The following is a 43,974-nucleotide window of genomic DNA, read 5'->3' as shown; positions in this document are numbered from 1 at the left end:
CGGATTTCCCTCTTTACAAATAGTTTTAAAAACTATATAATGAGGAGCAGAGGTGATAACATATGACAATAGACACAAAAGACATTTTAAACAGTATTCTCGCCAGTATCTCCCGCATTGATTACATCAAGCTGGAAGAGATTCCCGGCATTCATTTATATATGGATCAGGTGACTACTTTCATGGAAGAACATCTCTCTTCCTCCAAACGTCATCCCGAGGACAAGGTTCTGACCAAGACCATGATTAACAATTATGCCAAGAACCATCTCCTGCCGCCGCCTGTGAAGAAAAAATATTCCAAAGAACACATTCTGATGCTGACATTTATTTATTATTTTAAAAATATTATGTCCATCAGTGATATTCAGGTGCTTCTTGGTCCTGTGGCAGAACAGTTTTTCCCCGGCGAGGGAAGTCTGAAGCTTACAGAAGTCTATGAAGAAATCATGAATCTGGAGCTGGAACAGATTGAACCTCTGGTAAAAGATATTACCAGAAAATTCCGGAAGGCCGGAACTTCCTTTCCGGATGCAGATACCACAGAACAGGAATTTTTACAGAAATTTGCATTTATCTGCATGTTAAGTTTTGATGTTTATGTAAAAAAGCAGGTCATCGAAAATCTCATTGACCAGATGACGCCTGCTTCTGATGAAAAGTCAAAAAAACGGTAACAGAAATTTCTGCTACCGTTTTTTGTACTGTACCACGAATATTTTATTTTCCGTCTTCAATTCGCTCAAATACCATATCATATCCGTCATTTCCATAGTTCAGGCTTCTGTTGACACGGCTGATGGTAGCTGTGGATGCACCTGTTTTCTCAGAAATTTCCAGATAAGTTCTCTTTTCCTTCAACATTTTTGCCACTTCGAAACGCTGGGATAAAGATAAAATTTCATTTACTGTACACACATCTTCAAAAAATAAATAACATTCTTCTTTGTTCTTTAAACTCAGAACAGCGTCAAACAAAGAATCAACTGCCTCTGTATGAATTTTCTTACTCATAATCCATGTTCTCCTTACATTTGTAGTATGCACCCCTGAAAGGCCTCTGCCAAGGGCTGTGCCATGCTTCCTTTTGTGCATTAGCACTTTACCAGTTATACCTTTCATCACTCACATATATATTAGCACAGTAAATTTTTAAAGTAAAGAATCCAAAGGCATATTTTTAGGAATTTTTCTAAAAATTTTATAAATTCCTGTATTTGTTAACATACTTCTTTAATTCTGCCCCGCTTCTGTTTACAATCAGTTCTTCCGGAAACTTCATATCCCGGAAAATTTCAAATGCATATTTATGAAAACCTACCAGAGTATCTGTATGGGCGTCACTGTTTGCTACCACGGGCACTTCATATTCCCGGCAGTATTTCAGCATAGTTCTGATGTTTTCCTCACCGCCCTGCCGGGTACATCTGGGGTCCAGAGAATTGTTATTGACTTCTAAAAGGACGCCATACTCCTTCGCTGCCTGCACCAGGGCCAGATAATCTATGGGATATCTGCCGTCATCGGGATGTCCTATGATATTGACATAGGGATTTTTCATGACTTCCAGGCAGGTCTGTGTGTTTTCTTCTCTGGTTCCCGGTTTGATACAGGGAATGTGAAGGCTGGCTATCACCATGTCCATTTTCTTCATGGTGCTGTCTTCCATGTCCACGCGGCCCTCATAATCCATAATGTTTACCTCTGCCCCCAACAGCAGTTCCACACCGTACATACTTCTCTCCACCATTTTCAGATTTTCAAAATAAAAGGCACCGCAGGTTCCCGGCATGGACACTGCGTGTTCGGTAATCCCCAGAATTTCCAGTCCCTTCTCAGAAGCTGCCTTTGCCATTTCCCGCATGGTGTTGTACGCATGTCCGCTGGCAAGTGTATGGGTGTGTACATCTAAAATATCTCGCACTTTGTATCATTCCTTTCTGTTTTTTAGTTCAGTATAACACAAAAGAACCGCAGAAGCAGTACTTCCGCAGTCCTTTCCCTTGTGTCTCAGGTATATTAAATAATTTCTCCAAATAATTCTTTTACAGTCGGATAAATTTTTGCAAATTTCCGATATTTTTCTTCATATTTAGCAGCCAGTTCCGGCTCCGGTTCCACGGTGTCAATGACTTTTACAATCTTCTCTGCCGCTTCCTCCACGGAGGTATACTCTCCGTTTGCCACAGCCGCCAGCATAGCGCCCCCAAGAGCCGGGCCTTCCTCGGACTCAATGACATCCACTTTTACATTCAGAATGTTTGCAATCATCTTTTTCCACAACGGACTCTTTGCCCCGCCGCCGCAGATTTTAGTTCTCTCAATCTGAATTCCCAGCGATTTTGCCACTTCAAAGGAATCCCGGATAGCAAAAGCCACGCCCTCTAAAACGGCCTGTGTCATATCGGCTCTGGTACTGTCCATAGTAAGTCCGATAAAGGTTCCCCTGGCATTGGGATTGTTGTGAGGAGAACGCTCGCCCATAAGATACGGCAGGAAAAATACCTTGTTCTCTCCCAACTTTGTAATCTTTGCCTGTTCTCCTGCATAGTCCGCAGTACCGATAATTTCATCCATCCACCATTTATTGCAGGAAGCCGCGCTTAACATACAGCCCATGAGATGATAGTTCCCATCTGCGTGTGCAAAAGCATGAAGGGCATTGTATGGGTCTACGCCAAACTCCTTGCTGGAAATAAAGATCGTTCCGCTGGTTCCCAGAGAAATATTGCATCTTCCGTCTCCTACGGTTCCTGTTCCCACAGCAGCAGCGGCATTGTCTCCGGCCCCTGCCACGATTTTACAGGAAGCGGGAATTCCCAGTTCCTCTGCCAGTTCCGGTTTCAGAGTGCCTACGGTTTCATAGCTTTCAAAAAGCTCTGGCATCTGTTCTTCTGAAATACCGCAGATATCCAGCATTTCCTTAGACCAGCAACGGTTCTTCACATCCAGAAGCAGCATGCCGGAGGCATCGGACATATCGCTGCAGTGTACCCCAGACAGTTTATACGCCAGATAATCCTTTGGCAGCATGATTTTTTTGATTTTCTGAAAGTTTTCAGGTTCATGCTCTTTTACCCAGAGAATTTTCGGTGCGGTAAAGCCTGCAAAGGCAATGTTTGCCGTATACTCGGACAGTTTTTCTTTCCCAATCACCTGATTCAAATAGTCGGTTTCTTTTCCGGTTCTTCCATCATTCCAGAGGATGGCAGGACGAATGACTTCGTCCTTTTCATCCAGAATCACCAGACCATGCATCTGGCCGCCAAAACTGATACCTGCCACCTGGCTCTTGTCGCACTCTGCTGTCAGTTCTTTGATTCCCTCAAGACTCTGCTTCCACCAGTCCTCCGGATTCTGTTCGGACCAGCCGGGGTGCGGGAAAGACAGCGGATATTCTCTGGAAACAATTTTCTGAATCTTGCCCTCTGCGTCCATCAAAAGCAGTTTGACTGCAGAGGTTCCTAAATCAACACCAATATATAACATGCTTTTCTCCTTTTATGCAAATGGGTTTTCTGTCGGATACAGTGTTCCCTTCGGCTGATTGTAATTGATTTCTTCCACCTCTACACCCAGGTATTTGAATACTTCATACAGGGCTTTTCCAAAGTGTCCGAAAGCAACGGCTCCGTGGTGCGGATAATTTTTCTCTACCAGTACATGACGGTAGAAACGTCCCATTTCCGGAATTGCAAAGATACCGATACCGCCAAAGCTCTGTGTTGCTACAGGCAGAACCTCACCCTGTGCAATGTAAGCGCGAAGTTTGCAGTCTGCAGTGCTCTGGAGACGATAGAAGGTAATGTCGCCCGGAATGATATCTCCTTCCAGAGTTCCCTGTGTTACTTCTTCCGGCAGAGTTCTGGCCATAATCATCTGATATTTCATAGAACATGCTGTCAGCTTGCTTGCTGCTGTATTTCCGCAGTGGAAGCCCATAAACGTATCTTTCTGTGTATAGTTGTATTTTCCTTTGATTTCATCATCGTAAATATATGCCGGAACGGTATTGTTAATATCCAGCAGAGTAACGGTATCCTGGCTGATAACTGTACCGATATATTCGCTTAAAGTTCCCCAGATATCTACTTCGCAGGAAACCGGAATGCCTCTGTCTGTCAGACGGCTATTTACATAACATGGAACAAAGCCAAACTGTGTCTGGAAAGCAGGCCAGCATTTGGTTGTCAGTGTCACATATTTTCTGCAGCCTTTGTGTGCTTCCACCCAGTCTAAAAGAGTGATTTCGTACTGTGCCAGTTTTGGCAGAATTTCCGGTTTCATGTTGCCTTCACCAAGCTCTGCTTCCATTTCTTTTACTACGTCAGGAATACGCGGGTCATCTGCATGTTTGTTGAATGCTTCAAATAAGTCTAACTCTGAGTTTTCTTCGATTTCCACACCTAAATCATATAATCTCTTAATAGGCGCATTGCAGGCCAGAAAGTTGGTCGGACGAGGACCAAAGCTGATGATTTTTAAGTTTCTTACCGCAACTAATGCTCTTGCAACCGGTGCAAATTCATGAATCATTTCTGCTACTTCTTCAGCAGTTCCAACCGGATATTCCGGAATGTATGCTTTTAAGTTACGCAGTTTTAAGTTGTAGCTTGCATTTAACATACCGCAGTAAGCGTCGCCTCTGCCCTGCACCAGGTTGCCTTCTTCTGCTGCTGCAACTACCATGGACGGACCGTGGAATGCTTTTACCAGCATGGTTTCTTCTGTTTCCGGTCCGAAGTTTCCAAGGTAAACTACCTGTGCGTTGCAGCCTGCCTCTCTTAAATCCTTAGAAGCCTTCATCATATCGGTTTCGCTTTCCACAACAACAGGACATTCGTAGATTTCTCCGCCAAAGTTTTTCTTATATGCTTCCACAACTGCTTTTCTTCTGTTTTCAGATAAAGACATTGGGAAACAGTCACGGCTTACTGCCACGATTCCTAATTTTAATTCTGGCATATTTGATAAATTCATAGTATTTTCCTCCTGATTCTTGTCATATTCTCTCTTATTTTATAGATAAATTTTCGCCCTTTAAGCCTTCAAAAGCACCCTCAATGTTTGCCTCTTTATGGGCAATGAGCCATTTGTTTCTTGCAAAAAGCAACTTATCCTCAGGTGTATTTCCCGTGGTTTTCGGTGCTTCTGTATTGGTTCCTTTTGGCAGCACAACGGCAGTGCAGAACTTGTTTTCATGGGCATTGCACGGCGCATAGTGCAGTGTTGTGGCATAGACTTCCACCACGGTTCCCGCAGGTATGAAAAAGGCCTCCATCTTAGAAGTGTCGTATGTAAAATCCTCTTCAATGTCCTGTTCTTTTCCCAGAATCAGAATCAAATCGGTAAGAGCCACATTCACTTCAGAGTCTCTGTGATACTCCACTGCATTCAGCAGATAATTGCTGCCGCTGCAGTATCCAATCTGTATGGGCATTCCTCCAAACAGACTATTGCCAATCTCTTCACAGCAGCCGCATGCTTCCAGCTTGCTGTCCGATGCCACATAAATCACATCATCCGGCTGTGGAACTTCCTTTAAAGCTGTGAGAAGTTCAGATACATCCATGCCCTCCACTACTTTGCCATACGCTTGAAAGGCCGGGTCTGTAACCTTCAAAATATTCATCACGCACTGAAACCTCCTTACTTAGTTTAGTCATTAAACTATATCTTCATGCTACCATTCCTCCTGCAAAAAATCAAGTTGTTTTTTGAAAAAATCCGTCGTAATTTTATACAAAAAAACAGGAGAATCATAGGGCATATTTCCATGATTCTCCTCTTGAAAAGATAAAATTTTCTCTATTCTTTTGTCTGTGCTGCCACAGTAATATCTTTCTCAAAATATTTCTGGGAAAGTTCTTTTAAGGTTCCGTCTTTCTTTAATTCCTGAAGATTTTCTTCCAGCTTCTTTGTCATAGGATTTCCTTTTTTTGTAAACACCGCAAGTTCTGTATATTCGGTATCCTGTCCTGTTTTTTCCTTCACGGAAGAAATGTCCGCATAGGGAGAGGTGTGGGAGTAATGGGCTTCATTCCAGTCTGAAAGTCCCACAGAGGAAATCACACAATCATACAAATCTGCGTCCAGTGATTTCAGCAGATTTTCCTCTGAGGTGTCTACAATTTCCAATTCCAATCCCATTTTTTCCGCCAGCTTGCCTGCCAGTTCCACATCAAATCCCTCCGGCTTATTCGTATCTTCCGACAGATAACACATAGAGGGAATTTCCAGATGCATGCCCACTTTGAGCATCCCCTTTTCCACCGGCTCTGCCTCACTTCCCGGAAGCTGACAGCCTGCCAGCATCTGTACAAAAAGCACGCAAAGCAGTCCGATGACAGTCCCTTTTTTCCATATATTTTTCTCTTTTGTTCTATTGTTCTGGTTTTTCATATCGTTCATTCCCGCTTTGTCCGTTTTCACATATTTGTTCCAGACCACCATACCACGGAAAGAAAGGATTTGTCAATCCGCACGGTAAATATCCATATATTCCAGCAGACATCCCCCGTCCTCAAAGGCCGGGAACAAAAATCCTCCTACCGGTTTCCCCGGCTCGTAATCGCCGGACACAGGGCAGACGGCGCAGATAAAATATTCAAAGATCTGCTCAGATTCTCCCAATCTTTCATGGTCCGCGGCCTTAGCCGGAATGTCATAGCAGTCATGAAAGAGGTAAATGGCATAGTCGTAAGGTAATTGGCACAGCTCTATGACACGCTCATAGAAAAGGTCCAGCAGAGCGTCGTTTTTCAGTCCGCAGTCCCGAATAGCCCAAAGAAGCTGCCATAATCCCTCTTTTCCCATTTCTTTCTCGGAAAATTTTTCTCTCTTTAGTTCTTCGTTGGTCTTTGCAAAAGGAATTGCCTTTGCAAGCGCCAGATTTTTCTCCTTGTCGCTTGGAGAAAGTTTCAAAAAATCTGTATTAAAAGTTCCGTCTATAAAGCCTTCGCTGTCAACATAACACCCGGCGATTCTGGTAATGGACGTGCGCTTTGGAGTCATGCGCCTGGTAAGCAAAAGCATGTCTTCTCGATTGATTTGCATAGTGTTTCTCCTGTTCTGTGTTTTATACATTTTAATATATCCCCTCAGTAAAAACAATCCTGAATTTTCTCACACTTGTAAAAGATTTTCCACAATGGTATGATAGATATAGAAAACGTAAGAAGAAAGGCTGGCAAATGAAAAACTGGAACGGAAAACCATACCACTCTTTTGATTCTATGCTAAAAGAACGCTTTCACGGCAAGGTATATAAGGCAGCCCTAAACGGCGGCATGACCTGCCCCAACCGGGACGGCACTCTGGGCAGCCGCGGCTGTATTTTCTGCAGTGCTGGCGGTTCCGGGGACTTTGCAGGGGACCGGAGAGATACCATTACCCAGCAGATAGAAAAGCAGACGAAAAGTATTCGGGCAAAGAGAAACGCAGACAGCTTTATCGCCTATTTTCAGGCATACACCAATACTTATGCCCCGGTGGAATACCTTCGGAGCGTCTATACAGAAGCCATTTCCCATCCAGACGTAGTGGCGCTCTCTATCGGAACGCGCCCGGATTGTCTGGGAGAAGATGTCCTGAACCTCTTAGAAGAACTGAACCGCATAAAACCTGTGTGGGTAGAGCTTGGACTGCAGACCATTCACGAGAAAACAGCCCGCTACATCCGGAGAGGCTACCCTTTATCCTGCTTTGATACAGCTGTAAAAAACTTAAGAGAACGAAACCTGGAAGTCATCGTACACACTATTTTAGGACTTCCCCATGAAACACAGAGCGATATCCTGGCTACCATGAACTATTTAAACCGCATGGACATCCAGGGAATTAAGCTGCAGCTTCTGCATGTGCTTAGGGGCACAGATTTGGCTGACGATTATCTGGCAGGGAAATTTCAGGTGTATTCCATGGAAGAGTATCTGGATTTGCTCATAGACTGTCTGGAACACCTCTCACCGGAAATTGTCATTCACCGGCTCACCGGAGACGGTCCCAAAGACCTGCTGCTGGCGCCTTTATGGAGCAGCGCAAAAAGGACTGTGCTGAACACCCTGCACCGGGAATGTAAAATCAGAAATTCCTATCAGGGAAAACAATATAAGGAGGATTAAAAAATGTCGGAACCTCTTACACTCTATAAACTGATTATTCTGTATATGCTGGAAAAGGTGGACTTTCCCCTGACCAATGCCCAGATTTCCGGCTTTGTGCTGGACAAAGGATACACCAATTATTTCCACTTACAGCAGGCTATTTCGGAACTCATTGACTCCAATCTCATAGAGGCGAAAACCATACGAAATTCCTCTTACTTCCAGATTACCGAGCAGGGAGAACAGACCCTCTCCTACTTCGGAGACCAGATTTCCGATGGTATCAAGGCCGATATTTCTGCTTTCTTTCAGGAAAACATTATACAGATGCGGGAAGAACTGTCTGCCATTGCCGATTATTACAAGGGCGAAGAAGAGGGCTGGCAGGTACGCTGCCGTTTGAAAAAAAGAGACTTCCCAATGGTAGACTTAACCATTGCCGTCCCCACGGAAGAAGCCGCTTCTGCCGTATGTCTCAACTGGAAAGAGAAAAGCCAGGATATCTACGAAAATCTCATAGAGCTTCTGCTGTAACCGTAAAAACAGAGACTGCCCCATGAAGTGCATACCAAGAATCTTTATCCATTCCTGCTTGCAATTTCATGGGGCAGCCTCGTTTTACTGGGGCAGTCCCTCCAACAACAGCTTCGTGTAGGAAGATTTCGGATGAGCAAATAAGTCTTCCGTATCCTGCTGTTCTTCTATTTTTCCGTCCTTCATGACCATCACCCGGTCACACATCTGATAAATCACGTTCAAATCATGGGATATAAACAGAATGGACAGTCCCATTTCCTCCTGCAGATGCACCATAAGTTCCATAATCTGCTTCTGTATAGTCACATCAAGAGCAGATACCGGCTCATCTGCAATAATAAATTTTGCTCCCTGTATCAGCGCGGCAGCAATACTCACCCGCTGCCTCTGTCCTCCGCTTAACTCCCGTGGATAACGCCTAAGCTGCTCGGTTGTAAGCCCTACCTTTTCTCCCATGGCAAGCACCTTCTGCTTCCGCCGTTCCTTTGGTATTTTCTGCATACGAAGAGGCTCTTCTAAAATCCATTCCACCCTTTTACTGGGATTCAGAGAAGAAAAAGGGTCCTGAAAAATCATCTGGGGACGTTCTGTATGATGTACAATCTCTCCCTCGTCTGTCTTTACAAATCCCAAAATTGCCTTAGACAGTGTGGATTTCCCACATCCGCTCTCTCCTACCAGTCCCAGAATTTCGTTTTCCCGTACTTCAAAGCTGATGTCCTTTAACACTTCTTTCCGGCTTTTGCCTTCCTTATAAGAAACAGACACCTGTTTGACTTCCAGTACCTTTTTCATTGTGTTTCACCGCCTTTTCTTCTTCGCAGAGATTCTCCCCGTGTGGGAACAGCGGCCAGCAGCTTTTTCGTATATTCCTGCTGAGGTTTTTGAAAAATCTCTTCCACAGTTCCCATTTCTACAATTTTTCCCTGATTCATGACAATCACCCGGTCACAGAGCCGCCGTATCACACCCAAATCATGGGATATAAACAAAATTCCTGTGTGATGTTTTTCATTGATTTTCTTTAGCAGTTTCAAAATCTGGCTCTGTATGGTCACATCCAATGCCGTAGTGGGTTCGTCTGCAATGAGAAGTTTGGGTTCTGTCACCAGGGCTGCTGCAATCATAATTCTCTGTCTCATTCCTCCGGAAAGCTGATGGGGATAACGGTTGTAAATATTCTCCACTTCGGCTAATTCTACCTCTCGCAGCATGTCCAGGGCTCGTTTTTTACATTCCTCTTTTGTATAGGAAGTATGCAGCCTGAGGCCCTCTTCCACCTGCTGCCCCACAGGCAGTACAGGATTTAAAGACGTCATGGGCTCCTGGAAAATCATGCTGATATCTTTTCCCCGGACAGCTTCCAGTTCCTTTTGAGAAAACTCTGCCAGATTTTTCCCCTCAAAGAGAATTTCGCCCGCAGAAATTTCCTCATGCTTTTTCAGTAGTCCCAGAACCGACAGGGCGGTCTGGGTTTTCCCGGAACCGGATTCTCCTACAATGCCCAGTATTTCTCCCTCCTTCATGGCAAAAGAAACATCTTTTACCACCTCCAGAGGGGGCTGTGTATCGTAAAATTTCAGCTGCAGATGTCTGATTTCCAACAAGCTCATATTATTTCCCGCCTTTCTTTAAAAGTCCATCACTTAAAAGAGAAAATCCAAGAGCCAGCAGCAAAATACAAAGCCCCGGAAAAATGGCGCACCATGGAGCGCTCATAAGATACGTCTGGGATTCTGACAACATTCTTCCAAGAGAGGCATCCGGAGGCTGTACACCGATTCCCAGATAACTCATACCCGCTTCTGCCAGCACCGCATTGTTAAAACCAATGGCAGCCATGGAAAGCACGGAAGGCAGTGTATTTGGAAAAATGTGCACAAACATAATCCGCAGATGAGAAACCCCCATAAGACGGGCGCTTTTCACATAATCCATTTCCTTCTGAGCCAGAAATTCACCTCTGGTAATTCTGGCAAAGCTGGGAATAAAGACAACAGAAAGTGCCAGTATCACATTGTATTTACCCGGTCCCAAAACTCCGATGAACACCAGAGCCAGCAGAATATGGGGAAAGGAAAAAACCACGTCGTTAAACCGCATGAGCACTTCATCTACCCAGCCGCCGAAATACCCGGTAAAAGCTCCCACCAGAATTCCGATTCCGCCGCCCAACACGACTGTGGACACTGCCACAAAAAAAGTTGTTCCTGTTCCTTTCATCACCCGGCTTAATATATCCCTTCCGAAGTGGTCGCACCCAAACAGGTGCTCTGCACCGGGAGCTGCAAACTTGGCCGCCCCATTCATGGCGTCCGGGTCGTAAGGCGTATAAAAAAGTCCCGCCAAAAGAAACAGCAGCATAAAAAGGGCAATGAAAATCCCCAGAATCAAATTGTAATTTTTCTGTTTTTTCTTCATCTTTCCACCCCTTACTCCCGGATTCTGATACGCGGGTCAATCCTGCTGTACAGCAAATCCACAATAAAGTTAATCACAACCACCAAAGCCGCAATCAGTACAATAATGCCCAGTACTACCGGATAGTCCCGGTTGGAAATGGAGGAAATCAGCAAACTTCCCATTCCCGGAATCGTGAAAACCTGCTCGATAATCATACTGTTTGCAATGATATCCGCAATGGTCATGCCCCAGAAGGTCAGCACCGGAATCAGGGCATTTTTTAAAACATGATGATACATCACTCTGTTTTTCGTATTTCCTCTGGCCAGAGCTGTCCGCACATAGTCCGCTTCCATCTGAGAAATGACAGAACTTCGCAGCATTTTCACACCCATGGCACACCTGGGCAGGGCTATGGCCACGCAGGGGGCTATGAGATACCCCAGAAACCCTGCAAAATCTTCCGAAGCCGCCACATAAGCCCCGGGTGTAAACCACTTCAACACCAGTCCGAAGACATAGGTGATAACAATTCCCAGCAAAAATCCCGGCACCGACATGGCCACCTGATTCAAAACCATCAGTATCCTGTCCAGCCAGCCGCCCTCGTGCTGTGCCGTAAAAATTCCCAAAGGCACAGACAGCGCCAGAATCATGAGAAACGCCATCAGAGTAATGGCTATGGTCACCGGAATTTTTTCCTTCAGCATCTGGGCCACGGGCATGGAATAGCTGTAGGACTCTCCCATGTCTCCTGTCACAAAATTTTTCAGCCAGATACCATACTGCACCACTATGGGTTTATCCAGCCCCATTTCCTTTTGCAGGGCCTCTACCTGTTCCTCTGTGGCTTCTGTCCCCAGCTTTGACCTTGCCGCGTCTCCCGGAATTACAGAGAAAGCAAAAAAAGACAAGAATGAGACAATCAACAACGTTATAATGAGAGTTCCTGTTTTTTTAATCACATATTTCATATTCTGTCTTTCTCCTTTTCTCCTGTTCTTTCTAATTCTTATTTGATTTTATAAATTTTTGCCATATCCAGCACATACAGCGGATAGAATACATAGCCGCCGTAGTCCTTTCGCAGTACCACTTCTGACGCCATGTCCTGAATATAGACATTGGCTGCATCATCGCTTAACAGTGTCTCCATTTTCTTATACAGCTCTATTTGTTCCTGCTCATTGGTACTCTTCTTCACCTGCTCATACAGCTTGTCGTACTCCGGATTACTGTAATTGATAAAATTGGTTCCTGCCTGTGAGGTAAAACGCTCTAAAAGAGCTCTGCCGCTTAAATAAGCTGCGTCAATTCCCACAACCGTAGACTGGAATTTTCGGTCTGCATACACATCACTGAGCCAGCTGTCCCATTCTATCAGCTGAATCTGCGCGTCAATGCCCACCTGCTTTAACTGCTCTGCCAGCACCTGAGCCGTGTCAATATGCTGCTGATAGTTGTTTGGTACTGTAATGGTCATCTCAAATCCGTCGGGATAACCCGCCTCTTTTAAAAGCTGCTTTGCCTTCTCAATATCCTGCGGATATTTATCTGCCAATTCCGGCATATAGTACTTTTCAAAAGCAGGAAACATACTGCTGCCGATAATGGTTCCTTTGCCGTCTGCCATCATGTCCAGCACTTCCTGACGGTTGACTGCATAGCACAGAGCCTGACGCACCTTCACATCATCAAAGGGTTTTTCCTTATTGTTCAAATACAGCGCCTGAATCAGGTTCATGCCTCCCTCATAAATGGTCAAATCTTCATCCTCTGCAAGCTGAGCCGACTGAGTGGAATTGATTCTGGGATACATATCTATGGAACCGCTCTTTAATCCAGTTACAATGGCATTGCTGTCTCCGGCAATTTTAAAGGTTACCTTGTCCAGATAAGCCTGGTGCTCGCTGTCCCAGTAATCTGTAAATTTCTCTATTACAATATTTTCCTGAGGAGAGCGTGATACATACCGGAACGGACCTGTTCCCACCGGATTTTTGTCCAAATCCGCTGCATGTTGCGGAACAATCGCCACTGTCAGATAAGCCAAAAATTCTGTATCCGGCTCTTTTAATGTAATGGCAACCGTCTGTGCATCCGGTATTTCTACCTTCTCCACATTAGAAAACGCCGCTACCAGCGGAGTTGTTCCCTCACTGATACCGGCGCAGCGTTCAATCGAATATTTTACATCTTCTGCGGTCACTGTAGTTCCGTCGTGAAATTTCACATTCTGTCTCAAAGCAAAGGTATACACCTTTCCGTCTTCTGAAATTTCATGGGACTGCGCAACTGCGTCTGTGTAATTTCCCTGTTCATCAGGTTTTACCAAACCTTCATAAATGTTGAATAGGACTTCTTTCGTTCCTGCCGCTACCGATTTGTGTGGGTCAAGACTATCCTCCAAATCCTGAGGAATCCCTACTACTATAGAACCGCCCATAGTCGGTTCTCCCTGTGTTTCCTGAGAACTGCTGTCTTTTTGAGATTCTTTGTTCCCATCCTTTTCGTCCTGGCAGCCGCCAAGTACAATAGTAAGGGTCATCACCAAAAGCAACATGAGTATTCTTTTTACTTTTTTCATGACTATCTCCTTTTTACATATCAGTTCTCTCATTATGTAATTGTCAAGGTTATTTTATACATGGTAAGGGGAAAATGCAAGTATCTTTTGGGGTACACAGAGAATTTGCTTCTATTCTATTCCTATTCATTTCCTATATTTATTGCATTCTGTAAAGACTTTTCTGCCAGACAAGCTGTTTCAAATTGGGAGAACAATAAGCAAAATGTTAAAAGTCCGCAAATGCTGGGACATCCCAGTATTTACGGACTTTTGCACAAACTTCTATTTCATCATTTTTTTCAGTTCATCCATAAAGGTGTCAATATCCTTAAACTCCCTGTACACAGACGCAAAGCGAACATAAGCCACCGCATCCAATTCTTTGAGTTTGTCCATAACAATTTCCCCAATCAGTGTGCTTGGAACTTCTTTTTCCTCTTTGTTGAAAATCTCTGTCTCAATTTCGTCCATAAGATTTTCAATGGTTTTGACGGAAATGGGTCTCTTATAGCAGGCCCGCATAATGCCGTCCTGTATTTTCATACGGTCATACTGCTCTCTGCTCTGGTCTTTCTTGATAACCGTAAGCGGAATGGTTTCAATCTTTTCATAAGTAGTGAAACGCTTTCCACATTCATCACACTGACGCCGTCTGCGGATGGAATTATTATCCGGCACAGGCCTGGAATCAATGACTCTTGTATTCTCCTGATTGCAAAACGGACACTTCATAACAAAGCCCTCCTGTCTTTTGTATATCCCCGGCAGTGACTAAGCAAGAAGTGCATCTGCCAGCGTTTCCATATTCTGAACATCTGCTTCCTTCATAACAGATTTCACCGAAACAACCGGCTCACAGATTTCCATATCCTTCATCTCTTCCAAATAAGCTCTCATCAGTTTACCAGCCATAGGCGCCCAGGAACCGTTTTCCACGATTCCCACTTTTCTCTTTCTGTAAGTTTTCACCTTCAGATGGTACAGGAAATCTTCCATGGCAGGGAAAAGTGCACCGTCATAAGTCGGTGCCATAACCACCAGCTTGTCATAACGGAATGCGCAGGAAACAGCTTCTGACATATCATCTCTTGATAAATCAAACAGTCTTACTGCCTTTGCCCCCTTATCGGTCAGGATTTCAGCCATTTTTTCTGCTGCCTTTGCCGTATTTCCGTGAATAGAAGCATACGCAATGACAACACCGTCTTCTTCCGGTTCATAGCTGCTCCAAGTCAGATATTTGTCAATATAAAATCCCAGATTTTCTTTTAAAATCGGTCCGTGCAGCGGGCAGATAGTCTGAATATCCAAAGTTGCCGCTTTCTTTAATAAGTTCTGTACCTGCACACCGTATTTTCCTACAATATTGATAAAATATCTTCTGGCTTCGTCTGTCCAGTCCTCTTCTTCGTCCAATGCGCCAAACTTTCCAAAGCCGTCTGCAGAGAAAAGAATCTTTTCGGACTGCTCATATTCCACCATAACTTCCGGCCAGTGTACCATAGGCGCCATAAAGAACTGCAGGGTATGGCTTCCCAGACTTAACGTATCGCCTTCTTTTACCACTACTTTTCTCTCAGAAAAATCAAAATCAAAGAACTGCGGCAGCATAGAGAAAATTTTTGCATTTCCTACCAGCTTCATTTCCGGATACTTTTCTGCCAGACGCTGAATGTTGGAAGCGTGATCCGGCTCCAGGTGGGAAATCACAAGATAGTCCACACTGCGTCCGTCCAAAGCCTTGTCCAGATTCTCCAGCCACGGGTCTGTAGCTCTTTTATCTACGGTATCCATAACTGCTACTTTTTCATCTAAAATTACATAAGAGTTATAAGAAACTCCTTTCGGAACCTTATACTGGCTTTCAAATAAATCAATGGTCTTGTCGTTTACGCCAATAAATACAACTGAATCAGAAATTTTCATATCATACATGGGTTTGAATTCCTCCTTGGCTATAATATATCCGTATCGTATCTATTATATATGGGAAATCAAAATTTTTCTACCGCTTTTCTTGTTTTTTTTGCCATTCACCCTTTAAAATATCCATAAAAAGCATATCGTGATACATTCCATTGATATAATAAGCCTCCCGCAGTCTTCCGCAGTGGGAAAATCCTGCTTTTTCGTAACACTTTATGGCCCGGGTATTAAAGCTGTACACCCGAAGAGACAGACTGTGTAAATTCAGCACATCAAACGCATATTCCTGCAAAAGTTCCAGTACTTCACGTCCGTATCCTTTTCCGCGGCTCTCCTCTTCTCCCAGAAACAGCCCAATCTCGGCACATCTTCTCCTCCAGTTGATATTCTGAATCCCACAGTTTCCCAAAAGCCGGTTGGAACTCTGCTCTACAATAGCAAACTGATACTGGTCTCTCTCCTGGGAAATCCAGACCCGCTCCCCTTCCAGCGTCATCATAAGGTCTGTATTGCCTACATTGTCTGTCACATCACGCCGGTTCAGCCACTCGGTATACTGTTCTGCATCATCTGCATTCATGGGGGATAAATATACTTTTTCACCTGCTATTTTTCTGTAGTATCGCATAGTCCACTCCTCCTCTTTCCTTAAATTGTTACTATATTACAAAACTTCTCTTAAAATGTCAATACAATTCTTCCTCTTCTTGACGCAGTAAAAGAAACCCTCTACAATAGACTTACAACATTGCAGGAGGTTTGAACATGAATACTTATACAGATATCATTCTGAAACACTTAAAAGCTCTGCTGTCCATTGACAGCCCTACGGGATACACCAGAGAAGTCACCGATTATCTCATAAAGGAATACCAGGCTTTGGGATACCAGCCTCAGAAAACCGTTAAAGGCGGCGTTTTGGTAGACCTTGGGGGCAGGGACGCCGAAAATGCCGTTTTTCTGGAAGCCCATGTAGATACCCTTGGCGCCATGGTTCGTGAAATTAAAGCAAACGGCCGTCTGTCTCTTACCCCGCTTGGCGGTATGAATGCCAACAATGCGGAGGCGGAAAACTGCCGTATTATCACCCGTTCCGGAAAGGTTTATGAAGGCACCTGTCAGCTCTGCGATGCCTCGGTCCATGTAAACGGAAAATACGACGAGACAGGACGAACCTTTGATACCGTAGAAGTGCTGCCGGACGAAAAGGTAACTACCAAAGAAGATACCCAGGCCCTTGGAATCATGACCGGCGACATTGTAGCCTTTGACCCCCGGACAACCATTACCAACAGCGGCTACATCAAAAGCCGTTTCCTGGACGATAAACTCAGTGCAGCGATTTTGCTTGGCTATGCTGCTTATCTGAAAGAAGAGAACATTGTCACAGAACGGAAACTCTATCAGCACTTCACGGTTTACGAAGAGGTCGGCCATGGCGGCGCCGCTTCTATTCCCCAAGGTGTCACAGAAGTGCTTTCCGTGGATATGGGCTGTGTAGGTGAAGGACTGGAATGTAAAGAATATCAGGTTTCTATCTGCGCCAAGGACAGCGGCGGCCCTTATACTTATGACTTAGTCAGCAGTCTCATAGAAGCCGCCAGAAAAGAAAATCTGGATTTCGCCGTTGACGTCTATCCCCACTACGGTTCTGATGCCGAAGCTGCTCTGCGGGCCGGATATGACGTCCGCCACGGACTCATCGGCGCCGGTGTTTACGCTTCCCACGGTTATGAGAGAAGCCACATCGACGGTGTAAAAAACACCTTTTTACTGTTAAAAGCCTATTTGGGATAGATACGTTTTAAAATTTATAAATAAAGTTTCCACTTTTTTTATAAAACAGACATATTTTACTAACATTTTCTCCTTATAATAGGTTTTGGATAGTTGATAAACCACTCACTATCTCCCCCCTCAAGTTGAAAAAGCCCGGTACTTCGGTATCGGGTTTTTTCTATTGCTTTTCCGGCGGGGAATGGATATAATCTTTCTATAAGTTTTTATTTGAAAGAAAGAAGGACCAGATTATGACCAGAAAAAAAGTAGTGGTCGCTTTAGGCCACAGAGCACTGGGTACCACCCTTCCGGAACAGAAGGAAGCGGTAAAAGCATCAGCAAAGGTTCTTGCAGACCTGGTAGAAGCCGGTGCGGATATTGTAATTACTCACAGCAATGCACCCCAAATCGGTATGATACATACAGCTATGAATGAATTTGGCAAGGTACATCCGGCTTATACGGCAGTGCCTATGTCCGTATGTTCTGCTATGAGCCAGGGCTACATTGGATATGACATTCAGAATGCCCTCAGGGCTGAACTGCTCAGAAGAGGTATCTACAAACCAGTGAGCACCATTTTGACCCAGGTAACCGTAGACCCTTACGATGATGCCTTCCACGAACCGATAAAAGTCATCGGAAGAACTCTGACAAAAGAAGAAGCGGAAAACGAAGAAAAGAAAGGCAACTATGTCACCAAGACAGAAAATGGCTACCGGCGTATTGTGGCAGCACCCCTGCCGGAAAAAATCATTGAAATAGATGCCATTAAGGCTCTGTCTGACGCAGGTCAGATTGTCATTGCTGCCGGCGGCGGCGGTATTCCTGTATTAGAGCAGGACGAAGAATTGACTGGAGCCAGCGCAGTCATTGAAAAAGACCTTATCAGCGGCAAACTTGCCTGCCTTTTGGACGCGGACGAGCTTCTGATTCTCACCAGTGTGGAAAATGCCTCTGTCAACTATCATTCTGAGACAGAAAAACAGCTGGGCAGAGTTTCTGTCAGCGAACTGAAGGCTTACATGGAGGAAGGACACTTTGAAGACAACACCATGCTTCCTAAAATTCAGGCTTCCATCGAATTTGTAGAAGAAAAACCGGGACGCACAGCTGTCATTACCTCTATTGGAAAAGCAAAAGAAGGATATCTTGAAAAAACAGGTACTGTTATTACAGCATAAAAACAAGCCTGCGGCATAAAGCTTAGAAGCTGCCGCAGGCTTTTCTGTTCTTTCCAAAAACTCTGTTAATTGTCTTCTGGGGAATTTCAAACACCAGAATAATGCCCAGCACCATGGCAATGGCAATTCCCAATGTCTCTCTTCCATAGTGCAGACTCAATTCCCGATTGTCCAGCATACTGTAATAAATGGTTCTGTAAATACCGATTCCCGGCACCTCAGGAAAGATTCCTGCAATGAGAAACAGAGTTACCGGACATTTCTTTACTGTGCTTCCGATTCTGGAAGCCAGGGTAATAAAAACTGTTGCTGCAAAATTGGCCTCCACGGCTCCTGTATGAAAAATATTTATCATCCCCCAGCAGATAAACCAGCCTGCACCGCCAATGAAGCCGCACAGGGGATAATGCTCTCTCGGCACGGAAAATAAAACGGAAAACGCCATGGTTCCGAAGCCTGCGGCCAAAAACTGCAAAAGCCATTCCCATATCATAAGATAATTCCTCCCGTCAAGCGATAGTATAAAATATACATCAGACCCACGCCCAGAGAAATTCCCAGAGCCACCATAAGGGCATCCAAAAAACGCACTCCGCCGCCAATATAGTTTCCTTCCGCAAAATCCCGGACTGCATTGACCAAAGAGACGCCGGGAACCAGAGGCATGACAGAGCCTACCAGAATTTTTCCAGGCGCATTTCCGAGTCCCAGGCGGTAAAAAAGCACTGCAAAAAGAGAAACACAAAAACCGCCAATACAGTTCACCACGATTTTTGAAGTTTTTTTCTCCCTTTTGTCTATAAGGACCAGAATTGCATATAAAAGTACACCGGACAGAAAAGCGGCAAACATATCCGTAAATTTTCCTCCCAACAGGTAACAGAAGCTGCCGGAACCCAGCCCTGCCGAAAGAATCCGCACCAACGGGCGTTTTCCCGGCATATTTTTAATAATCTCCAGACGTTCTTCCGCCTCTTCTAAGGTATACTTTCCTTCCACAATTTCTCTGGAAAGCTGATTCACAGCCGCCACCCGATAGAGTTTGGCACCCTGAATGGGGATATGCTTTACGCTGGCATAAATCTCCCCCTCTTCATTCTCTGCCGTGAGAAAAATTCCCGTGCTCATAACAAAAGGGCTGCACTTCTCTATGCCAAAGGCCCTGGAAATTCTTTCAATCGTCTCTTCCACACGAAAAATCTCCGCACCTGCGTCCAGAAGAATACGACCTGCCTCCATGGACAGGTCTAATACTTTTTTATCATAACTTTTCATACAGATACCTCTGCTTCTGTACCGGATTTCCCGTATTACAGCTATTTAAAAATAGTAAAATACAGCATTACCACAACGCCCAGCACAATACGATACCAGCCGAATACACGGAAGTCATGTTTCTTAATATATCCCATCAGGAATTTGATAGCCAGAATGGAAACCACAAAAGATACCAGGGTTCCCACCCCTAAGATAATCAGTTCCTGAGCAGAAAAAGCCAGACCGAACTTCACAATCTTTAAAAGACTTGCCCCAAACATTACAGGGATGGCCAGGAAAAAGGTGTATTCTGCCGCCACGGTACGGGAAGCGCCCAAAAGGATTCCGCCGATAATCGTTGCACCGGAACGGGAGGTGCCCGGTATCAGGGCCAGTACCTGGAAGATACCGATATACAGCGCCATCTTCCAGGAAATATCCGCAATGGAATCTACCTTTACCGTTCTTTTTTCATTGTAGTCTTCCACCAGAAGGAACAGTACACCATACACCATCAGCATAACAGCCACAACAAACCAGTTGTTGAACTTTTCTTCAATAAAATCATCAAAAGGCAGTCCTATGATAATGGCAGGAAGACAGGAAACCAGAATTTTAAACCACATAACCATTTTGTCTATCTTGGTAAAACGGCATACAAAACCTGCTGCTTTCTCAATCTTGGTTACATTTTCATGTTTCGGCTTTTTATTCTGGAAGGGCCATATCTTATTCCAATACAGCACAACCACCGCCATAATGGCGCCAAGCTGAATGACCACCATAAACATTTCCCAGAAAGCCTTGCTGACGTCCAGCTTTACAAACTCTTCCACCAGAATCAGATGTCCCGTGCTGCTGATTGGCAGCCACTCGGTGATACCTTCTACGATTCCCAGGAAGATAACCTTTAATAATTCGATAAAATCCATGCCCTGCTCCTTTAAATTTCGGCAATATCAATGAGTTCCAGTTTCTCAATGTCTGTATTTTCCAGACTGGTTACAAGAGCCTCTGCCGTATCCAGAGCTGTCAAAACGTTGACTCCCGTTTCAATGGCATTTCTGCGGATAATAAATCCGTCTTTTGCTTTCTCCACACCCTGAGACGGTGTATCAATGACTAAGTCAATCTTATGTCCCAGAATCAAATCCATCAGGTTTGGAGAAGGCTGTTCAATTTTATTGGTTCGGATAGCTTTTACGCCGTTGTCATTTAACACTCTTGCCGTGCTGCGTGTAGCGTAAATCTTATACCCCAGCGCTTCAAAACGTCTGGCAATCGGAATAATATCTCCCTTATCCTCATCCCTTACTGTAATAATCATGTTTTTATGCTTCGGAAGGTGGATACCGGCACCTAAGAAGGCTTTATACAGAGCTTCATTAAAGCTTTCGGAAATACCCAGACACTCTCCTGTAGACTTCATTTCCGGTCCCAGGCTGATGTCTGCGCCCCGGATTTTCTCAAAGGAGAATACCGGCATTTTCACTGCATAGTGTCTGGCCTCCGGCTGTAAGCCCGGTGTATATCCCAAATCTTTCAGCTTATGTCCCAGAATTACCTTTGCTGCAAGAGGTACAATGGGAATACCCGTTACCTTGCTGATATAAGGCACAGTACGGCTGGACCTTGGATTTACCTCGATGACATAAACTTCCTCTTTGCACACAATAAACTGAATGTTAATCATCCCCAGCACATGAAGGGATTTGGCCAGTCTTCTGGTATATTCTTCAATGGTTTTCTTTGCGGTGTCGCTGATAGTACGGGCCGGATATACGGAAATACTGTCTCCGGAATGGATACCTGCCCGCTCAATGTGCTCCATAATACCGGGAATCAAAATATCCTCGCCATCGCATACTGCGTCTACTTCGATTTCTTTTCCCTGGAGATATTTGTCAACCAGGATAGGGTGTTCCTGTGCAATGCGGTTGATAATACCGATGTACTCCTCCACGTCCTTGTCATGAATGGCAATCTGCATCCCCTGTCCGCCCAGTACATAAGAAGGACGCACCAGTACCGGATATCCCAGTTCGTTGGCTGCCTTTTTCGCTTCTTCGGCTGTATATACGGTATGACCCTTTGGTCTTGGAATATGACACTCTTCCAAAATAGCGTCAAACAATTCTCTGTCCTCTGCCGCGTCTACGTTTTCTGCAGAGGTTCCCAGAATCTTCACACCCATTTTAATCAGGGCTTCTGTCAGCTTAATGGCTGTCTGTCCGCCGAACTGCACCACTGCACCGTCCGGTTTCTCAATATTCACCACGTTTTCCACGTCTTCCGGTGTCAATGGCTCGAAATACAGCTTGTCTGCAATATCAAAGTCTGTACTTACGGTTTCCGGGTTATTGTTGATGATAATGGTCTCGTAGCCTTCCTTGGCAAAGGCCCAGGTACAGTGTACGGAACAGAAGTCAAACTCAATACCCTGACCGATACGGATAGGACCGGAACCCAGAATCAGAACTTTCTTCTTCTCTGTCTTTCCGTCTGCTTCGTTTTCCCCACCGTATACGGAATAATAATACGGCGTTACTGCTGCAAATTCTGCTGCACAGGTATCTACCATTTTGTATACGGCTGTGATATCCCATTTTTTACGCAGTTCTTTGATTTCTTCCTCTGTTTTCCCGGTAAGCTTTGCAATGACGTTGTCCGGGAATTCCATACGTTTTGCTTCTCTTAATAAGTCTTCGCTTAATTCCTCTTTCTTTAATGCCTGCTCCATTTCCACGAGAATGGCAATTTTATCAATAAACCAGATGTCAATCTTCGTCACTGCATGAATATCCTGGTAAGAAATGCCCCGGCGCACAGCCTCTGCAATTCTCCAGATACGCATATCGTCTACAATATGAAGCTGTTCTCTCAATTCCTCTTCTGTAAGTCCTGTAAAATCATAGGACATAAGGCTGTCTACATGCTGCTCCAAAGAACGGATTGCTTTCATCAAAGCGCCCTCAAAGTTATTGCAGATACTCATAACCTCTCCGGTAGCCTTCATCTGAGTGGTCAGTGTTCTCTTAGCGCTGATGAATTTATCGAAAGGCAGTCTCGGAATCTTTACCACACAGTAGTCCAGCATAGGTTCAAAGCTGGCATACGTCTTTCCTGTTACTGCATTTTTGATTTCGTCTAAAGTGTAACCCAGAGCAATCTTAGCCGCTACCTTGGCAATGGGGTAGCCTGTGGCCTTGGAAGCCAGGGCAGAAGAACGGGATACACGGGGATTTACCTCGATAACACAGTATTCAAAACTGTCTGGATTTAAGGCATACTGCACGTTACATCCACCGGTAATGCCCAGTTCTGTAATAATATTAAGCGCAGAGGTTCTAAGCATCTGGTATTCCTTATCCCCCAGTGTCTGGGAAGGAGCCACAACAATACTGTCGCCTGTGTGCACGCCTACCGGGTCCAGGTTTTCCATGTTGCATACGGTAATACAGTTTCCTGCGCCATCGCGCATAACTTCGTACTCGATTTCTTTCCAGCCTGCAATGCAGCGCTCCACCAGAACTTCTCCTACACGGGAAAGTCTGAGACCGTTTTCCAGAATCTCTACCAGCTCTTCTTCGTTGTTGGCAATACCGCCGCCGCTTCCTCCAAGCGTGTAAGCCGGACGCAGCACCACCGGATAGCCGATTTTATTGCTGAAGGCAATACCGTCTTCCACGTTTCTTACCACTAAAGAAGCAGCGATTGGCTCACCGATTTTCTCCATGGTATCTTTAAATTCCTGACGGTCTTCTGCTTTCTTAATGGTTTCTGAGGTTGTTCCAATAAGGCGCACGTTATGTTCTTTCAGAAATCCGCGCTCTTCCAGTTCCATAGCCAGATTCAGACCTGCCTGTCCGCCCAGTGTAGGCAGAACGCTGTCCGGTTTTTCCTTGAGAATCAGCTGTTCTACTACTTCTACAGTCAAAGGTTCAATGTAGACCTTATCTGCAATGTCCTTATCTGTCATAATAGTTGCCGGGTTGGAGTTTAACAGTACAACTTCAACCCCCTCTTCTTTCAGAGAACGGCAGGCCTGTGTGCCTGCATAGTCAAATTCTGCCGCCTGTCCAATGACAATAGGGCCTGAGCCCAGCATCAATACTTTTTTAATTTCCGGGTTCTTTGGCATTATCGGTTCACCTCCATCATTTTTAAGAATCTGTCAAACAAATAACCGGAGTCCTGTGGTCCCGGGCATGCTTCCGGATGAAACTGCACAGTGAATATATTTTTTCCGGTGTATTTCAGTCCTTCATTTGTCTTATCGTTGACATTTTCAAAGGCCGGAACTGCAATGTCCGGATTTAAGGTTTCTGTATCCACTACATAACCATGATTCTGGGAAGAAATATAAACTCTTCCGGTTTCCAAATCTTTTACCGGGTGATTGCCGCCTCTGTGTCCATATTTCATTTTCTTTGTATCCGCTCCTGTAGCCAGGGCCATCAGCTGATGTCCCAGACAGATAGCAAAAATCGGCACCTCTGACGCATACAGTTTCTTTACCTCTTCTATAATAGAAGTACATTCCTTCGGATCCCCGGGACCATTTGACAGCATAATGCCGTCCGGATTGGAATTTAAAATGGTTTCTGCTGAAGTAAAGGCAGGATAAACCGTTACCTGACAGCCTCTTTCATTTAAAGACTGGGCAATGTTGTCCTTTGCACCAAAGTCCAGCAAAGCCACTTTTTTGCCGCTGCCCTCCAGTACATGGGATTCTGTGCAGGTTACCTTTTCCACAACCTTTCCTGTAGTATACGCTTTCAGGCGTGGAAGGATTTCTTCTAAATTATAGGCCGCATTTGTGGTAATCATACCATTCATAGTTCCCTTTTCTCTCAGAATTCTGGTCAGGGCTCTGGTATCCACACCTGCGATTCCCGGTATATCATATTTCTTTAAAAAGTTCTGAATGGTATCTTCACTTCTGAAATTACTTGGAATACGGGATAACTCCCTTACAATGTAGCCGTCCGGCCAAGGTCTTAAAGATTCCTGGTCTTCATGGCAAATGCCATAATTTCCAATCAAAGGATACGTCATGCAGACTGCCTGTCCGGCATAAGAAGGGTCTGTCAAAACCTCCAGATAACCTGTCATAGAAGTATTAAAGACAATCTCACTGATGACTTCCTTTGTAGAGCCAATGCTGGTTCCTTCAAAGACGGTACCGTCTTCCAGTATCAAAAATGCTTTCATTCTCTCACCTGTCTTCCTTTCTGATGGCATAAAGCCTTAAAATTCCCCAAATTGTAAAAAGTGTATCACAACACCTGATAATTTTCAACCTTTTCTTGTTTGAAAATCCCCGAAAATATCTTTGAAAAATTTTTTTAATTTTTTTTAAATTTAGTGTTGACATTTCAGAAGTATTCGTGTATTATATGTCTTGTGCTTGAGAGAGCACAGAACAACATAAAGAAATGCAGGAGTGGCGGAATTGGCAGACGCGCAGGCTTCAGGTGCCTGTGGTAGCAATATCGTGTGGGTTCAAGTCCCATCTCCTGCATCTTTTTTTGTCTTCAGGCGAAAAATACAGGCCTTTGGCTTAACAAAAAAATATCTGCGGCATAAAAATCAGATTTACGCCGCAGATATTTTTTTATTTTCTGTTTTATTTCATTTCTATCTGAGCAGGCTCCTGTCCTCTCAGCAAAATTTTCGGACCGCCTGTGTGGGTGATGTAATCTTTTGTAATAATCACTTCCCCGATGTTATCGTCTTTGGGAATCTCATACATAATATCCAGCATGTATTCCTCCAGAATCGCCCGCAGCGCTCTGGCCCCTGTATGTTTCTCCATGGCCATATCTGCAATGGCTTCCAACGCACCGTCTTCAAACTCCAGTTTCACCTCATCCAGAGCCAGCAGCTTCTGATACTGCTTTAAAATGGCATTTTTCGGCTCTTTAAGGATTTCCACCAGCATATCTCTGTCCAGGCCGCTTAAAGTAAAGATAATCGGCATACGCCCCAGAAATTCAGGTATCATGCCAAACTTTTTCAAATCGTCTACGGTTACCTTTTCAAGAATCTTATTGTCATGGTCGTATTTATCCTTCAAATCCGCCTGAAAACCAATGGAAGCCGTCTTATTCAGACGTTCCTTGATGATTTCTTCCAAATCCGGAAACGCGCCGCCGCAGATAAAGAGAATGTTTTTCGTATTTACCGTAGCCAGAGGCACCATGGCATTTTTGCTGTTGGCTCCCACCGGAACTTCTACCTCGCTACCCTCCAGGAGTTTCAGCATTCCCTGCTGCACCGCTTCTCCGCTGACATCACGCTGATTGGTATTTTTCTTCTTGGCAATCTTATCAATCTCATCAATAAAAATAATACCGTGCTCTGCTCTCTCCACATCATTGTCTGCCGCAGCCAGAAGTTTGCTGACCACACTCTCAATATCATCGCCAATATAACCTGCTTCCGTAAGGGAAGTAGCATCTGTAATGGCCAGAGGCACATCCAAAAGTCTGGCCAGAGTTTTTACCATATACGTTTTACCGCTTCCAGTGGGTCCAATCATCAGCATATTGGATTTTTCGATTTCCACATCATCCGTAATATCCGCAAAGACACGTTTGTAATGATTGTAAACGCCTACAGACATAACTTTTTTGGCATATTCCTGTCCGATGACATATTCGTCCAGACTCGCTTTGATTCTGTGAGGCGCCGGAATGCTCTTGATATCAAAGACCTTTTGTGCTGTTTTTTCTTTTGGCTGCTCCTGTTTTTTCTTTACCTTTTGTCTCTGTGGAATCTGATTCTGCAGGGAATTCAAATCAATCATGCTGATGTTGGGCATATTTTTCATCAGTTCCTCATAATTGATATTGGTATTGTTCATGGTATCGAAACTTCTCTGCATACAATCTGTGCAGATATGGATATTGTTCGGCAGGTCAATCATTTTCCCAGCCTTGCTCTCCGGTCTTCTGCACATAAAACATACTTTTTCAAATTGGTCCTTCTGCTCCTTTTCCTTTGGAGTATCAGAACCTGTAGTTGTATCTAAATATTCTTTATCATCTGACATATCTGTTACCGCCTTTTCTGTTTTTCCGCTGTATCATCCGTTTGTGGGTATCTTATCACAAATCAGAGACGCTCACAAGTAAACTTTTTATAAACGGTTTTGGTTTTCAAAAAAGAAGCCCAAAATATGGCAGTTCCTCCATTTTTGAGAGAAACTGCCATACATTTTATAAACATATTATCAATTATTGCCTATTCTGCCGTTATTATCCGTGCTGGTCTGTGCGTCCTTCTTTGCTCCCAGTGTCACTGTAACGGTCTGGTTTTTGTACTCTCCGCCGTCTGCTCTGGAGATTTCAAATTCAATCTTTTCGCCAGCTTCGTAATATTCTAACTGGCTTACCAGATTGTCGTACGTTTCCACACTTGTTCCGTCAATTTTACGGATAATGTCACCAGCTTTTAATCCCGCCTCTTCAGCAGGGCCATTTTCTACAACGCTGTCTACAAAAACACCAACCGGCATGTTGTACATTTCAGAAGCCTCTGAAGTTACGTTTTTACATGTAATTCCCAGATAAGCTGCCTTGTTTTCATCTTCTACTTTTTCTCTTGTCTTTTTGCTCATCAGGTTATCCAGAATCGGTTCTGCCTTAGAAATTGGAATGGCAAATCCCATACCTTCTACTTCATCAGACGCAATCTTGGCTGAATTGATACCAATGAGTTCGCCTTTCATATTCAGCAGAGCGCCGCCGCTGTTACCCGGATTAATAGCTGCGTCTGTCTGAATAAAAGTACTGTTGGCATTTTCAGAGCTTACCTTTTTATTCAGTGCGCTTACATAACCACTGGTTACAGACTGACCGTATCCTAAAGCATTACCAATAGCTACTACCTGTTCTCCTACCGTCAGAGAATCGGAATCCCCTAAAGTTGCCACTTTAATCTGGCTTAATACGTCTTCCGGGATATCGGAAAGTTTCACGGAAATAACAGCAAGGTCATTGTCTGAATCCGTACCCTTAATCTGTGCCGCTACGGCTGTACCATTTTCCAGTTCTGTGCTGCTGTCACTACTCTGGCTGTTACTCTCTGCACTGGTATTTTCCAAATCTTTTGCTGTCACTGCATTACCATCCTGGTCTGTAAAACATACGGTTAGACTATTGGCGTCTTTTACCACATGATTGTTTGTAGCAATCAGAAGTTCTGTATCATTCTGTCCTACGATAATGCCGGAACCGCTGCTCTGACCTTCATACTGCTGTGTGCCGAATCCGAAGTAATTTGGAATTTCCTGTACACTGACCCCAGTAATGGACACAATAGATGGCATTACATTTTTTGCCACCTCTGCTACGCTTTCGCCGCCCTGTGAAGTGCTGACACCTTTTGCAGCGGCCGAACTGCTCTGCGTAGTTGCCGTATTTTCAATTTTTGTAGTTTCTCCCGGAAACATTTTATCTCCAATATAGTTTACAGCCTGGAAAGTGCTGCCTGCCACAATTCCAAAAACTGCTGCTGCCGCAACCAACAGACCGAATTTTTTGCCCATTGCCATTGGTTTTTTCTGCTGTTTTTTACTCTTTGGCTCTGGAGGTACAGGGCTGAAATGATAGGAACTGTAAGGCCCTTTCTGCGTTCCCGTATGCTGTGTACCTGTACTGTCTGTCCGGGTATTTTCATCTTCTGGATTGCCGGATTCTGTCTGACTGTCTCCTGCAGTTCCATAACTCTTATCTGTATACGGTGTGCTGCTGTTCTCTGCAGACATTTTTTCTTTCTCTTCTTTGTTTTCTGCATCTCTTTTATAGGAGTATGCATAGTAGGGATTTTCTGCTGTAGGTGCTTTTCCCGGCTCCATGCCGGTTTCTGTGGAATTTTCCTTTTTTTCTTCCTGCACAGCTGTTGTCTCCTGTTCTTTTTCAGGGTCACTTCCCTGAGTATTTATATTAGTATTGTATTCTTCACTCATAATTACAACTCCCTTTCCTGTATTTCATTTTTCTTTTTCCTTTTTACAAGACTAAGTCTACCAACCAATTGTGTTCAAATTGTGATAAAAAAGAAAAGAAACCGTGAAAAACCACTGTTTTTATCTATTTTCCCAGTAAGCCGGATTCATGGTCAGCCGATGTACCCAGGACGGCGGCAGATGTTTGTAGTTTCTTCCTGCTTTGTATCCCAGATACTTAAATCCGCTGCTGAGCAGCAAATCCGATATCAGCCATGGTTTTCCCTGTTTTATAAGATAAGCTGCTGTACTCTTTACCAGACGAATCCCCTCGCTTTCTGAAGATATGGCGGCGAAAATTTCCGGATGGTCCTCCTGGGACACTGCCAAATCAAAGTTACGCCGAAGCTGCTGCATATACCCATAGTTATGAGAGTGCACAACTCTGGCTTCTGCAGCATAAGCCACCCCGTAGCCTGCCTGTATCATCTGCGCTGCCATAATCATATCTTCGTTAAAAATCGTTCTGGTAACAAATCCTCCCATTTCTTCGTAGACACCTCTGCGGTAAGCCGCACACACATTGGAGCAGAAATAGGTCTTGATCCCCAGTTCCGGAATATCTTTTTTGGTCTTTATCCGGCTTGTATCCGGATAGTTAAAACTTCTGGTGTACCGCTCAATGATTTTACAGTCTTCTGCGGGAAGCTGCCTGGCATAAGCAGCTCCTACCTGTGGATTGTGAAAGGGCTTCAATAGATTTTCCAGCAGTTTTTCATCAGCAGGCACTGCATCCTGGGTAAAGTAAACCAAAATTTCAGTGTCTGCAAGCTTTGCGCCTTCTCCTCTCGTTTTTCCATGGTCAAACGCTGCACGTGAAAGATGATGTACCTCCCAGTTGTCCAGGCCTTCCATAAAACTGTTTTTCCAGTACCTCTCCTCCGTATTCATAATGAGAATATGATCTGCCTTGCAGGTTTGTCTTTTCAGCATGTTCATCAGCTGAAAAAATTTTCCGTCCGGCTTATAGGTTGGCACAATCACCGTTACTGTCATTTTTCTGAATCTCCTTTCTCATAGAACAGCAAAGGCCGCCGCATTAAGTCCTATTCTCTTAATGCAACAGCCCTTTCTTCCAAATATTATTCATCGCCTACATCGTAACTGCCGTCATCACTGTATCCGTCATCTTCGGAATAAGTCTGGGAGTTATTTGTATCGCCCTCTCCACTGTCTGCCTGCCCGGAAGAATCCGTATCTTCTTTTATAAGATACTGCCATTCCTTTGTCACCGAAGCATTTCCAAATCCTGTCTTCTCTGCCACAAACTCACTTCTTATCTTAATTGTATCAGAAGGTTCGTAGGATTCTGATGCAAACAGGAAGTCGTGCAGATATCTTACATTGACCTCCAGGGTAGTGGGAATCAGACAATCCAGCCCGGTTACCGGCTTCGTCACCTCTGCTCCCATAACATAGCTTACCGGAAATCCTGTGGTTTCTCCAAATTTATAAGCCAGAAGACTCGTTCCCAGCTTTATCAGTTCAGATTTGGAAAAGTTTGTCTGAATCAAAGGGAAGACTTCATCCAAAATTTTCGTAAGTGTAGTCAGGCTGGACTTCTTTACTTTCTCCGTCATCATGGATAACACTTTTCTCTGCCTTTCCGTACGGCCCATATCCATAGACGCTGTCTGACGAATACGGCAGTAAGCAGTTACCTGTACACCATTCAAATGATATGTGCCGCAGATTTCCGCCTGATTTTCCGGTATTTCTTCCGGTAACGGAATCGGCTCGTAGTCCATACCCGTCTGCTCTGAGGTTTCCACACAGTGATTGTTGGTGTGGATGATTTCTTCATAGCTTAAAGGAATATCCAGACCGCCCAGACAGTCAACCACTGTTGCCATAGCTTTAAAGTCCACTGCCACATAGTTCTCAATATCCAAGTCCAGATTGGTATTCATCATGGAAATCGCTTTCTCCGGTCCGCCGATATTAAAGGCTGCATTGCATTTATTATAAATTCCATTGCCTTCTGAATCTTCGTCTACCCGAAGGTAGGTGTCACGGTACAAAGACACCAGACGAACCTCCTTGGTCTTGTTGTTGATACTGGCAATCATTTCCGTATCACTGTTTCCGTATCCGCCGTCTGTATCCCTTTTGTCAATACCGAAAAGTGCAATATTGGTATAATTTTCAAGAACCTCATTTCCTGCTATGTTTTCGTTCATCTGCACCTGAATGTCTTCTCCGTCTTCGTCGTTCAGGTTGAGTTTATCCATTTTCTTATTAATCTGTGCATACACAAACAAAGCACCGACCAGCAGTACCAGTACCAGTATTTCCACTCCAAACAGAATCTTGCGCCCTATGTGTCTGTTCTTTTTTTTCATTTTAGACATTTTTGTTCCCCTTTTATCTTCGCTAGTAAGCATTCTTGTTAATAAAGCCTTTAAATATGGTCAAAAACAGTATCTTTACATCCAGCCCCAATGTCCAGTTTTCTATATAGTACAAATCATACTCGATTCTTTTTCTGATGGAAGTATTTCCCCGGTATCCATTGACCTGCGCCCATCCGGTCAGTCCCGGACGTACCTGATGCTTAATCATATACCTTGGAATCTCCTCTTTGAATTTCTCCACAAAAAACGGTCGTTCCGGTCTCGGCCCTACCAGACTCATCTCTCCCTTCAGCACATTAAAAAGCTGCGGCAGTTCATCAATACTGGTTTTCCGCATGAATTTTCCGAAATTCGTCACACGGGGATCGTCCTTTACGGTCCATTTTGTTTTTTCTTTTTCCGGAGGCTGCACATCCATGGAACGGAATTTATACATCATAAACGTATGATTGTGCAGTCCCACTCTCTCCTGCTTGAAAATCAGAGGACCCGGTGATGTGAGTTTAATCATAATCACAGAAAACATCATAATGGGAGAAAACAAAATAATGGCGCAAATCGCTCCTGCAATATCCATGACCCGCTTCATAGCCGCATAAAAAGTATTGGTCAGGGGTACATGTCGGATATTGATAACCGGCAAACCGAGAATGTCCTCCGTATAAGGTTTTGTGGGAATAATCTGGTTATAATCCGGAATAAACTTGGTGTGTACACCGGATTTCTCACATAGATTCACAATTTCTTCCAGTCTGGCATACTCACTCAGCCCCAGAGTAATGGCAATTTCATCTAACCGGTTTTCCGGAAGAATAATCATCAGGTTGTCTATCTTTCCCAAAACCTTAATACCTTTATACTCAGTTCCCGCTTCTATATGGTCATCCAGAATTCCTCTTATCTTATATCCCCACTGGGGATTTTCCAGAATCCGGTCAATATACTCTTCTGCCGCCCTGCTGTATCCTACCAGCACAATATGCTTCAGATTGTATCCCTTCCGCCGCATACTGCGGAGAAAATAACGGATAAGATTTCTGGCTATAGCCTCCAGGCAAATATTAATCACATAAAAAATAAAAAGCATTTCACGGGAGAAATGCATCATTTTAATGAGGTACAATACCCCCAGAAACAAAGCAATTCCCACTGTATTCGCTTTTACAATATTCCACAGTTCCAGCCGTCTGCCCTGTACCCGCTTGGGAGTATACAGACTGAACAAATAGTATAAGCCCAAATACACCAACACGGTAATGGGCAAAGCAATCATATATGTGCGAAGGGACAGCGCTCCGTCGTCACTGCTGATTATCTGAAACTTAATTACCCATGCTGCCACATAGGAAAATAACAGCACAAAAGCATCTATCAGCACCTGCAGGCGGTTAAAATGCTTCTGGTTTTCTTTTATCAAGGTTTTATCACCCTCTATAGCTAAGATTAGTTAACAAGTTCTTAATAATATATCACAATTTTAAAAAAAACGCAATTCCTATTCTTCTCTTCTCAATCAGACAGCTTAATGATACGCAGTCCGTTTTCGGTATATACCGCTTTCTTCTCCTTCCAGGAAGGTGATTTTTCCGCATATTGTCTGGCTTGCTCATATTCCTGCTGCGTGGGCAGCTGATATTTTATCCCCAGAGTTTCCATAAATCCATGAATTCTGTAATTACTGCCAAATGCTGTATCCGCATCACATTCAAAGAAAGAATGACCCATGGTCTGACCTTTTATCATGTGATTCGGCGTATATTTTCCCACAAAAACCAGCTTTTCCTCTGGCTGAATATCTCCTGCCGCCGCCTCTACTTCTTTTGCAAAGGCCTTGTCCTTTTCATAGCACCTCCATGCACTGAGTTCCAGCGCCGGGACAGCGATAGTCTGCAACACCAGCATAAGAATTACGCAGATTCTTGCGTATCGAAAAATTTTCCCTTTCTCATTGCTTTTTACAAAAAAATATCCCAGCCAGGATAACAGAATGGGAATACAGAACTGTGCCCTTATAGGAACCGTATTTCCCATAACTGCCGGGAGAATAAATGGCACTATCATTAACCCCGCAAGACTGGCCAATTTAAGAAAACTCTGTCCTCCCTTTTTTTGCCACTTTTTATACAGTACAACAGCAAAGAAAAGATACAACACTGGCAAAAACGGATGAAACGAGGACATAAAACCCGTCATTATAAATCCTGTGTAAGCTATGACTCTGCACAAAGTATACAGCACCGGTTCCTGTCCCCAGAGAATCTGATTCGTCAGATATTTTCCGGATTCCAGACCCATACTTGCCTTAATCGCCGTTGCCGCCGCTTCATACAGCACAAAAGCTGCCAGAAGCACCAAAATGTATTTGAAAATTTCCTCCACCTGTTCTTTTCCCGAAGTTTCTTTCTCCTCCTGACGGATAAGGTACAACAGAAGGCAGGCAAACACATACAGAAAAACAAAGGCCTGATAGCAGGAAAAACAAAAGGCCAGTAAAAGAACTGCAGCTATGGCATGATAAATGCCCTTTTTCTCCACCCAGCGGGATACCAGAATAACCGCAATGGCCTCTGCGCCAAGTGCAAAAGCAATTTCCATACTCTGCAGAGTAAAATGAAACTGTTCAGCAAAAATAGGACTGCTGACAAAAATAAGCAAAAACACAAAAACAGCCTTGGTATTCTGCACCTTCTGCAGTGTTACCAAACTGTAATTCCAGGAAATTGCAGCAAAGATAAAAAACAAAACCGTCATAACATTGGTAAATGGAATGGATATGGGAATCAAATGGAAAACATGTTTAAACAGCCCCAGTCCAAAACGGTTAATCCCATACCAGGCATTTAACTGTCCTTCCGGGTTGTTTATCATCACTTCTGTATCAATAGATATCCGGTTTCCAAGCAGCATAACCGCATACAAGGCCACAGTAAACACTACTGTTATGAAAATGGATTTTCTATTTTCCTGTATATATCGCTTCAACATGTGTGACTGTTCTCCTTTCCTCCCCGTCAAAATTCTCTATTTTCGCAAAAATCTTATGATATTACAATATAATTCCCACTGAATCCGCAGGTATGTTCCAAAAGCAATATCTTTTACTTTTCTCGTCCGGTTCTGCCGGGAAATGGTAAACCCATTTTTCATTCCCGCCAGATACTCTTTTCCAAAACCTTTTTTTGCGAAAAACAGTGCCTTACAGCCAAATCCCAGCAACAACAAAGGGAAATTCCACACAATCTGCCATAGGGGCATATTTTTATAAATCATATAAATATTATTTCTGGAGGAGTAGCGCACCTTGAAAAGGTTGTATCTGGAACCGCTGGTGCCGCTTCCCACATGATAAACCAAAGCTTCCGGGCAATACCAGTTTTCATATCCATGAAGTCTGGCGCGATAACCGATGTCCAAATCTTCCAGGTACGCGAAATGCTCGTGGTCAAAAAGTCCAATTCTATCCAGCACTTTTTTTCGATAAATAGCCGCACCTGCGCAGGCAGAAAATATTTTCTTTTCCGTATTGTAATTCTCCTGATTTCTCCCCTTTCCGTCCGCAAAGGCCCAGCCGAAAGCGCAGTAGTAATTGCCCGCATCGTCCATTTTTCCATGGTCCTGCATCTGAATCATTTTCGCCTGACAGGAAAAAGCCCGCTGATGTCTCTTCATACTCTTTAAAAGGCTGCTCACAAAAGACGGCTCTGCAATGGTGTCATTATTTAACAGAATCACATAGCTGCCTGTGCTGACCTTAATGCCTGTATTGACCGCTGTGCAAAATCCCGTATTCTCCTTCAGGGCTATGACCTGCACTTCCGGGTAGACTTCCCGCACATAATCCGTACTTCCGTCCTCGGAACCATTGTCCACCAGAATCACTTCAAAATTTTCGCAGTCCTGCTTTCTCATGGAATCCAGGCAGTCCTTCAGGTATTTTTTTCCGTTAAAATTCGGAATGATTACTGAAACTTCATACATGTTTTTAAACCTTTCAGTCCTTTGGCTTCAGGGAATAATTCCATTTCACCAAGGACAGATTCTTATTGTAATAAGGGTCTCCCTTTTTCAGAAGAGTTTCCCACCGGCAGCGCATAAATTCGATTTCCGACTGAAATCTGCGGACTTTTTCTTTGCTGTCCTCTGCACCTCTGCTTTTCGATTCATAATGATATAGTTCCACATACGGGTCATATACCACTAAATACTGTTTTTCCCGTACGCGCAGACAGAAATCCACGTCATTAAATGCCACAGAAAGCTGTTCTTCAAAGCCTTGCACCTCATCAAACACCTGCCGCTTCACCATCATGCAGGCAGCTGTCACGGCGCTTAAATCCTGTATAATTGCCGCTTTGTGCATGTAGCCGGATCGTTCTCTGGGCATGTCTGTAAACATATGACCTGCAATACCGCCGATTCCAATAACCGTTCCGGCATGCTGAACGGTATTATTTCCAAAGTACAGTCTGGCTCCTACAATTCCCGTATCCGGCCGCTGGCAAAAGCCCAGCATTTCCTCTATCCAGTCGGGACTTATCACTTCCGTATCATTGTTCAGAAACAGCAGATAATCCCCTTTGGCCTTCTTTGCCCCATAATTGTTAATAGCAGAATAATTAAATTCCCTCTTCCACCGCAGCAGACGAATTCTGGAATTTTCAGAAAGTTCTTTGTAATATGAAAAGATTTCTTCCCCTGTACTGTTATTCTCCACAATCAGAATTTCATAATTAGTATAGGAAGATTTTTCCAGTATAGACTGAATACATTTTTCCAAATCTTCTTTTGCATCTTTATTTGGAATGATAATGGATACCAGGGGTTCTCCCTGTACCGGATATTTTACTCTGTAAAATCCATAGTCCTTTGTATGGCTCACTTCTCCAATCAGCCCGTTCTGCCGCAGATTTTCTTCGATGGCCCTCTTTCCCGCTTCAAAAGCATAGAGTTTGCTTTCCGGATTGTCCGCAGTAGAGGACTGGTGCGTTCTCCAGTGATACAGAATTTCAGGAATGTGGTGTATCTTTCCTGCTGCCTGTGTACAGCGGAAAATAAAATCGTAATCCTGGGCGCCGTCGTATTCTCTGCGGAATCCTCCTGTTTTTTCAAGCAATGATTTCCGCACTACAAAAAAGTGACAGATGTAATTGTTGGAACGCAGTAAGTCTATATTAAAGTCCGGTTTCAGATGGGGCTGAAAATGTTCCAGCACCTCGTCGCCTCTGACTTTATCCTCGTCTGTGTAAAGTACATCAATATCCGGCTCTGTTTCCAGCGCTTTTGCAACCTCATACAGGGCATTGGGCGCCAACAAATCATCATGGTCCAAAAGTCCCGCAAACTCTCCTGTGGCCATAGCAAATGCCTCATTGGTATTCTCTGCAATGCCTTTGTTCTCCTCCAGCTTCTTCCATAGAATCCGGCTGTCCTTTTTTGCATATTCCTTCAGCACATATTCCATGGAAGCGTCCTCCGGACTGGCGTTGGCAATACAAAGTTCCCAGTTCGCGTATGTCTGTGCCAGAAGGCTGTCCATCAGCTGGCGCAGAAAAGCCTCCGGCGTTTTATATGCAGGAACTATAATACTGATTTTCGGACCATAGTTCCATTTTTTCTTTCTTTGCTTTTCCAGTTCTTCTCTGGTTGGTATGTACTGCTCATACCAGGGGCCATAAGGCACTTCTTCCGGCTCAAACCGCTCATGAAGACGCACCCAGAATTCTTTTACTCCGTAGTGCTTTAAATACCTCAGCCCTTTCTGTATCATATAAGGGGACATTTTGCCCATCAGCTTTCCCCATTCTATCTTTCCCTTCGGCATAAAATTTACCTGCCTTTACCTGGATTCCAGTGTATTTTTCACTGTTTGTTTCTAATTCCTGCCTTATTCTAACACATTTTCTGTTTAAAGAAAACCATGAATATGGTATACTGAAGTTAATTTGCGTAAAGGAGGAATACATTTGAAGAAAAAACATAGGATTCAAAAGTTATTGTGCCCTCTGCTGGCACTTTTATTAGCCATGACTTCTGCTGTCCCCGTTTTTGCAGAAACAAGCTCTGTTGCCGCCTGGCCTTCCGCTCCGGAAATTGCAGACGAATCAGGCGTTTTGATGGAAGTGTCTACGGGACAGGTGCTCTTTGACAAGGACATGAATGAGATTCGTTACCCGGCCAGCACCACCAAAGCCATGACTGCTCTTTTGATTTTAGAAAACATAGATGATTTAAACCAAAAGGTTACTTTTACCGATGTGATTCTGCCGGATTTGGCACCGGGAAACTCTACGATTAATGCCCAGGTAGGCGAAGAACTGACGGTGGAGCAGTGTCTGTATGCCATTATGCTGGCCTCTGCCAATGAAGTCTGCACCCAGATGGCCGTGGAGGTAGCCGGTTCCGTCAGTGCATTCACCGATATGATGAATGCCCGTGCTGCAGAATTGGGCTGCAAAAATACCCATTTTGTCAACGCCAATGGTCTGCCTGACCCCAATCATTACACAACCGCCTACGACTTGGCTCTGATTCTTGCCGAGGCTGTGAAAAATGAGAATTTCTGCAAAATCGCCGGTGCAGACAAATACACCATTCCGGCAACCAATAAGACCTCTACTCCCCGGAATCTGGAAAACCACAACGCCCTTCTCACAGAGGGGGATTATAAATATGAAGGCGCCATTGCCGGAAAGACCGGACATACAGAAGCGGCCAGAAACACTCTGATTACTGCAGCCACCAGAGACGATATGACGCTTGTCTGCGTAGTCATGCGCTCGGAAGGTAACGACCGCTTCACAGACACAATCAAACTTTTCGATTACGGATTTGATAATTCTGAAAAACTTCCGGTCTACTGGCTGAAAGCGCCGGATTCGGAAGAACCTGATGGATATGTCATTTTGCCAAAAGGTGCAAGCACTGCTTCCATGATGGTGACAGACCAGGATACCGAAGGGGTTTCCAGAACCAGAACCTATTCCTATCAGGGACGGGAAATCCTAAAACTCACTGCTGCCTTTCCTCTGCAGGTAGAAACACGGACAACCTCTGATATGTCTATGTTTAAAGTAGGCACAGTAAAAAAACAGTTGGTATCACCGCTGGTATTTCCTGCCATGCTTCTTATCTTCGCAGGGCTTTGCGCAGGACTTGTATCTGTACTTGTGCAGTATGTAAGAAAAAAGAAGGCAAAAAAGAACAGAAAAAAACGGAAAAAAATCACTTCTTAAAAAGAGAAACCTGCCGCTGCAGACAGTCCGGGTATTCCGGCGCTGCCTACTGCGGCAGGTTTTCTATCCTGTGGCATTTCTTTTCCTATTCACTCAGCACACAATCACTTCTCTCCAGGCTGAAATTAGGATTGTAATAAGGGTCTCCCTTTCTGAGTATCTCCTTCCACCTGCTTTTAAACCGTCTGGTTTCATCTTTAAAACGCTTTCTATTTTCCGGTCTGTTTTCATATCCTCTTGTCAGAGATTCATGATGATACAGTTCCGCGTACGCCTGGAATACCACCAGTTTTCCAATCTCCCGCATCCTCAGGCAAAAATCAATATCATTAAAGGCCACCTGGAAGTCTTCATCCATCCCGCCAAGTTCCTCATACAACGATTTTTTCGTCATCATACAAGCGGCTGTTACTGCACTTAAATCCTGTGTAGTCTGGGTTCTTCCTGCATAAACAAACTGGTCACCTGGAAAATTATAGAAAATATGCCCGGCTGTGTGGGACGGTCCCATCCCAATAATCACACCTGCATGCTGAATTTTTTCGTTGGGATACAAAAGTTTTGCACCTACAATTCCTACATCCTCTCTCTGACAATAGCTGAGCATTTCTTCCATCCATTTTTCTGACTTTACTTCAATATCATTGTTCAGAAGCAACAGATACTCTCCCTTTGCTTCCTTTGCAGCATAGTTGTTAATTGCCGAATAGTTGAAAGCACCTTCCCAGCGAAGAACACGAATATTGTCATAATTCTCCTCTAATTCTTTGTAGTAACGGAAAATTTCTTTTCCTGTGCTGTTGTTTTCTACAATGAGAATTTCAAAATTATCATAAGAGGTCTTCTCATACAGAGAACGGATACATCTTTCCAAATCTGCTTTGTGGTCTTTGTTGGGAATGATAACAGACACCAAAGGGGTTCCTTCTACAAACAGTTTTGTCCTGTATCTTCCCCACTGCTCAGTCATACTTACCTCTGCCCGGATTCCCAGTCTGTCATAATGCGCCTGTACAGCAGCTCTTCCTGCCTCGTAAGCATACATTTTACTCTCCGGATTTCCTGCTGTAGATGCCGGATGGTTTCTCCAATGGTACAGAATTTTCGCCACATGACCGATTCGATGTGCCTTTTCGCAGCAGCGGAGTACAAAGTCAAAATCCTGTGCGCCGTCATATTCTTTCCGCAGCAGCCCTACCTGGTCTACAATTTCCCGTTTCACTACAAAAATATGGCAGATATAGTTATTACACCGCAACATATCCAGATTGAAATCCGGTTTAAAATGCGGGTCATAGTAACGTTTTCCATCCATGGTGACTTTATCCTCATCCGTATAAACCACATCTGTTTCCGGATAGTCATTGAGTTCCTTCACAATTTCATAAAGCGCATTGGGTGCAAGGGTATCATCATGGTCAGAAAACATAATGAAATCCCCCTCTGCGATTTTGATGGCTTCATTTGTATTTCTGGAGATACCATCATTTTCCTCCAGACGATGGTATACAAACCGCTTTTCATTGCCGTAGTGTTCCCGAATATACGCTTCTACATCCCCGTTGTCACTGCCATCCGCCAGACAAAGCTGGAACTTTCCATAAGTCTGCGCCTGGACAGAATCCAACAGTTCCTTTAGATACTGCTGAGGAGTATTATACAGGGGAATTACGATACTGATAAGGGGGTCATAGGCAAAAGACTGCCCTCTTTGCTTTTCCAGTTCTGCCTGCGAAGGCATATGCTTTGGATACCATCTGGTATATGGATACGGACGATTTTTATATTCCTCTGCCTTTTTCATCAGTTTTTTTGCAAAGCCTGCTACTCCATGTACCTTAAGATAATGGATTCCCTTCTGACAGTAATACTCTGCCTTTTCCCCTGCAATCTTTCTCTTTTGCAGACTAACATACCGGATTGTCCTCTGTTTTCCTGCCGAAAATACTACCCGGAATCCTTTTTCCTCCCGAAAAGGAATGTCCAGAAAGAAGCCGCTTTCCTTTCCCACATCCCATTCCTGGTACTGCTGCTGTACATCAGAACGATTGACGCGTTCCAGAGAAAACTCTGCACGCTCTCCCTTTTCATTTTCCACATAAATTTCAAGAGGTTCGGAATACACAGCCCAGCCACTTACCATACATCTGTGCTGTTCAAAATCCACATCTGCATAATCAATGAAATATTGGGGTTTCCTCTGTTTTCTCAAGATTTTTTTCATTTGCTCAGAAAACCACAGATATCTGGCTTCTCCTTTTACCCCATACACATATACTTTTTTATAAAGCTGTGCATGCTCCGGTATCTTTATGGAAAGTTCCATCTGTCCTTCCCGTTCAGCATAAGAAATATCTGTCACCTGCTCTTTATCCACATAGACTTTCGGCACATATCCCGTCTTCCAGGCTCCCTCAATTCGATAACAATTCTCCTCTTTTAAGCTGAAACGTTCCCGCTCCGCTTCTATTAACTCGCGACTCATACAGTTCTCCTTTACTCCTGTTGTCCTAATCCCAGTTCAGTGAACAGTCACTGTGTCTTAAAGTCAAATTGGGATTATAGTACGGGTCTCCTTTTTCCAGAATCTCCTTCCAACGGGTTCTGAACAGCTCTGCCTCTTTTTGGAATCTCACTTTCTTTTCCTTTGTATCTTCCAATCCTCTGGACTGTGACTCGTAATGATACAATTCTGCAAAGGCCTGGAACACCACCAGAAGTCCCAGTTCTCTTACCCGCAGACAGTAATCGACATCGTTAAAAGCAACTTCAAACTTCTCGTCAAAGCCCCCTATTTCTTCATGCACAGATTTTTTTACCATCATACAGGCAGCAGTCACAGCGCTGATATCCTGTGTAGAATTAGCTCTTCCTCCATAAGTAAAGCGTTTCCTTTCCACTCCGTAAAACACATGACCGGCAGCATGGTCTGCTCCCATACCAATAACCACTCCGGCGTGCTGTACCGTATCATTCGGGTAATATAATTTTGCTCCTGCAATTCCCACATCTTTTCGCTGGCAGTATCCCAGCATTTCTTCTATCCAGTCAGGTGTAATCACTTCCACATCATTATTTAAGAACAAAAGATACTCGCCCTTTGCCTGCTTCACACCAAAATTATTAATAGCTGCATAGTTAAACCGGTCTTTCCAGTACAGCACCCTCAGATTTTCTCTGGTCTGCTCTGCCTGAGCATAGTAATCAAAGGTTTCCTGCTGCGTACTGTTATTTTCCACAAGGATTACTTCAAAGTTTTGGTAAGTACTTTTCTCATAAATGGATTTCAGACATCTGTCCAAATCATCTATATGATCTTTATTTGGTATAACAATAGAAACCATAGGCATTCCCTGCACCAACAGTCTGGAACGATATCTTCCCCAGAAAGGTGTCATGGTAACTTCAGCCGGCTGGCCGATTCTTTCGTAATGTGCCTGAACAGCCCTTTTGCCATTCTCATAAGCATACATCTTGCTGGCCGGATTTCCTGCTGTAGAATTGGGATGAGAACGCCAATGATACAAGACCTTAGGAATATGATAAATACTGTCTGCTTTTTCGCAGCAGCGCAGAATAAAATCAAAATCCTGGGCTCCGTCGTATTCTTTCCGAAATTCTCCGATTTCATCTACAATTTTCTTATCTACCACAAAAATATGGCAAATATAATTATTGCTTCTCAGCAAATCCCAGTTGAAATCAGGCTTGAAATGGGGGTCAAAATATTCCTTTCCATCCATGGTCACCTTATCTTCATCTGTATAGACAATCTGAGGCTTGCTCTCACTATTCAGCGCCTTAACAATCTCATACAAAGCATTGACTTCCAATACATCATCATGGTCGCTGAGCATAATATACTCGCCCTTTGCCAGTTTTAATCCCTCATTGGTGTTCTCGGAAATTCCACCGTTCTTCTTCAGCCGCTCATAAGTAATGCGAGATTCTTTTTTATACTTTCGCTTCACATATTCTTCCACTGCATGATCCGGGCTTCCGTCTGCAAGACAAAGCTGCCAGTTTTCATACGTCTGTCCTACCACGGACTGCAGCAGTTCTTCCAGATAGTTTAAAGGTGTTTTATAAAGAGGAATCACAATACTAATTAAAGGTTCAAAAGGAAACTTTTCCTGCCTCTCACGCCGCAATTCCCCTTTCTTCACCTTATGCAGTTTTGCCCAGTAACCATATCCCTGATTTGAGGGATTCATGTTTATATCAAGCTGCTTTTTAAACTCTCCCATTCCATGTGTCCGTATAAACTGTAGGTTTCGTTTCATCATTCTGGGACCAAGCTGCTGATAATATTTTCCAAACCGACTGTTCTCAAAGTTCAGTTTTCTGGCTGACAGCACATAATTGGCCTTAGAATCCGGCTCCTTGAAAAAGACTGTTATATTTCCTCTCTCCAAATATTTTTTGTGAAATTTCAAAGAAAACCCGCACTTTACCTCGGAAGATACGGAAAAAATCGCATTTACATCCGGCCGCATCTCCTGTTCCAGGACGCATTCCATTTCCTGCCCTTCTCTGTCTCGGACATAAATCGGACAAATACCGTTTTTATAAAGAGCCCATCCCCTGACCAATACCATATCCTCTACAAAAGAAACACCATCAATGCTGTATTTAATCAGACTTTTTATATAATTTTGCTTAATTTCCGAAAATTCTTTTTTATACACTTGTACTCGTTCTACTGAATCTGAAAAAAACACTTCCAGTTGTGTGCAGGAATCCCAAAGCCCTGATACACCGTTTATAGAAATACTGAAACCAAGTTCTGTCTCATCCTCTTTTAATTTAAGATATTTCTGAACATCCGGTCTCTTCACCCATGTAATTTTATAAGGTATCTCCTGATTTTTGTTTCCATACACCTGAACTTCCGGCTTTTTACTTTTCTTGCTCCAAATCCATCCCTTGATTTCAAATCTGTCTTTTCCTGAGTGATTCAAATCCGCCTTGTCGATACACCAGCGCATAGTACCCATATCTGTCTATTCCCCTTTTATCACCTTTTTATATTTCGTATACGTTTTCCAGACTTTTGTATTCTCCATAGCGGCAATCAATTTCTCCTTTTCTGCAAGCTGCTTTTTCAGAGCTTCCACTTCTTCTTTCTGTCGGTTCATTTCCGCTTTTTCCTTCAAAATCTGCTGTACATATCCGTCCTGCCCACTGTCTTTACTGATTTCCAGGCATAAAAATCCCGGATTTGCCGGAATACTCTCAATATAAATTTGAGGGTCTTCTTCCAGAAAAAGAAAAGTCTGGTCTGACTGTACAATCCCATTGGTTCTGACTTGGCATTTCTCTCCATTTTCCCATTCCAGACGTTTCAATTTTACTCTTCCTGCCTGTTCTCCGGGGTCCAGACGAATCCGTCTGATTCTGCTTCCTATTTCGATACGAAGCTTTACTTTCCCGTCCGGCATAGCATAATATTCCGATTCTTCTTCTCTTAAAATGCCATCCTGAGAAAGAAATATCTGAACTCTTTCCGGACTTCCTGTTCTTTTTAAAACCGTATGCAGACCTGTCTTCCCTGGCGAAATCTTGGGATAAAGTTTTCTCAGTGGTACATAATTTCCTATAACATATGCCTGAAA

37 protein-coding genes and 1 tRNA gene (1 of these 38 cut by a window edge) are annotated in these 43,974 nt (G+C 43.9%); 7 read left to right on the top strand and 31 right to left on the bottom strand.

All coding sequences use genetic code 11. The features are described 5' to 3' along the window. The first annotated feature begins 62 nt into the window (after positions 1-62). Complete coding sequence (locus WKT17_RS09685) at positions 63-677, top strand: DUF1836 domain-containing protein (protein ID WP_173747821.1); 615 nt, start codon at positions 63-65, stop codon at positions 675-677. A gap of 43 nt (positions 678-720) precedes the next feature. Here the strand turns inward: WKT17_RS09685 and WKT17_RS09680 are convergent, their stop codons facing one another. The 7 genes from WKT17_RS09680 to WKT17_RS09650 form a co-directional block, all read right to left on the bottom strand. Further along, positions 721-1,014 carry a YerC/YecD family TrpR-related protein gene (locus tag WKT17_RS09680; protein WP_173747823.1) on the bottom strand — a complete coding sequence of 98 codons (294 nt, stop codon included), beginning with the start codon at positions 1,012-1,014 and terminating at the stop codon, positions 721-723. A gap of 187 nt (positions 1,015-1,201) precedes the next feature. Beyond that, on the bottom strand, positions 1,202-1,924 hold the full coding sequence (locus WKT17_RS09675; RefSeq protein ID WP_173747826.1) for a phosphatase: 723 nt from the start codon (positions 1,922-1,924) through the stop codon (positions 1,202-1,204). A 95-nt stretch (positions 1,925-2,019) separates the two neighbouring features. Next, a complete protein-coding gene (gene xylB, locus WKT17_RS09670) occupies positions 2,020-3,489 on the bottom strand; it encodes a xylulokinase (RefSeq protein WP_173747828.1) in 1,470 nt (489 codons plus the stop codon). 12 nt (positions 3,490-3,501) lie between these two features. Then, positions 3,502-4,980 carry an L-fucose/L-arabinose isomerase family protein gene (locus WKT17_RS09665; RefSeq protein WP_173747830.1) on the bottom strand — a complete coding sequence of 493 codons (1,479 nt, stop codon included), beginning with the start codon at positions 4,978-4,980 and terminating at the stop codon, positions 3,502-3,504. A gap of 34 nt (positions 4,981-5,014) precedes the next feature. Then, entirely contained in the window at positions 5,015-5,632 is a 618-nt protein-coding gene (locus WKT17_RS09660; RefSeq protein WP_291681473.1) for a DUF4867 family protein, read from the bottom strand. A 176-nt stretch (positions 5,633-5,808) separates the two neighbouring features. Beyond that, the gene (locus WKT17_RS09655; RefSeq protein ID WP_340272569.1) at positions 5,809-6,432 is read right to left on the bottom strand and encodes a transporter substrate-binding domain-containing protein; all 624 of its coding nucleotides are present in this window, start codon (positions 6,430-6,432) and stop codon (positions 5,809-5,811) included. A gap of 42 nt (positions 6,433-6,474) precedes the next feature. Continuing rightward, positions 6,475-7,056, bottom strand: a complete 582-nt coding sequence (locus WKT17_RS09650; RefSeq protein WP_291681442.1) for a DUF4317 family protein — start codon at positions 7,054-7,056, stop codon at positions 6,475-6,477. 137 nt (positions 7,057-7,193) lie between these two features. Here WKT17_RS09650 and WKT17_RS09645 point away from each other — a divergent pair, with 137 nt between their 5' ends. Together WKT17_RS09645 and WKT17_RS09640 are read left to right on the top strand one after the other, a co-directional pair. Then, the gene (locus WKT17_RS09645; RefSeq protein ID WP_173747834.1) at positions 7,194-8,123 is read left to right on the top strand and encodes a TIGR01212 family radical SAM protein; all 930 of its coding nucleotides are present in this window, start codon (positions 7,194-7,196) and stop codon (positions 8,121-8,123) included. 3 nt (positions 8,124-8,126) lie between these two features. Next, positions 8,127-8,639: a DUF4364 family protein gene (locus WKT17_RS09640; protein ID WP_291681444.1), complete on the top strand. Its 513-nt coding sequence runs from the start codon at positions 8,127-8,129 to the stop codon at positions 8,637-8,639. An 84-nt stretch (positions 8,640-8,723) separates the two neighbouring features. Here the strand turns inward: WKT17_RS09640 and WKT17_RS09635 are convergent, their stop codons facing one another. From WKT17_RS09635 to WKT17_RS09600, 8 genes are all read right to left on the bottom strand, one after another. Then, positions 8,724-9,437, bottom strand: a complete 714-nt coding sequence (locus WKT17_RS09635) for an ABC transporter ATP-binding protein (RefSeq protein ID WP_173747838.1) — start codon at positions 9,435-9,437, stop codon at positions 8,724-8,726. Then, positions 9,434-10,255 (bottom strand): ABC transporter ATP-binding protein, encoded by an 822-nt coding sequence (locus tag WKT17_RS09630; RefSeq protein ID WP_173747840.1) that lies wholly within the window; start codon positions 10,253-10,255, stop codon positions 9,434-9,436. Before WKT17_RS09630 ends, WKT17_RS09635 begins: the two co-directional genes overlap by 4 nt. 1 nt (position 10,256) lies before the next feature. Beyond that, positions 10,257-11,063 (bottom strand): ABC transporter permease, encoded by an 807-nt coding sequence (locus tag WKT17_RS09625; RefSeq protein ID WP_291681446.1) that lies wholly within the window; start codon positions 11,061-11,063, stop codon positions 10,257-10,259. A gap of 11 nt (positions 11,064-11,074) precedes the next feature. Continuing rightward, positions 11,075-12,019: an ABC transporter permease gene (locus WKT17_RS09620; RefSeq protein ID WP_291681447.1), complete on the bottom strand. Its 945-nt coding sequence runs from the start codon at positions 12,017-12,019 to the stop codon at positions 11,075-11,077. A gap of 38 nt (positions 12,020-12,057) precedes the next feature. Continuing rightward, positions 12,058-13,632 (bottom strand): ABC transporter substrate-binding protein, encoded by a 1,575-nt coding sequence (locus WKT17_RS09615; RefSeq protein ID WP_173747846.1) that lies wholly within the window; start codon positions 13,630-13,632, stop codon positions 12,058-12,060. Between the two features lie 264 nt (positions 13,633-13,896). Continuing rightward, on the bottom strand, positions 13,897-14,346 hold the full coding sequence (nrdR, locus tag WKT17_RS09610; RefSeq protein WP_173747848.1) for a transcriptional regulator NrdR: 450 nt from the start codon (positions 14,344-14,346) through the stop codon (positions 13,897-13,899). 39 nt (positions 14,347-14,385) lie between these two features. Then, on the bottom strand, positions 14,386-15,549 hold the full coding sequence (locus WKT17_RS09605) for an FprA family A-type flavoprotein (RefSeq protein WP_291681449.1): 1,164 nt from the start codon (positions 15,547-15,549) through the stop codon (positions 14,386-14,388). 70 nt (positions 15,550-15,619) lie between these two features. Next, positions 15,620-16,168 (bottom strand): GNAT family N-acetyltransferase, encoded by a 549-nt coding sequence (locus WKT17_RS09600; RefSeq protein ID WP_291681450.1) that lies wholly within the window; start codon positions 16,166-16,168, stop codon positions 15,620-15,622. Positions 16,169-16,305: 137 nt separating this feature from the next. Here WKT17_RS09600 and WKT17_RS09595 point away from each other — a divergent pair, with 137 nt between their 5' ends. Then, complete coding sequence (locus WKT17_RS09595; RefSeq protein ID WP_173747855.1) at positions 16,306-17,337, top strand: M42 family metallopeptidase; 1,032 nt, start codon at positions 16,306-16,308, stop codon at positions 17,335-17,337. Between the two features lie 233 nt (positions 17,338-17,570). Further along, the gene (gene arcC / locus WKT17_RS09590) at positions 17,571-18,503 is read left to right on the top strand and encodes a carbamate kinase (RefSeq protein WP_291681453.1); all 933 of its coding nucleotides are present in this window, start codon (positions 17,571-17,573) and stop codon (positions 18,501-18,503) included. Positions 18,504-18,525: 22 nt separating this feature from the next. Here the strand turns inward: arcC and WKT17_RS09585 are convergent, their stop codons facing one another. Genes WKT17_RS09585 through WKT17_RS09565 form a run of 5 tightly spaced genes read right to left on the bottom strand, consistent with a single transcriptional unit; the run spans position 18,526 to position 24,974 of the window. After that, the gene (locus WKT17_RS09585) at positions 18,526-18,996 is read right to left on the bottom strand and encodes a threonine/serine exporter family protein (protein WP_291681455.1); all 471 of its coding nucleotides are present in this window, start codon (positions 18,994-18,996) and stop codon (positions 18,526-18,528) included. Further along, positions 18,993-19,778 (bottom strand): threonine/serine exporter family protein, encoded by a 786-nt coding sequence (locus tag WKT17_RS09580; protein WP_291681457.1) that lies wholly within the window; start codon positions 19,776-19,778, stop codon positions 18,993-18,995. Before WKT17_RS09580 ends, WKT17_RS09585 begins: the two co-directional genes overlap by 4 nt. A gap of 41 nt (positions 19,779-19,819) precedes the next feature. Then, the gene (locus WKT17_RS09575) at positions 19,820-20,692 is read right to left on the bottom strand and encodes an undecaprenyl-diphosphate phosphatase (RefSeq protein ID WP_173747863.1); all 873 of its coding nucleotides are present in this window, start codon (positions 20,690-20,692) and stop codon (positions 19,820-19,822) included. 11 nt (positions 20,693-20,703) lie between these two features. Continuing rightward, positions 20,704-23,901 (bottom strand): carbamoyl-phosphate synthase large subunit, encoded by a 3,198-nt coding sequence (gene carB / locus WKT17_RS09570; RefSeq protein ID WP_173747865.1) that lies wholly within the window; start codon positions 23,899-23,901, stop codon positions 20,704-20,706. Then, a complete protein-coding gene (locus WKT17_RS09565; RefSeq protein WP_173747867.1) occupies positions 23,901-24,974 on the bottom strand; it encodes a carbamoyl phosphate synthase small subunit in 1,074 nt (357 codons plus the stop codon). The genes carB and WKT17_RS09565 overlap by 1 nt, the downstream gene beginning before the upstream one ends. A gap of 226 nt (positions 24,975-25,200) precedes the next feature. Here WKT17_RS09565 and WKT17_RS09560 point away from each other — a divergent pair. Beyond that, a tRNA-Leu gene (locus WKT17_RS09560) sits at positions 25,201-25,284 on the top strand. Positions 25,285-25,389: 105 nt separating this feature from the next. On the opposite strand, the gene clpX is transcribed toward WKT17_RS09560, so the two are convergent. From clpX to WKT17_RS09520, 8 genes are all read right to left on the bottom strand, one after another. Continuing rightward, the gene (gene clpX, locus WKT17_RS09555) at positions 25,390-26,817 is read right to left on the bottom strand and encodes an ATP-dependent Clp protease ATP-binding subunit ClpX (protein ID WP_173747869.1); all 1,428 of its coding nucleotides are present in this window, start codon (positions 26,815-26,817) and stop codon (positions 25,390-25,392) included. A 180-nt stretch (positions 26,818-26,997) separates the two neighbouring features. Further along, positions 26,998-28,734 carry a S1C family serine protease gene (locus tag WKT17_RS09550; RefSeq protein WP_291681461.1) on the bottom strand — a complete coding sequence of 579 codons (1,737 nt, stop codon included), beginning with the start codon at positions 28,732-28,734 and terminating at the stop codon, positions 26,998-27,000. Between the two features lie 120 nt (positions 28,735-28,854). After that, positions 28,855-29,769 (bottom strand): glycosyltransferase, encoded by a 915-nt coding sequence (locus WKT17_RS09545; protein WP_291681462.1) that lies wholly within the window; start codon positions 29,767-29,769, stop codon positions 28,855-28,857. Between the two features lie 86 nt (positions 29,770-29,855). Continuing rightward, on the bottom strand, positions 29,856-31,124 hold the full coding sequence (locus WKT17_RS09540) for an LCP family protein (RefSeq protein ID WP_294542547.1): 1,269 nt from the start codon (positions 31,122-31,124) through the stop codon (positions 29,856-29,858). 22 nt (positions 31,125-31,146) lie between these two features. After that, positions 31,147-32,544, bottom strand: a complete 1,398-nt coding sequence (locus tag WKT17_RS09535; RefSeq protein WP_291681464.1) for an undecaprenyl-phosphate glucose phosphotransferase — start codon at positions 32,542-32,544, stop codon at positions 31,147-31,149. A 92-nt stretch (positions 32,545-32,636) separates the two neighbouring features. Next, positions 32,637-34,112: a glucosyltransferase domain-containing protein gene (locus WKT17_RS09530; RefSeq protein ID WP_294542544.1), complete on the bottom strand. Its 1,476-nt coding sequence runs from the start codon at positions 34,110-34,112 to the stop codon at positions 32,637-32,639. 36 nt (positions 34,113-34,148) lie between these two features. Next, a complete protein-coding gene (locus WKT17_RS09525) occupies positions 34,149-35,105 on the bottom strand; it encodes a glycosyltransferase family 2 protein (protein ID WP_173747881.1) in 957 nt (318 codons plus the stop codon). Between the two features lie 13 nt (positions 35,106-35,118). Next, entirely contained in the window at positions 35,119-36,948 is a 1,830-nt protein-coding gene (locus WKT17_RS09520) for a glycosyltransferase family 2 protein (RefSeq protein ID WP_173747883.1), read from the bottom strand. Positions 36,949-37,090: 142 nt separating this feature from the next. Here WKT17_RS09520 and WKT17_RS09515 point away from each other — a divergent pair, with 142 nt between their 5' ends. Next, positions 37,091-38,359, top strand: coding sequence for a D-alanyl-D-alanine carboxypeptidase family protein (locus tag WKT17_RS09515; RefSeq protein WP_291681474.1), 1,269 nt, complete (start codon positions 37,091-37,093; stop codon positions 38,357-38,359). An 85-nt stretch (positions 38,360-38,444) separates the two neighbouring features. On the opposite strand, the gene WKT17_RS09510 is transcribed toward WKT17_RS09515, so the two are convergent. The 3 genes in view from WKT17_RS09510 to WKT17_RS09500 are tightly spaced (at most 25 nt apart) and all read right to left on the bottom strand, a layout consistent with a single transcriptional unit that may run on beyond the window. Beyond that, positions 38,445-40,844 carry a glycosyltransferase family 2 protein gene (locus WKT17_RS09510; protein ID WP_291681475.1) on the bottom strand — a complete coding sequence of 800 codons (2,400 nt, stop codon included), beginning with the start codon at positions 40,842-40,844 and terminating at the stop codon, positions 38,445-38,447. Between the two features lie 25 nt (positions 40,845-40,869). After that, positions 40,870-43,356 (bottom strand): glycosyltransferase family 2 protein, encoded by a 2,487-nt coding sequence (locus WKT17_RS09505; RefSeq protein ID WP_291681476.1) that lies wholly within the window; start codon positions 43,354-43,356, stop codon positions 40,870-40,872. Between the two features lie 6 nt (positions 43,357-43,362). Beyond that, a protein-coding gene (locus WKT17_RS09500) for a hypothetical protein (protein ID WP_291681477.1) crosses the window boundary here: on the bottom strand, positions 43,363-43,974 show its 3' end. 672 nt of this gene lie beyond the right edge of the window; the window shows 612 of its 1,284 coding nt (coding positions 673-1,284); the start codon falls outside the window, past its right edge — the gene reads right to left on this strand; its stop codon occupies positions 43,363-43,365.

It is taken from the genome of Blautia sp. HCN-20427 (assembly GCF_037890365.1).
GTDB lineage: Bacteria > Bacillota > Clostridia > Lachnospirales > Lachnospiraceae > Blautia.
This window is presented reverse-complemented; position numbering and strand designations above follow the sequence as displayed.

Bases quoted from the DNA above. Each gene is read 5' to 3' on its own strand.
- WKT17_RS09685 (WP_173747821.1), top strand. From the start codon at position 63: ATGACAATAGACACAAAAGACATTTTAAACAGTATTCTCGCCAGTATC.
- WKT17_RS09680 (WP_173747823.1), bottom strand. From the start codon at position 1,014: ATGAGTAAGAAAATTCATACAGAGGCAGTTGATTCTTTGTTTGACGCT.
- xylB (WP_173747828.1), bottom strand. From the start codon at position 3,489: ATGTTATATATTGGTGTTGATTTAGGAACCTCTGCAGTCAAACTGCTT.
- WKT17_RS09665 (WP_173747830.1), bottom strand. From the start codon at position 4,980: ATGAATTTATCAAATATGCCAGAATTAAAATTAGGAATCGTGGCAGTA.
- WKT17_RS09660 (WP_291681473.1), bottom strand. From the start codon at position 5,632: ATGAATATTTTGAAGGTTACAGACCCGGCCTTTCAAGCGTATGGCAAA.
- WKT17_RS09650 (WP_291681442.1), bottom strand. From the start codon at position 7,056: ATGCAAATCAATCGAGAAGACATGCTTTTGCTTACCAGGCGCATGACT.
- WKT17_RS09645 (WP_173747834.1), top strand. From the start codon at position 7,194: ATGAAAAACTGGAACGGAAAACCATACCACTCTTTTGATTCTATGCTA.
- WKT17_RS09640 (WP_291681444.1), top strand. From the start codon at position 8,127: ATGTCGGAACCTCTTACACTCTATAAACTGATTATTCTGTATATGCTG.
- WKT17_RS09635 (WP_173747838.1), bottom strand. From the start codon at position 9,437: ATGAAAAAGGTACTGGAAGTCAAACAGGTGTCTGTTTCTTATAAGGAA.
- WKT17_RS09630 (WP_173747840.1), bottom strand. From the start codon at position 10,255: ATGAGCTTGTTGGAAATCAGACATCTGCAGCTGAAATTTTACGATACA.
- WKT17_RS09625 (WP_291681446.1), bottom strand. From the start codon at position 11,063: ATGAAGAAAAAACAGAAAAATTACAATTTGATTCTGGGGATTTTCATT.
- WKT17_RS09620 (WP_291681447.1), bottom strand. From the start codon at position 12,019: ATGAAATATGTGATTAAAAAAACAGGAACTCTCATTATAACGTTGTTG.
- WKT17_RS09615 (WP_173747846.1), bottom strand. From the start codon at position 13,632: ATGAAAAAAGTAAAAAGAATACTCATGTTGCTTTTGGTGATGACCCTT.
- nrdR (WP_173747848.1), bottom strand. From the start codon at position 14,346: ATGAAGTGTCCGTTTTGCAATCAGGAGAATACAAGAGTCATTGATTCC.
- WKT17_RS09605 (WP_291681449.1), bottom strand. From the start codon at position 15,549: ATGTATGATATGAAAATTTCTGATTCAGTTGTATTTATTGGCGTAAAC.
- WKT17_RS09600 (WP_291681450.1), bottom strand. From the start codon at position 16,168: ATGCGATACTACAGAAAAATAGCAGGTGAAAAAGTATATTTATCCCCC.
- WKT17_RS09595 (WP_173747855.1), top strand. From the start codon at position 16,306: ATGAATACTTATACAGATATCATTCTGAAACACTTAAAAGCTCTGCTG.
- arcC (WP_291681453.1), top strand. From the start codon at position 17,571: ATGACCAGAAAAAAAGTAGTGGTCGCTTTAGGCCACAGAGCACTGGGT.
- WKT17_RS09585 (WP_291681455.1), bottom strand. From the start codon at position 18,996: ATGATATGGGAATGGCTTTTGCAGTTTTTGGCCGCAGGCTTCGGAACC.
- WKT17_RS09580 (WP_291681457.1), bottom strand. From the start codon at position 19,778: ATGAAAAGTTATGATAAAAAAGTATTAGACCTGTCCATGGAGGCAGGT.
- WKT17_RS09575 (WP_173747863.1), bottom strand. From the start codon at position 20,692: ATGGATTTTATCGAATTATTAAAGGTTATCTTCCTGGGAATCGTAGAA.
- carB (WP_173747865.1), bottom strand. From the start codon at position 23,901: ATGCCAAAGAACCCGGAAATTAAAAAAGTATTGATGCTGGGCTCAGGC.
- WKT17_RS09565 (WP_173747867.1), bottom strand. From the start codon at position 24,974: ATGAAAGCATTTTTGATACTGGAAGACGGTACCGTCTTTGAAGGAACC.
- clpX (WP_173747869.1), bottom strand. From the start codon at position 26,817: ATGTCAGATGATAAAGAATATTTAGATACAACTACAGGTTCTGATACT.
- WKT17_RS09550 (WP_291681461.1), bottom strand. From the start codon at position 28,734: ATGAGTGAAGAATACAATACTAATATAAATACTCAGGGAAGTGACCCT.
- WKT17_RS09545 (WP_291681462.1), bottom strand. From the start codon at position 29,769: ATGACAGTAACGGTGATTGTGCCAACCTATAAGCCGGACGGAAAATTT.
- WKT17_RS09540 (WP_294542547.1), bottom strand. From the start codon at position 31,124: ATGTCTAAAATGAAAAAAAAGAACAGACACATAGGGCGCAAGATTCTG.
- WKT17_RS09530 (WP_294542544.1), bottom strand. From the start codon at position 34,112: ATGTTGAAGCGATATATACAGGAAAATAGAAAATCCATTTTCATAACA.
- WKT17_RS09525 (WP_173747881.1), bottom strand. From the start codon at position 35,105: ATGTATGAAGTTTCAGTAATCATTCCGAATTTTAACGGAAAAAAATAC.
- WKT17_RS09520 (WP_173747883.1), bottom strand. From the start codon at position 36,948: ATGCCGAAGGGAAAGATAGAATGGGGAAAGCTGATGGGCAAAATGTCC.
- WKT17_RS09510 (WP_291681475.1), bottom strand. From the start codon at position 40,844: ATGAGTCGCGAGTTAATAGAAGCGGAGCGGGAACGTTTCAGCTTAAAA.
- WKT17_RS09505 (WP_291681476.1), bottom strand. From the start codon at position 43,356: ATGGGTACTATGCGCTGGTGTATCGACAAGGCGGATTTGAATCACTCA.